Raw genomic sequence first — 46736 nt, 5'->3', positions numbered from 1 at the left:
GCAAAGATCAAGCTCAAAGCGAAGAACAAGGCCAAAGCAAAGATCAAGCTCAAAGCGAAGAACAAGGCCAAAGCAAAGATCAAGCTCAAAGCGAAGAACAAGGCCAAAGCAAAGATCAAGCTCAAAGCGAAGAACAAGGAAAAAGCCAAAATCAATCTCAAAATAAACCCAAGGTTAAGGTCAAATTCAAAAATCAAGGTCAAAATCAATACCAAACTCAAGCTTCACAGGCTCAACAAACAACTCAAATTTTTTCTGAACTACAGTCTAATATCGATCATATAAGAAAGTCGCTAGGAAATAGTTCAGACCTTGTCACAAGGGATTTTCAAGCTGGTGAAAATGGCGACATTAAATTAGGCATTATTTACACTGATGGATTAACTGATTCGGTCGCTGTTCAAGAGTTTATCCTTGACACTTTAATGATTGGAATTCGAAACACAGAAGTAGATTCGAAGGTTGTTGATATTTCTAACCTGTTTGATGTGATAAAATCTTTTTCTCTTCCTGTTGGAGAGATAAAGGAAATAAGTGATTTTCAAAAACTATTTCTCCATGTGTTATCGGGGGACACGGTATTATTAATTGATGGTTTTCCTAAAGGAATTGTTCTCAGTTCCAGAGACTGGGCCGACCGCGGTGTTCAGGAGCCTTCCTCGCAAACCGTTGTCAGAGGGCCAAAGGATGGATTCACAGAAACGTTGCGGACAAATACAGCTTTAATACGACGAAGAATAAAAGATCCGAATCTTTGGCTTGAAACAAAACAAATTGGCAAAAAGACACAGACAGATGTTTCGATTATGTACTTAAAAGGCGTTGTTGATGATAAAACGGTCAAAGAAGTACAAAGTCGGTTAAATCGAATTAAGATCGATGCGATTCTCGAAAGTGGGTACATCGAAGAGTGTATTCAGGATGAAATATACACCCCATTTCCTACTGTTTACAATACGGAGCGTCCCGATACTGTAGCTGCAGGAATACTAGAAGGAAGGATTGCGATTCTTGTTGATGGAACTCCATTTGTCCTTCTCGTGCCAGCTCTTTTAGTGCATTTTTTCCAATCTAGCGAAGATTATTATCAACGGGCAGATATTGCAACATTAATTCGGATGCTAAGGTATTTAACATTTTTCTTATCATTGCTTACACCATCACTCTATGTAGCTGTCACTACATTTCATCAAGAAATGCTACCAACCCCTTTGCTCATCAGTCTTGCTTCACAACGGGAGGGTGTGCCATTTCCAGCACTTGTAGAGGCTATCTTAATGGAGTTTACATTTGAAATTTTGCGTGAGGCAGGGCTTCGAATGCCTAGAGCAATTGGATCATCGATATCTATTGTTGGTGCATTAGTTATTGGACAAGCAGCTGTTGAAGCTGGGGTTGTTTCTGCATCAATGGTCATTGTCGTTTCCTTTACTGCGATATGTAGCTTTGTAATGCCATCTTTTAATATGGCAATTTCTATTCGGATCCTTCGCTTTTTGTTTATGATTCTTGCTGCAACGTTTGGGTTATTTGGCATTATTTTAGGGCTAATTGTGCTGGTTCTTCATCTAAATAGCATCAGATCTTTTGGAATACCTTATCTAACTCCAAATGCACCATTTATATTACAGGATCAAAAAGACAATATACTTCGATTACCTATATGGGCTATAAAGACAAGACCGCGCTTAATTAGTCAAAAAGATATTACGAGAGATGATACACCTTCTCCAAAACCATCTCGTCAATAATGTTCACGATAAAAGATACTCTCTATTCATGTACGATTTATATACTCTAGATTTTCACTAGTTGCTTACGTATTTCATTATTTAGGTGGGGTTAAATGAAAAAAAAAATTAGTCTATGTTTCATGTTCCTTCTAATTATTCATTTTCTAGCCGGTTGTTGGAGCAGAACAGAGCTTAATGAACTAGCAATTGTGACTGCTATGGGAATTGATAAATCAGAGGAGGGATATAATGTTTCAGTTCAAATCCTAAATCCCAGCGAGCTCGCAGGAAACGCAAGGTCAGGTCGTACGGAGGTTGTTAGATTTACCCAAAGTGGGAAGACCATTACTGAGGCGGTAAGAAGACTAACAACTGATATACCACGAAGAATATATGTAGCCCATCTTAGTGAAGTAATCTTTGGGGAGGAAATTGCCAAAGATGGAATTGGTAAAGCACTGGATGTGCTTTCTCGGCAGCATGAAATGCGTTCGGATTTCTATCTTACTGTCGCAAGAGGGTCATCCGCTGCAGATATTCTCGATGTCCAAACTGCTTATTCAAAAGTGCCGGCAGATAAAATTTTTAGTACTTTAGAAAATTCAGAGAAAAGATGGGCAGCGACAAAGACAGTTACGATGGATGAGTTAATTAGTAATATTGTCAGTAAAGGGAAAGAACCTGTTCTAATGGGGGTTTATGTATATGGGGATCGTGAAACTGGAAGTGATGTTACAAATGGACAGAATATTTCACCTAAGACAGGGATTTCTGTCGACTCAACGGCAGTATTTAAAAAAGATAAACTACTAGGTTGGTTAAATGAGGCGGACAGCATAGGTTTTAATTATGTAACGGACAATGTTGATAATACAGCAGTAACTGTGCCGTGTGAAGGAGGAAAGAGTACGATTGTTACGTTTTCCACGTCTACAAAAGTTAAGGGCAAAATTGTAAAAGGTACGCCGAAAATTGAAATTGATGTAACTCAAGAAGGGAACATTGGAGAGGTTGAATGTACAATCGATCTAACCAAACAAAAAACAATTAAGGAATTGGAAGAAAAATATAAAAATAATACAAAAGAGCATATCGAAGGAGCGATAAAAACAGTCCAGAAAGAATATCAAAGTGATATTTTTGGTTTTGGCGAAGTGATTCACCGGGCTGATCCTAAAGGTTGGAAGCGATTAGAACAAAACTGGGATCAAGAATTTGCAAAGTTAGATGTAACCGTAAACGTGGAAGCGAAAATTCGCCGTTTAGGTACGATTACAAAAACGTTTCAAAAAGAAATTGAGGAGTAATAAGCAATGTGGATAATCAGTGGAATTTTGCTTATTGGGGCGATTATTTCTCTATTTGAAATACCGCCTCTTGTGAAAAAGAAATGGTGGAGAGAAATCATCGTGTATTTCATCTTGCTTTCAGTGGGGATGACGTTGGCTATTTTAATAAGTAAAGATGTTGCAATTCCAACACCTATCGATTTATTAACGAAAATATATAGTCCCGTAACGAACTTTATGGAAAAATTTTTATCCTAAGTGGGAAAATGAGGAATCGAGAATCAACATAAAAAAGTAACAAATGAAACGTTATAAAGCGCTACAGCAAAAGGGGGATTGCTAACAATGGTTCAAAACAAGATACAGCCAATTCAACTTTTTGTTTTAATGGTTTTATTTGAGATCGGCAGCGCGGTGATAGTTGGGTTAGGAATAGAAGCGAAACAGGACGCATGGATCGCACTTATCCTTGGGATGGTGGGCGGTGGTGGCTTATTCTCCCTTTATGTTTATCTTTATCTGCAATTTCCAACTTTGCCATTAACAAACTATCTTGAAAAAATTGTGGGTAAGCTCATTGGACGAATTCTTGCTATTGTTTATATTTGTTTGTTCCTGTACATTGCAGCTAGAGTATTAAGAACCTTTAGTGAGCTCGTAGTATCAATCATGTTAAATGACACACCGATATTAGCAGTAGAAATTATCTTTATGCTAGTTATTTGTTTTGGCTGTTATTTAGGATTTGAGGTAATTGCAAGAACGGCTTTGATCCTTTTTCCTTGGATAATGTTTTTTAGTTTCCTGTTTGTTTTTTTTATCATTATTAGCGGACTTATTAAAATAGAAAATTTATTTCCTGTTCTAGAAGCTGGATGGCAACCTGTATTACAAGCATTATTTCCGACAATATTGTCTTTTCCGTTCGGGGAATCAATTGTTTTTGCCGTGTTTTTCCCCTATTTAAATAACCAAAAGGCTGGCATTATTGCAGGGTATTCAGCAATTATCATTAGTGGTATAACCTTGATTATTTCAAGTGTGATAATCATTGGTGTTCTTGGTGTTTACAGAACATCAATAGCCACATTTCCAATCATGGATGCTGTTGATCATATCAATGTTGGAGATGTTTTTCAACGACTTGATCCGGTCGCCCTTATTTTGTTAATTATCGGGGGGTTTTTTAAAATTCTTATCTTCCTTATTGGGGCAATTGAGGGTTTTTCTAGTCTTGTTCATAAACCTAACCTTACTAAGTTCACGATACCAATTATGGCTACAATTGTTATTGTTACATCTATATTAATATCCGACAATTGGGTAGAACATATGATGAAAGGTCGTAAAACGATACCTTACATACTATATGTCCCCTTATTTATGGTCATTCCATTCTTATTGGTAATGATTGTCGTGATAAAAAAGAAGATGATGAAGAAGAAAAATGCCCACCAAAGGGATGAGGGCTAGCGTGGTGGCATACTCCTTATTGTAAATATACGCTCTCAGTCACTTATACCATCTAATTGAAGTGGATTTAGAGAAATTAGTAGGTAGGGATTGAATGGAAAAGGAGTTTAAACTAGGGATACTTCTTCTTAATATTCCAAAAAAGAGTGTCAACACCTCTTGAGAAATGAGAAATCGGTTTAATTTTTGTAAGGTCAAAATGAAAGGGGGAAAAAAGCGTATTTTCCTCTATATTTGTCATTACTTTTTGTAATGGCCATGGACAATGATGGATATCACCGCAATAGATATTACCTCTTTTATCGCTACTAAATAAACAATATCGTTCTGTAAACCAATGGTCTAGCGTCCCTTTTTGTCCATAATAAACTTCAGGTAATGGGATAAATTCTCCTTTAAATTTTATTGTAGAATTTGTAGTCCATTTGCGAATGCTCTTGAAATGAAAGGTTTGTCCTTCTTTTTGATAGCGAATTCTGGCGAAGGAATAAGGCAAATGATACCATCTTTTTGCTATTGTGTAAGAGGCCCAATCATCAACATCAAGAGACAAGAAATAAATTCCCGGTTTACCATCACATGTTACATAAGTCCTTACATTAATTTCTGGAAAATTTGGAGTTAGTGATAAAGATGATAAACCCCGAGGATAAATTCCCTCCACACTAAATGCAACAACACCCAACCATGCATATCCATCAAAAGTATCAATTTGTAAATCAAAAGGTATGTAAGGACGTAATGCATCTGGTGAAATAGGCCAATGAAGAAAGAGTAGGTTCTTCCACGTTTGTCGCATAATCCATTTTTTCGAAGGTAAAGGATAAGGACGATGGCTAATCTCATTTAATATGTTCATGAAAATGTTCTCCTTTTGCTTTGAAACCCATTTGAGTCGTTTCTTGTAGTCTCTTCTTATATGGAGAGTTTAATACATATGGCGTTGAGGAACCTAACAGAGTACGGGGCATGAACCCGTTACTAATCTCTAGCTTAAAAAATGAATGAGTTATCGACCTGAAGGAAAGGTGTGGGAGATAGAGGAGATCTTAACTGATCGAAGTCTCGCTTAAACGAGAATAACTGCAAATTGTATAATTAACATTAATTGGTAAATGATAGAGGTATAAACTGTGTAATTTATAAAATTGTGGAGTAGTGAACATGTCGAATATTTTAAATTATATGATTTTTGTAATGCTGTCGATCTTATTTGTCGTAGTGATCTTCATGCTTTTGGGCTGGCGTTGGATGATAAAACGAATAGTGAAGAAATTTGGAACAATTGTTTTGACCGATAGTTACCAAGAAAATATTATCGAGTTGATGCCAGGACTAAGGCATATGGGTATTCAAAATATGCTTGAAAATAGCTTGCGTGCGGAATCAGGTGATATTGTTCATCGCCCTCTTGGCTCTTCAAAGAAGTGGCCCCATTTAGATCCAATCACATTTATCCCCGCTCAAGTTTCACCTTTTCCAATTGATGGAGGAGAAGAAGTGGATGTCAAAGTAACCATTGGACCGAAAGCAAAAAAACCAATGACGATAAATATTCCACTTATGATTAGCGGGATGGCCTATGGAATCGCATTAAGTGAGGAAGTGAGACTTTCCTTGGCGGAAGCAGCAAATAATGTAGGAACCGCGATTAATTCCGGGGAAGGAGGAGTTTTACCGGAAGAATTAAATGCAGCTGGAAAGTATATTTTACAATTTTCTAAAACAGAATGGTCTAAGGAAGAAGATTTAATTAAGCGTGCAGATATGGTTGAAATAAAATTTGGACAAGGTGCATTGGTAGGAATGGGTGGGAAAATTTCTCCTAAAAATTTAACAGGACGTGCACGTGAAATAATGGGGCTTCAAGAAAATGAGGATGCTGTCATTTTTGAGCATTTTTTTGATAATCAAACATTAAAAGATATAAAAGGACTTGTTGCGGAACTTCGAGATTTAACTGGCGGTGTGCCCATTGGTGTGAAAATAGGAGCCGGTGGAAAAATAGAAGAAGATATTGACCATTTGATCGAATTAGGCGTCGATTATATTGCAATTGATGGCGCTCAAGGTGCAACGCTCGGTGCACCACCCATTTTGTCTGATGACACGGGTATATCGACATTGCATGCAATTGTCCGGGCTGTTCGTCATTTAGAAAAAAGAAAGGTAAAGGGACAAATTAGTTTAATTGTTTCAGGTGGACTTTTAGTACCAGGCCATTTTTTGAAAGTACTTGCACTTGGTGCTGATGCTGTGTATGTGGGTTCAGCCATATTATTTTCTGTTGCACATAGTCAAACAATGGCTGCACTTCCTTTTGAACCACCTACACAAGTTGTTTGGAATCAAGGGAAATACAAGGATCAATTTAAGATTGAAGACGGGGTTAAAGCGGCTGAGAAGTTTTTAACAGCAAGTACAGAAGAAATGAAAATGGCTTTGAGAGCGATGGGGAAACGTTCCTTGAAGGAATTGTCAAAAAAGGATTTAGTGTCTTATGATCAATTGACAGCAAAAATGGTTGGAATTCCGTTTTCATTTGAACCTTGGGAAGACAAATCGAAAGTTAATTAAGTTCTATCAAGTTATCTGAATGCACCTTTAATTGGGTATCATTAACAAAAATGCAATTGATATAATAGTGGAGAAGTGAAAATATGCCAAATTATTTGTTGTATATAACTTTTGCAATGGTGGCCACCTTATTTGTCTTATCTTTATTCATGCTTATAAGCTGGCGTTGGCTGATCAAGCAAATAGTGAAGAAGGTTGGAAAAATCATTTTAACTGACAGCTATCAAGAAAATATAATGGAGTTAATGCCAGGTCTTCGGCATATGGGTGTTCAAAATATGCTAGAAAATAGTTTACGAGCAGAGAGTGGAGTCGTTCTAAATCGACCGCTTGCTGGCTCAGCAAAAAAGTGGCCGCATTTGGACCCAATTACATTTATTCCTACACAAACGACACCGTTTCCAATCGATGGTGAAGAAGAAGTAGATGTGCAAGTCACCATTGGCCCAAAAGCTAAAAAACCGCTGAACATAAAAATCCCGCTTATGATTAGTGGGATGGCCTATGGAATCGCACTTAGTGAAGAAGTGAGGCTATCTTTGGCGGAAGCAGCCAAAAAGGTAGGAACTGCAATTAACTCTGGAGAGGGAGGAATCTTGCCTGAAGAGTTAGATACAGCAGGAAAGTATATTTTACAGTTTTCCAAAACAGAGTGGGCAAAAGAGGAAGACGTGATTAAGCGTGCTGATATGATTGAAATTAAGCTTGGACAAGGTTCACTACTTGGGATGGGGAGGAAAATTCCTCCAAAAGAATTAACTGGTCGTGCACGAGAGGTGATGGGACTTAAGGAAAATGAGGATGCCGTGATTTTTGAACATTTTGTTGAAAATCAAACATTAAATGATATAAAAAATCTTGTCAACGAACTTCGAGACTTAACAGATGGTGTTCCAATTGGTGTGAAAATCGGGACTGGTGGAAAGATTGAAGAAGATATCGATTATTTGATTGACATAGGTGTTGATTTTATCGCGATTGATGGTGGACAAGCAGCGATGCATGAGGCTCCGCCTATTTTATGCGATGACTTTGGAATCCCGACATTACATGGGATTGTTCGGGCTGTTAATCATCTAAAAAAAAGAAAAGTGAAGGGACAAATCAGTTTAATTGTTTCAGGAGGTCTTTTAGTACCTGGTCACTTTTTAAAGGTGCTTGCGCTTGGTGCTGATGCAGTATATGTAGGATCGGCCATGTTATTTGCCGTCGCACATACTCAATCATTAAATGCACTTCCATTTGAACCACCTACACAGGCTATATGGAATCAAGGGAAATTCAAGGATCAATTTAAAAGAGAAGAAGGAACAAAAGCGGCGGAGAAATTTTTAACATCAAGTACAGAAGAAATAAAAATCGCATTACGAGCAATGGGCAAACGCTCCTTAAAAGAGCTGACAAAAAAAGATTTAGTAGCCTATGATGAATTGACGGCGAAGATGGTGGGAATTCCGTTTTCATTTGAATCGTTTCCAGACAACCCAAAAGAGTCATAGTTAGGATGGCAGGTAGGAAGCTAGAAGGTCCAAATTGAAGCTGGCTAGCTAGTAGTGAGTACATTTAATTTGATATAATACAATTATTAATATCGAAAGGGTGTACGAAATGATTGAAATAAAAGAAATTATGCCTGAAGAGGTCCAGCAAAAGCTGGCTAATGGCGAGAAAATTGAATTAATCGATGTGCGTGAGGAAGAGGAAGTAGAAGAAGGGATGATCCCACAAGCGAAACATATTCGCATGAATGATATCCCTGCGCATCTTGAAGCAATAGACAAAGAAAGAGAAACGATTTTTATTTGTCGCTCTGGGGCACGTAGTGGAAATGTATGTGCGTTTTTACAAGAGAGAGGCTATAACAACGTCATCAACATGGTTGGCGGGATGCTAGAGTATAAAGGGGAAACAAAGCGAAAAAGTGAGTTAGTCTAATAGATTAGATATGAGTCTGCCTGTCCAAAAATGGACAAGTAGACTCATTAGTCAAAATACATGATAAGCGCAGAATAACAATAAAGCTGTTCCCCATCTTCATCAGTTGAAACAGACACACTGTATTTAATATCCTTCACTTGATTTTCACTAAGCTTCATCAAAAAGTCATTCATTTCTTCCTCTAAATCCTTCTCATGCTCTTCATCGAAAACAGCTACCTTTAACATAGACTCACACCCTTTTACTAAGATAGTAAACAGTATGAAATTTTTTCTAGATTTATGACACGTATACCGATAATGAAATCAGATAAATTTAGCTTAACTGCAGGCCTATCTGGTGACAGCTTAGTTTTTCTCCTAAGGTCAACTATAAAAGGTGATAGATTCAAAAAAGTAAAACGCTAAGAAAAATCTTAGCGTTGTCCACGAATGTCTATCAATTATTTTTTAGCATAAACAGCTGCATTTAACCCAGCAAGACGGCCTGTCACTAGTGCAGAGGTGATATTATAACCACCTGTATACCCATGGATATCAAGAATTTCACCACAAAAATAAAGTCCTTCTTTAAACTTGGACGACATTTCACGAGGGTGAATTTCCTTTACAGAAACTCCGCCACCAGTCACAAAGGCTTTTTCAAGTGATAGCGTTCCATGAACCTTAAATTGAAATTGCTTGCAATCACGTACAAATGATCGAAGCTTCTCATTTGAAAGATTGTCATAGGTAACAAGTGGATCTATATCATTTTTCTCTAGTAAAAACAGTAAGTATCGTTCAGGTAATAGTCCCTTTAATACGTTTTTGATTGCCTTTTTAGCATCTTGTTTTAAATCCTTAACGATCGATTGAAATAGCTGCTCCTCATTAGTAGTAGGAACCGCGTCGATACTAACGGTTATTGCATTCGTCTTAAACTTTTTCATTGCTTTTACAACATATTGACTGCATCTTAATACGGCTGGTCCTGATATTCCAAAATGAGTAAAGATCATGTCCATTTTATGGGTAATAATCGCCTTTCCTTTAGGGTTCAATACACTTAAGGCAACATCTCGCAAAGAAAGCCCTTGAAGCGTTTTTTCTTGGATAAATGGTTCATTTGATGTTACAGGTACTTCTGTCGGGAAAAGCTCTGTGATTGTATGCCCGGCCTTTTCAGCCCAAGCGTAGCCATCTCCTGTGCTTCCAGTATGTGGCACACTCTTTCCACCAACTGCGAGGACGACTGCTTTAGTTGAAATGGTTTCTCCACTCACAAGCTGGACACTAAGGACCTTATCATTGTCATAGACGACATTCTCTACTGGTTCATTTGTACGTATGTCAACCTTTAATCGCTTTAATTCACTGATGAGGGCATCGACAACTGATTGTGCCTTATCTGTAACAGGAAACATTCGACCGTGATCTTCCTCTTTCAATTTAATCCCGAGATTTTCAAAAAACGTAATGATATCTTCATTACTAAATTCTGAGAATGCACTATATAAAAACCTACCGTTACCTGGTATGTGCTTAATAATTTCATCAATCGGTAAGCGGTTCGTTACATTGCAGCGACCACCACCAGATATTGCAAGCTTTCTTCCAAGTTTATTCCCTTTGTCTACTAACAGGACGCGAGCACCACGCTCTCCCGCCGCGATAGCCGCCATTAATCCAGATGGGCCACCGCCGATTACTAATACGTCATAGTTCATCAATTTTTCACAACCTTCATTTCTTGGTCTGCACTTCATATTATAGCTGAAGTTGAAAAAAAGCAAAAAATACTTTTTATCTCGTACTGGTTAGGTAAGTTAGAGGTATGGCGATGAACATCACAGAACTTAAAGCAAAGGAAGTTCATTTCTTTAGCTGCGGGAGTGTCAGGTTCTTAACTAACGGCAAGCATTACTCTATCCCGAGTCTTGCACTCATAATAAGTATGTTTGGATCGCGAGTAATTAAGGCGCTTACACATTTCTATTATGGAATAAGCATAGGTTTGTGGTAAAATAGAAAAGTTGAATCTTCATAGAGAAGAATGGTGAATCAGAATTATGTCGAATAATCTGTTAAGAGGTACGTTTGTTTTAACGTTAGGTACATATCTTTCAAGAATATTAGGGATGATTTACCTCATTCCTTTTGCAGCTATGGTTGGAACGGACGGTGGGGCCCTGTATCAAACAGGGTATGCCCAATATACAATTTTTCTAAGTATTGCAACGGCTGGATTTCCAGCAGCGGTTTCTAAATTTGTCTCGAAATACAATGCTATAGGTGATTATCAAACAAGTAGACGAATGTTTAAAGCTGGATTAGTCGTTATGCTTTTAACGGGCTTTATAGCATTTGCGATCTTATATATGTTTGCACCGATGTTAGCAAAAAGCGCACTTACTGAAAGCACGCAAAGTAGTTTTACTTTGGATGATGCCATACTCGTCATCCGAATGGTCAGTATAGCTCTTATCGTTGTACCATTAATGAGTTTAATTCGTGGTTTTTTTCAAGGGCATCAATCGATGGGGCCTACGGCTGTTTCACAGGTCATCGAGCAGCTTGTTCGAATTGTCTTTTTACTAGCAGCAACCTATCTCATTTTAAACGTATTCAATGGTGGAATGGTATTAGCAGTAGGCTATGCCACGTTTGCAGCGTTTGTTGGAGCAATTGGTGGATTGATTGTGCTGTTTTTTTATTGGATACGGCGTAAACGAACACTTTTAGCCTTTCAAGAAAATCAAGTGGAAACGAAGAAGGTACCACTCGGTTTAATGTTTAAAGAAGTATTTAGCTACGCAGGTCCGTTTGTGTTTGTTGGCTTAGCTATCCCTATTTATAACTATATTGATACGAACACATTTAATCGTGCGATGTATGATGCGGGATTCGATGAGACAATTACAATTGCAATGTTCTCCGTTTTATTGCTTTACGTTCCGAAGCTTGTAATGATCCCTGTTTCGTTGGCAACTGCATTTGGATTAACTATCATCCCTTCCGTAACGGCATCATATACAAATAACAATCGAGCTTTACTACATAAACAAATTGATCAAACATTACAAATTATCATGTTATTAACGTTGCCTGCTGTCGTGGGACTTGCTGTATTAGCTGGACCAGCATATACGATTTTTTATCATGGTGTTTCAGCGGAAATTGGAGAGACAATCCTCATGTGGTATGCGCCAGTCGCTTTGCTATTTTCCCTTTTTACAGTCAATGCTGCAATCCTTCAAGGGATCAATAAGCAAAAACTAGCGGTCATTAGTCTCGTGATTGGAATAATTGTGAAGCTTGCTTTGAATACGACACTTATCCAGATGTATCAAGGTATTGGCTCAATCATTGCGACTGCAGCTGGCTATATCGTATCGTTACTCTATGGATTTGCCATGATAAAACGTCATTCTGGATACTCATTTAAATTGTTAATGAAACGAACAATCCTAATAGCGATCCTTACGACATTTATGGGGCTCGTTGTGTCTGTTGTTCAATCCATTTTAGGTATTTTTATTAATTATGAAGATGGAATGATGGAAGCAGCGATTGTGGCGGGTGTAGCAGTGGCAATAGGAGGAGCAATCTATATATACTTAGCCTATCGTTCTCGTTTACTCGAAAAGATTTTAGGAAATCGTCTTAAGCGGTTTTTACCAAGAAGTCGGGCAAATGAGTAGAATTGAAAACAAACGGTCAGGTTAAGATAATAATGTTTTTCTTAAAAACTCGGTGAAATGACCGGGTTTTTTTCACACATTTAAAGAAATCATAATCAGGATAGATAATTGTTAAGAAAAATACATAGTAGGTCTAAAAAATAAGTAGAGTGGTGTAAAGATAGATGAGAATTGATAAATTATTAGCGAATATTGGATACGGAAGTCGGAAAGATGTAAAAAAAATACTGAAAACGGGTGTTGTCCTTGCTGACGGAGTTGTTATTAAAGATCCGAAAACACATGTTAATCCAGAGGAACAGGATGTAACTGTTAACGGTGAAAAAATTGATTATAAGGAATTTGTTTATTTACTTATGAACAAGCCCGCGGGTTATTTATCTGCTACCGAAGATGAAGTACAAGAAACGGTTATTGATTTACTTGAAATGGAAGATGCAGTCTGTCAGCCGTTCCCGGTTGGGAGACTTGATAAGGATACGGAGGGGTTATTGCTTTTAACGAATGATGGTCAGCTTTCACACCAGTTGTTATCGCCGAAAAAACACGTTCCTAAAACGTATTTTGCAACAATTTTAGGCGAAGTGACAGAAGGAGATATTGCTGCATTTAAAAGCGGTGTTGAGCTAGATGATGGGTATGTGACAAAGCCTGCGATACTTGAAATTTTACAATCAGGAAATCAGTCTACCATTCACGTCACGATTACAGAAGGGAAATACCATCAAGTGAAACGAATGTTTGAATCAGTTGGAAAAAAGGTAACCTATCTAAAAAGAATTTCGATGGGACCAATCACATTGGATGAAGAGGAACTAAAAATTGGTGAATATCGAGAATTAACTGAGGATGAGGTTGAAGCATTGCGACAGGCTCAACCGATTGAAATCATATAATACGAGACAGACCGTACTTTTTATGGGTAGTTATCCCTACCTTTCGTCTTTGTGTCTTCTTTATCTTGAGGTAGAGGGTTTTACAATCCATAATGAATAAAAAATCAAAAAGGAGGAACCTAATATAATAAAGGTTCCTTTTATGTATAATTGCTATTAATTTTTGATTGATTCCTTACGAAGACATCTTTACCTTTTTCTTTGTAGTGGCCCATTTACCTCTTGTTGGGCTGTGAACCAACTCGTTATAAGCTAACACATTTAAATCACGTTGAATGGTTCGTGGAGTAATACCAAATTCGTCAACAAGTTGCTGTGTCGTTACAGTTCCCCGCTCATTAATAAACATGTAGACTGATTTGATTCTGGTTAGCATACGGTTTGTTGAAGGTTTCACAAAAAACCACTCCTTATCGTTTGATCGCGCTGGCAATGCCTACTACAACCTTTCGATTTCTGCAAATCTCAGATGTCACTTCATACATATTTAGATACTTGGTAAAACGTTACAACAATATTCTACACGATTTGAACACTTACAATCCATTAAAGAGAATTAATTTACAAATATTTAACAATTAAACGTCCTATTTACATATTACTTTGTACTTAACACAATAAATCTATATGACTGCTATTCTGAATAGTATGACAATAATTTTGTTTTTTTTCAAGTGAAAGGAATCTTTTTTCTATATTTTCCGTAAAAAGGGTGTGAGTGGATCAAGGTTTTTAATTTCCCAAAAAATCATTGGTATAAGAAATTTAGGTGAACTTTAATCGTTATGTATCATATTAATAATATAATTATTCATCCTTGATTGTTTATTCACAATAACAATTCATTTCATCGTGTGGCTGATTTCTAAGTTTGTCGGAGGACTTGTTCATGGTATGATAAGCTATATCTTTTTTAGGTTATTATAATTTATAAGTTTTGGCTTTGAAATTGTCCAGCTAAAGGGCTTTTGTTCTTGTTTAGCGTAAAACTATAAAATTCTTGTACTGTGGATAAGCGCAAGGCATTCAGAGCCTAGCCCCTCTTAGGTCTACAGCCACTTTTGAATTGAAGGCAAAAAACACCTTCTATTCAGAAGCGTCTTATGCTTGTTGGGGCTGATTAAGGCGCTTGCGCTTTTGTTCGGCTACATATGTGTAAATCGGAGGGAAAAGGTTTTGATTATTTTAAAAAGCAAACGGGAAATAGAGTTAATGCATAAAGCAGGTCAAATATTGGCTAGTTGTCATAAAGAGATTGCGAAAAGAATCAAGCCAGGAGTCACAACTCTTGAAATCGATTCGTTTGTTGAATCTTATTTAAAAAAACATGGTGCAACACCTGAACAAAAGGGATATAAAGGCTATGAATATGCAACATGTGCTTCGATAAATGATGAAATCTGTCATGGCTTTCCGCGCAACACTCCTTTAAAGAATGGGGATATCGTGACGATTGATATGGTTGTGAATGTAAACGGGGCACTAGCTGATTCAGCTTGGTCTTATGCTGTTGGAGACGTTTCACCTGAAGCAGCTCGTTTATTACAAATTACGGAAGAGTCTTTAAACAGAGCAATTGAACAATCTGTCGTTGGAAATCGACTCGGTGATATTGGTCATACGATTCAGTCCTATGTTGAGGGAGAAGGTCTTTCTGTCGTAAGGGATTTCACTGGTCATGGGATTGGAAAAACAATTCATGAAGCACCAACTGTTCTCCACTATGGTGAGCCAAACAAAGGTCTGCGCTTAAGAGAAGGAATGGTTCTCACTATTGAACCAATGGTAAACCTTGGCGCATGGGGATCAAAAATGGACAATAATGGTTGGACTGCTAGAACAATTGATGGAAAGCTATCAGCACAATATGAGCACACGATTGCAATTACAAAGGAAGGTCCGATTATTTTAACAAAACAGTGAGTCTTCTAGTATGAAATAAATAGACAATTTTACTTTGGCGAATGCAACATGGTTTTAACCTCGCATATTAGCATGAATGTCGAATTATAAGGCTCTTATAATCTTAGGATTATAAGAGCCTTTTTAGATGATAATCAAGAATATAATAGCCGGAGGAATTAGGCTTTTAGGGCGGTAAAGCAAATCTAGATTTTGGTATTGGAAACGCTCAAATGGTGGGCTTGTTTGAGAAAAATGTAGGAAAATGTCAAACGCTTTTACGTTATTTATGAGAAAATTCATGATATTATTTTAATAATCGTTAAAGAAAAAGAGACGAAAAAGGGGAACTAGTGGGACGAGCATATTAGTAGTGGTTGCCAGACAATTATTCATTCTAATGAAAAGGGCAACGATCGTAAATTATTGAATGATTAGGTTAATAGTTTCAACCTTAGACAAAACATAATTACGTAAGGGGATAGATGACATTGAGGAAAATTGGCTATGCTATTTGTACAAATTGTGGTTGCAATGAATCTGAAATTGAAATTTATCAGTGTGAGAGCTGTGGAAAAAGATGCTGTAGCAAATGTGCTCAAGATGTTGTCGGATGTCCTGATTCAGATTGTGGAACAAATAATCTTAAACAAAAGGGGTATATCCAACCATTTGATGAATTAGAGGATTCACGTTTTGTATAACGCTCTTTATCATGGCTTTGAATAGTATAGAATAGCGGAAAACCCGATAATGGACTTTTTCCAAAGATCCCATTATCGGGTTTTATTGTGAAAATTTCAATACGCTATTTTTTCAATGGCAATAAAGATGAAGGTGTATCTTGCATATTGTTTAGTGAATTGGGATTTTTCATTAACCAATAAATACAAGTTGTATGAAAAATAGTACCGCAAAAATATAAACGAAGATATGAACATCTTTCCATTTTCCACTCGCAATCTTCATTAACGGATAAGCAATAAATCCTAGCGCTATTCCTGTAGCAATACTTGAAGTTAACGGCATTGTTAATATGACAAGGAATGCTGGGAAGGCTTCGTCTAATTCTTTCCAATTAATTTGAGTAACTGCCCCCATCATTAAGCTTCCAACAATAATAAGTGCTGGTGCTGTAATGGCTGAAATGCCCGATACTGCTCCAACTAAAGGGCTAAAAAGAAGTGTGACTCCAAATAGCACGGCAACTGTTAACGATGTTAATCCAGTTCGCCCACCCGCTGCAACCCCAGCAGAGGATTCGATATAAGCACTTGTTGGACTTGTGCCAAACATTGCTCCGACAGTCGTAGCCGCTGAATCTGCTAATAACGCAGTACGAGCTCTTGGTAGTTCGTTTCCTTTCATTAACCCAGCTTGATGTGCTACACCAATCATCGTACCTGTTGTATCAAAAATCGTTACCATTAAGAACGAAAATACAACCGCATATAATCCATATGTAACGACATCTCCGATCGCAGTAAATGGATTTGAAATAATAATCCCCTCAGGTAAGCTAGGAAGTGAAACGAAGCCCTCCTTAAACTCGAGCTGCCCTGTGAAAAAGGCGATCAATCCAGTAATAATCATCCCAATGAATAACGCACCAGGTAGCTTCATGCTCATTAAAACTAATGTGACGGCAAGACCAACGATTGCTAAAAGAACAGATGGGGATGAAAGGTCACCTAATGCCACAAGGTTGGATGGATCGGCCGTTACAATCCCAGTTAATCGAAGTCCGATAAATGCAATAAATAAACCGATACCAGCTGTAATCCCATACTTTAAATTATTTGGTATAGCTTCAATTAATTTTTTACGGAAAGGTGTTAACGATAAGATAACAAAGATAATACCCGCTACAAATACAGCAGAAAATGCTGTAGTATAAGATATATTTTCATTTGCACCAACAACTGAATAAGCGAAATATGCATTCAAGCCCATACCTGGAGCAATAGCAATTGGATAGTTCGCGGACAATGCCATCCAAAGTGTGCCAATGATTGTTGCAATAATTGTCGCAGTGAATACTTGATCGAACGGTACTCCTGCATCTGATAGAATAATCGGGTTGACAACGACGATATAAACCATTGTTAAAAACGTTGTAATCCCGGCAGTAATTTCAGTTTTTACATTCGTATTATTTTCAGCTAAATTAAACATATGTACCCCCGTTTTTTTACGAACACTATTCAAAACATGTATAATAATATTCGTTTTTATATTATTTTGCAATAGTTTTATCCTTGGTTTGGCATTTGCTATGTTTAAAGGAACTATCAGAAGGATGAGTTTACCCTATTACGAGCTTAATAAAGCAATGATAAAAAAAGTGGGTATGTTCTTCTTTCCCCAGTATTTGTTAATTAAAGCGATTTTAGCCAACGTTTGTTGATTTGTACTTATACGATAAGTAAGTCTGCGCAAAAAAGAGAATGAACTTAAAGTGAATTTTACTTTGTTGTTTAGCGTAAAATTATAAAATTCTTGTACTGTGGATAAGCGCACGACATCCAGCGCAAGCGTCCGGCCCCGAAGCACAGGACGTGCAAGTGCAGTCAATGCGACAGGACGTCGCGTTCTTGACTGCCTCTTGGGTCTACAGCCACTTTTGAATTGAAGGTAAAGAACACCTTCTATTCAAAAGCGTCTTATTTGCCTGAGGCTGATCAAGGCGCTTCCGCTTTTGTTCTAGAGTGCTGTTTGGTATGTTAGATAGAGGTGAGTAAAAAGTTTTAAGAATGCAGGAGGCTTACATAATGAATTGGAAAGACGAAGTGGAAAAAAGAAGAGACGAGATAATAAAAGAGACGCAATCTTTTTTGCGAATAAAAAGTGTGTTAGATGAGGAAACGATTAGTGATGTAGCTCCATTTGGAGAAGGAATTAACGAAGCTTTTCTCCATTTATTACAATTGGGTGCAGATTCAGGCTTTTCAATTAAGAACCTTGATGGCTATGCAGGACACATCGAATTAATAGGCAGTAGTGAAGATGTCGTCGGTGTGCTTTGTCATGTTGATGTCGTACCAGAAGGTGATGGATGGACTAGTGATCCTTATGGTGCAAATATTAGAGATGGTAAGATCTTTGCTCGTGGCGCGTTGGATGATAAAGGTCCAACGATTGCTGCATTTTATGCTCTAAAAATTATCAAGGATCTAGCTTTACCATTAACAAAAAATGTACGGATGATTATCGGGACAGATGAGGAAAGTGAATGGCGTTGTGTGGATCACTATTTTAAGCATGAAAAGATGCCGGTAGTTGGCTTTGCTCCTGATGCAGATTTTCCAATTATCTTTGCTGAAAAGGGAATTATTGATGTTACATTAAAACAAACGTCAACCATGGAAACTGAGCAAGGAGATGTTAACCTCCAATCCTTTCAATCTGGAAGACGATTTAACATGGTTCCCGATTTTGCTGAGGCTACGATTATGAATCCCAATGCAACGGATGTTCGTCAATTATTCACAGATTATTTAAATGAAGCAGAAGTGAAAGGTGTTTGTAAGGTTGATGCTGATTCATTAACATTTTCAATTGAAGGAATTTCAGCGCATGCAATGGAACCAAATAACGGGAAAAATGCTGGAATTTTATTAGCAGCATTTTTAAATAAGCTTGAATTAGATACACAAGGTCGTCATTATATCAAAACAATAGTTGATGTTTTTGAAAATGACACGCGTGGTGAAAATTTGAAAATTTCATATAAGGATGAAATCAGTGGTGATTTAACTGTAAATCTTGGTGTCATGTCCTATTCAAAAGAGTCGGGTGGACAGATTGGAGTGAATGTTCGTTATCCAGTTACAGGTAATGCTGAGTACATTAAAAAGGGCTTTACTGCGCTGGATGGCTTTGATTTACATTCATTTGTAGATTCAAAACCACATCATGTTGAAGAAGATCATCCCCTTATTCAAACGTTGCAAAGCGTTTACGAACAGCAAACAGGTGAAAAGGCCGAGCTTATTGCAATCGGTGGGGGGACTTATGCGCGTGCATTAGAAGCTGGAGTTGCATTTGGGCCTTTATTCCCTGGAAGACCTGATATTGCTCATCAAAAGGATGAATATATTATTATTGAAGATCTTTTAAAAGCAACGGCAATTTATGCCCAGGCTATTTATGAACTGGCAAAATAAAATGTGCGTTACAAAAAAGGAGGGATTCAGACCCCTCCTTTTTATCATTAATCATATTATAAGTCTCTCTGTCATTAACACATCCACGAGGATTAAAGAATTTAAGCTTTAAGTAGATACCTGCATTATCCGTTCTTTTTGCTATCATTAAATTCGAATAAAAACGATGAAGATGAACTGCCACAAAGTGGGGCTATGACTGCTAGCTAATGTGGGATAAAATATAGGAGTGGAATCGTCTGTTCTTGCTTAGGAATTTGCAAAATTTTTGTACTGTGGATAAGCGCACGACATCCAGCTCCAGCGCCTAGCCCCTCGAGGTCATAAGCCACTTTTGAATTGAAGGCAAAAAACACCTTCTATTCAAAAGCGTCTTATGCTTGTCGGGGCTGATCAAGGCGCTTGCGCTTTTGTTCTACAAATGCTAGGGGGCAATCTTATGAAGTCAAATCCTCATTACTTTTTAGCCGTACCAATCGAGAAGGACCAACAAACTGTCATACAAAGCTGGTTAGCGTCCAACAAGGAGAAGCTTCCATTTCAGTCATGGGTCCATCAGCAGGATTTTCACATTACATTAGCTTTTTTAGGTCATGTTGATTCAGGCGTTCAGTTAAACCAGCTATCCAAACTTTTAAAAAAGATAGTCGAAAATATAGAACCATTTATGCTTTCATTAAAAGGGCTTGATGTTTTCGGAAAAATGGATGCTCCAAGAATATTTTGGGCAAGTGTTAAAGATTCCGAAGCCCTTCATGATCTACAAAAACAAGTGTTTGCTGCTTGTCGTGAATGTGGTTTTACTCTTGATTCAAAACCGTTCCGACCTCACATCACGCTTGCAAGAAAGTGGAAATCAGAGTGTACCTTCGTGAAAACGGAAGAGTATGACCATACATTTCAAGGTGATAATGTTCCCTTTCAAGTAAAGAACATTCACCTGTATCGTACACATCTGGATCGTGTACCAAAATACGAAACGATGGAAACTTTTCCATTTCAAGGAGAAATATAGATGAAATATTTGAAAATGATCCTACAACTTGCCTTTTTATATGCGATATATTTACTAGGGGTCTTTATTCAAACGATAGGTAATTTTTCTGTACCGGGTAGTATTATTGGTATGTTGTTATTGTTTGGAGCATTGCAATTTAATGTCGTTAAGAGAGAATATTTTTCACTCGCGGGTCCCTTTCTTTTAAAGCAATTACCTTTGTTTTTAATTCCTGCTACAGTCGGAGTTATTGATTACCTTGATTTATTTAAGGGTATGGGACTGATTACCATTGGAATAGCGTTTTTAAGTACAGTTATTGTCATAATTGTTTCAACATGTATTTGTGATTTTTTATTAACGAAAGGTGAGGAAGTTAGTAAGGACAAGGAGTTTCAATTATGAATGTCATCTTTTTAATCGTAATTATCGGTATGACAATTGTTAGTTATTTTTTAATGAAGTGGATTTACGGACGTTTTCCTCATCCGATTTTAGTGCCGGTTTTTACAACAACCATCGTACTTGTTTGTTTATTACTCGTTACGAATACGTCTTACACCACTTATATGAGTGGGGCAAAATGGATTAATGAGTTGCTAGGGCCTGCTATTGTCGCGTTTGCCATTCCTTTATACGATTATCGAGAAACGTTAAAGAAAAATGCGTTAACAATTTTTGTTAGTGTGTTAGTAGGATCGATTGTCGGAATAATAAGCGGAATCATATTAGGAATCAGTACTCATGTTAATAAGGAGTTTATTTTCTCATTGGCTCCTAAATCTGTTACGACGCCTATTGCAATGGAGATTAGTGAGATGGTTGGTGGTACACCAGCTTTGGCAGCTGTTTATGTGGTGATTGCGGGCATATCTGGTGCAATGTTTGGACCATTTTTGATGAGGGTATTCAAAATTAAACATTCTATTTCAAAAGGAATCGGTTTTGGAACGGCAGCACATGCGATTGGAACGTCAAGAGCACTGGAAAATAGTGAGGCTGAGGGAGCATTTAGTTCCATTGCGATGACAGTAAGTGCAATAATTACAAGCTTCCTTTGTCCAATTATTTTGTCATTTTTCTTTTAATTGAATCAGTAGCTTTAATGTAAAGAGGAGCTGTTAATCGGTTGGCGCAATTAATTAAACTTTATGAATATATTTCACGTTATGAACTTGATCCTTATCGGTATTCAAGACAATTTATCCGCTTAAAAAGACAGCAGTGGAATAAAGTATCACAAGCATGGGAGAATAACGCATTTCATTCAGTAATGAAAGTAAGTCAGGTTTCTGAATTTAGGCAAGAAAATAGGACTGAAAAGAAGCAAAGCCTTTTAAAAAAACTTAAAAATAAATATTCAAAGGAAGCAAAGCCAAACGTACCTGTGATTATGCCATTAATAAACGAGGCGGCACTTGAAGATGAAGAGCTCCAATTTCGGTTTACAACCATTCCGAAAACCATCGATGATTTAAAGCATCTATTTTTAGATTATATTTTTCGCTTTCAAATTCGTTGGGCGAGTTCCACACTACAGCAAAAATCCTTGATTGATAAATCGATCTATAGAGACCGGTTATTACAATATTTTGTCCAGCGGCTTCCTGATCACTTTTTATTATTATATCACCCTGTGTTTCAATTAAAAAACGCACCAGTCGAACTGGATTGCATTTTGATTGGAACAACCGAAATTTATTGTATTACGTTTGTTGAGCAACTAGATGAAACGGTTTTTACGGGGACGAAGGACAACTTTTGGATTTCAAGAAGAGGAGACGTGGAGGGGAAATTACTCAATCCATTGATTGGTCTAAATCGAACAGGAACTGTCGTGCAAAAACTGGTTAAAGCTGGGGGAATTGACATACCAGTTAAGAAACTCATGCTAAGTCGTAACGGTTATATTGATTATCCTTTTGCACCTTATGACATAACTATTTTAGATAAACGAACATATGACGAGTGGTTCGGGCGATTAAGGAAATCATCCGCTCCTTTAAAACATACACAATTAAAAGCAGCTCAAGTTTTGCTATCACATTGTTTAACTACTTCGCATTATCGTAGGGAATGGGATGAAACTTCGAGTGAATAAGAAGCTTAGCGTTAAGTTATAGTGCTAAGCTAAGCTTTTCAATTGGATATGAACACAATATAGACACGTACATAAACTAATATAGATAATGGAGCTTTATAAGTTGAATGGATTATTTTTTATCATAAACCCTGCTGCTGGCCATGGTAGAGGCAGCAAAGTGTGGGGAAAAGTAAAGAAAGAGCTTGAGCGAAAGAAAATCTCATATCGATCTTTTTTTACGGAATATCCTGGGCATGCAGAAATTCTCGCAAGACAAGTTGCGACGATACAAAATTATCATTTAAATACCATCATTGTTGTTGGTGGTGAGGGGACAATGTATGAGGTTGTAAATGGACTAAGTTCATTTAATAATATCCAAATTGGGTTTATTCGTGCGGGAAATGGGAATGACTTTTTAAGAGGAGTAAAACTCCGTGCTCGACCTGTTAAGACAATCAGATCTATATTACAAAGGTTAAAACAACCAGTAAAACTAGATGATCTTGGAGTGTTTCGATTAGAAGGGAAGAAAAGTTATTATTTTACAGAAAGCATTGGAATAGGTTTAGATGCAGAGGTTGTAAAAGTATCGGAAGAAATTCCCCTAAAAAATCTAATGGTCATGCTTCATATGAATTATTTCACATTTATTATAGCTTTTTTTAAGGTGTTTTTTAGATATCAACCAGTAGCTTTGCAAGTTAGTGTTGATGGAAGAATGACAACATATACAAACATGTGGTTTATAACGACTTCAGCTTTGCCCAGTCATTATGGAAAAATGAAGGGTGCTACAAATGAAGATCCAGCCGATGGAAATCTTGACGTAACAATTGTTCGAAATATAAATCGCCTTCAACTTTTTATGTTACTTACTTTCCGTTTGGTAGGAAAGCGTCTGAAATCTGAAGCAATTGAAACATTTCGTTGTAAAGCAATAAAAGTTCATTCTGAAAGCCCTTTATTAGTACAGGCGGATGGTGAAATCGTGGGAGAGGTCCCTGTCATAATTTCTGTTAGAAAATCCCACATTGCACTTTTAAAATAAAACAAAAGTAAAAAAGCGTACTGTTCAGTCTCTAGCATCGCATTTGCAGCTACGTTAGAAAGAAAGCTAAGTTCCAAAATTAAATAATTTCTGCTTACCTTATAAAAAAACTCTCATATGGGGGTGGCTAGATTGCTAAAAATAAATAGGCGATTTGAAGCCTTTTTAGATCAAATAGATGAAATTACGATTCTTGTTCCAAAAGAATTAGTAAAAGAGAATAAAGCTTTTTATTTAGAAAAAGGTAATGGAAACCAACCGCTGACGATTAAGCAAAAAATGAATATTGGAACTCATATGAAGTATGTTTGTCAGCTTAAAAGTAGAATACAGTTTGGTCAAACATTTTTGATTGTTGATGAAGATGGGAACAAAACAGATCTCCAAATAGGCTCAATTATTCGCTCAAATGAGTTTGATCAACAATTTGCATATACAGGGAATGACCTTGGTGCCGTATATTGTCAAAATCAAACAACTTGGAAAGTATGGGCGCCAACAGCTACTTCTGTAAAAGTAAGATTATATCGTCAAAATAAATCCGAATTTAGCACACATGAGATGATCCGATGTGATAAAGGAACGTGGTCTTGTTGCTTGGAAGGTGACTTCGAAGGATATTACTATACTTACTTAGCCTGTATAAATCTAGTGTGGCGTGAAGCAGTTGACCCTTATGCAATTGCAGTTTCAATAAATGGTAAGTTCGGTGTAGTTGTTAATAAAGATAAAATAGCTGTACCTCCTGTAAAGCTTCCCTTGTTAGAAAATAAAACAGATGCAATTATTTATGAAGCGCATGTTCGCGATTTTTCGATACATGCAGAGAGCGGTATGGTTCATAAAGGAAAATACAATGCATGGTTAGAGCAGGATACGAAAAATAACGTTGGGGATTCGACGGGAATAGCATATTTAGCAGAGCTTGGTGTCACACATGTTGAACTTTTACCTGTTAATGATTTTGAAGAAGTCGATGAACATAATCCATTTACTTCATACAATTGGGGATATAACCCACTTCACTTTTTTGCACCAGAGGGAAGCTATTCATTGGATCCAACTGATCCCTATAAGCGAATAATTGAATTAAAATCACTCGTCCAATCGCTTCACCATCAATCTTTAAGAGTAATCATTGATGTAGTTTTTAATCATGTATATACGATTAAAAATTCGTCTTTTGAAAAATTATTACCAGGCTATTATTTTAGGCATGATGCAAATGGGATTGCATCTAATGGAACAGGGGTTGGGAATGATTTAGCTTCTGAACGATTTATGGTAAGGAAATTTATTATTGATTGTGCCAGCTATTGGATGAATGAATTTGATATCGATGGCTTCCGTTTTGACTTAATGGGGATACTTGATGTAGAAACGCTGAAGGAGTTACAAAGTAAAATCTATTCAATAAAGCCAGATGCGATTTTGTTAGGAGAGGGCTGGGATTTAAATACTCCTTTACCAATCGAGAAAAAGGCAATCATTCCAAACGCAGGAAAGCTCCCGACAATTAGTTTTTTTAATGACCACTTTCGAGATGGTATAAAAGGAAGCACATTTAGTTTGCATGATTGTGGATTTATTAGCGCAAATATGGAAAAGTATGAACAAATGAAAGAACTAATTAGCGGTTCACCGAATCTCTTTTCAGAACCACATCAATCTATTAATTATGTTGAATCACATGATAATCATACAATGTGGGATCGGCTTGTTTCTTTTTCTCCAAATGAGATTGACGAGAAGAGAAAAGCTAGACATCGTTTAGCAACAAGCATTGTGATTCTTTCTCAAGGTGTTCCATTTATTCATGCCGGACAGGAGTTTTATAGAACAAAAAATGGTGTTGAAAATAGTTATAATGCACCAGATGAAATCAATTGGATTGATTGGAGTTTGCGATCAATTCATAAGGATAATGTTAAATATGTGCAAGGCTTAATTCAATTAAGAAAGCTACATGGAGCCTTTCGTTTGCCATCGGCCGAACTGATCAAGAAACATTTATCCTTTAACACGGAGCATCCACAACTTCTTACTTATCAATTACAAAACGTGGAACCCTTCGGACCTTGGGAATCAATCTATGTCGTCCATCATAATCATTTTGATCGTTCATTTATTCTTTCTTTACCAGAAGGAGAATGGAAATTGGTAGTCGATCCTGAAAATATTCTTTTAGACCAACCAAAAGGGATAAATAATAAGGTGAAAATAGGTAATTTAGGAACGTATGTTTTTTGTAAAAACTAGGTTTTTCAGTTTTTCTTGACTAGTCTTAGCATAAGAGGATAAAATTTAAGAGGATGGCTATTGTGCAATTATTTATCATCACCAATAGCTATCCTTTTTATTTCATTAGAAAAACATTACAAATCGTAAAAATTCATCGGCGAAAACTTTAGATTCTCGAATTAGATGATTCAATATGATATGATTTGCAATTGTAATATAACGATTATTGAAGTCGAAAAATACATAGATAGGCTAATACAGCTTTTATTGCAGAGTAATTGCCTGTAAAAGTAAAGATAAGCCTCGCTAGTTATCAGTAGGGATAAAGAATTTCCCAACTGATGAAATGTCTCACTTTATTGTAGAAATAATGATGGGAATTCTGTTAAAGTACCATTTTTATCACTTGCAAAAACTTATTAACAAGGCTAATGTGCTTTGCTTATTAAAAACTTATAAGAAATGTTGGGTTGAAATTGGAAGAGAACTGGTTGGAACAAGTATTAGGTAATGAGTGGAAAATTACACCCGCTGGAGGGGCAACAGGTGAAGCTTATTTTGCAACATGCGATGGACAGGAGCTTTTTCTAAAGCGGAATAGTTCACCGTTCTTAGCTGTGCTCTCTGCAGAGGGAATCGTTCCAAAGCTAGTTTGGACAAGGCGGATGGAAAATGGTGATGTCATTACAGCACAACATCGCCTAATCGGTCGAGAACTAAAATCAAAAGATATGAACGGTCAAAATGTTGCAGAGCTTATGAAAAAAATCCATCGCTCAAAAGAATTGTTGGATATGTTAAAACGATTAGGAAAACAACCGCTCACTCCAAACTCGATAATCGAAGATATACAGCAAGCAGTTGCTTTGGAAAATTTAGATGAGCCTGAAATCACAGAGGCTCTTAATCTGTTAGTTAAGCAGCTACCAAATGTTCAATGTAATGAACAAGTTGTTTGTCATTGTGATGTGAACCATAACAATTGGCTAATAACTGAAAATAATCAACTCTATCTGATTGATTGGGATGGAGCAATGATTGCTGATCCAGCAATTGATATTGGGATTCTTTTATATTGGTATATTGATGAAACTGATTGGAAAGAATGGCTTAAAGCTTATGGCTTAGAGCTCAATGAACATCTACTCACAAGAATTTATTGGTATGTGCTCCTGCAGGCATTAACTTCATTACGTTTGTATCATGTCAAAAATAATGAAAAAGAAAAGCAAATCTGGATCGGTCATATAAGAATGATTCTAGCCAAAATAAAAGGCCGTTACGAGTAAGAGTCAATATCTTGAATCCATTGAGATAACTGATTATTGTGTGACTCAATATGATTGTCAAGTGAGCTGGAATTTTTGCCAGATTGACCGTAGTAATAAATGTTCTCGAGTACTCCTTTAACATTTTGATCAGTATTTGAGTTAGCCATTAGTGATTTACTTACTCTTTCCAGTTGCTCACACTCTGCAACTGTTCCACAGCATTCACTTTGGTGTTCGGATAAGATATCTTTTAACAAACTAACCTGATCGTGATATTGGATTGGCATAATTAAAACATCCTTTCATAAATCATATACCTATAATTTGGCGTAAATGAAGGAGAATTATACGAACGGATTGGATTAAGTCAAACTCCGCCTTCCTTGTAAAGAGGTAGGGTAGTTATTGCAAGTTAAGCATAAAATAAACGAAGAAAGAATCCTGAAAATTAGATTGAATAGGGTTCTTTCTTTGTTTTTGTGCCTTCTAGCAATCACTTTTCCTCTTGCAGATATGCCTGTTTCATGTTATCTTTTAGAGCGATATTAATTCGATAGAGGTGTCTTCATGCGTTTACGTCATAAACCTTGGGCAAGTGAATTTATTGCCGAGCATTCACAATATGCAATTGCAAACCCTGAACAATATAAAGGGAAGTGGCACGAAGTATTTGGAAATCATAATCCTATTCATATAGAAGTTGGTACTGGGAAAGGACAATTTTTAGCAGGTATGTCTGTGCAAAATCCTGATATTAATTATATTGGGATTGAGCTTTTTGAAAGCATCATTGTTGCAGCTCTTCAAAAAATTGTTGATTTACAATTACCAAATATGAAATTACTCAACGTCGATGCGAGTCATTTGACAGAGTACTTTGATGACAATGAGATTGACCGAGTTTACTTGAATTTTTCGGATCCTTGGCCTAAAACTCGTCATAGTAAGAGACGGCTTACGTATAAAAGCTTTTTATCTTTATATGAGAGAATCTTAAAAAAAGGTGGAGAAATCCATTTTAAAACAGATAATCAAGGATTATTCGAATTTTCATTAATAAGCTTTTCTGAATATGGTTTACAGCTTAAGTTTCTAAGCCTTGATCTTCATAATAGTGCTTTTGAAGGCAACATCATGACAGAATACGAAGAAAAGTTCTCCAAAAAGGGTCAACGTATTTATCGAGTTGAAGCGAAATATATGAATGAAGTAGAATAATCCGTTATGAAAGTTGCTAATTGAATAAAATAAAAAAGGAAAATGATGTAAATGTCATTTTCTTTTTTTATTATAGGAAACTATAAAATTGTTGTACTGTGGATAAGCGCATGGCATCCAGCTCCAGCTCCAGCGCCTAGCCTTTCATGGGTTTACAGCCACTTTTGAATTGAAGGTAAAAAACGCCTTCTATTCAAAAGCTTCTTATGCTATGCCTGAGGCTGATCAAGGCGCTTCTTGCACTTTTGTTCTTGAATTTCTAAGTTAAGACATATCATTTTTAATACATATAGAGCACATTTACGCTGCGAGGCTGTGTAACGCGCTTCCGCTTGTATAAATATGTTAAGATAAAAGTTGAGGAGTGATTGTAATGGAAACACTTCAAATTGGACAAACGAAGATCACATGGTTAAATGGTGGAGTAGCTCATTTTGATGGAGGGGCAATGTTTGGTGTTGTTCCAAAACCACTTTGGTCAAAAAAATATCCTGTCAACGAGTTAAATCAAATTGAGTTACGAACAGACCCGATGCTTATTCAAAAATGTGGATTAAACATTCTTCTTGATACGGGTTTAGGTTCAGGTAAGCTTAACGAGAAACAGGTAAGAAATTTTGGCGTCAAAGAGGAGTCGACTGTTGAACTCTCATTACAAATGCTAGGTCTTACTACAAATGATATTAACATCGTTATCATGACACATATGCATTTTGATCACGCATGCGGGCTAACAAAGTGGAAGGATGACCAATTAATATCTACTTTTCCAAATGCAAAAATCATAACCTCGTCAATCGAATGGGAAGAAATGAAACAACCAAACATTCGCTCAAGGAATACATATTGGAAAGAAAACTGGGAAGCAATTGAGCGACAAGTCACAACATTCGAAACATCTACCTTAGTTACCGATGGTATTGAGATTCATCATACAGGTGGTCATAGCGATGGGCATAGTGTCGTGATTTTGCAAGACGGTGGAGAAACTGTTGTACATATGGCGGACTTAATGCCAACACATGCACATAAAAATCCATTATGGGTATTAGCTTATGATGATTATCCAATCGCATCAATTGAAAATAAGCAGAAATGGTTAAAATTTGGGGAAACACGTAATGCATGGTTTACTTTTTATCATGATGTATTTTATCGAGGGATTAAATGGAATGATCGCGGTGATCCCGTCGAAAGGATTGAACGAGAAAGAGAATGAAATGACCTAAGTGGGGCATCACATCAAAATAAGTGTCGCCCCAGATCTGTCTATGAAACCTGTTCAACATGGATAATTGTTCCCGTTTTTACGTCAACAAAGGCTTCGTATTGTTCAAGCTGATCATTTGCAGTACGAGAAATCCCTGCTTTAAAAACTTCATAGGACAAAGGATCAATGGAAAAGGTTTCTGGGATTGTATAAATCCAAGAACCATCGATCGGTCCTTTCGCTTTAAATGCTTGTTTTACAAGTTCTAATGCTTTATCTGAGGAGATTGACTTCGGTTTTATTTGGTCTTTTAGAAGGTATGTACTGACAATTCCAAGACCTAAGCCAAGTAAAAAATATTTACCCTTCATGATCGTCACTCCTTAATCATATGTAAGTCAATGGATCATCCTATTGAATAAAATGATGAACCTAGTCTAGTATACATAAATTATTATAGCACGTTAAACAGTATTGCTATGCAATTACTTCAACTATATTAAGCAGAAAATATGAAAAGGTACTATATTTTACACGGAAAAGAGGGAAAATCATGAATAATGAAACATTAGCGCTATTTAAAACGTTAACAGAGCTTCCAGGTGCATCGGGTAATGAGCATCAGGTAAGAGCGTTTATGAGACGTGAGCTTGAACAACTGTCAGATGAAGTGGTACAAGATAAATTAGGGAGTATCTTTGGTGTTAGACGAGGGAAAACAGAAGATCCAACAATTATGGTTGCAGGCCATATGGATGAAGTTGGCTTTATGGTTACGGCGATTACGGATAACGGCATGTTGCGTTTTCAACCACTTGGTGGTTGGTGGAGCCAAGTTTTACTAGCACAAAGAGTGCAAATTATAACAGAGCAAGGTCCAATCATTGGTGTGATCGGTTCGATCCCTCCTCATTTATTAAGTGATGCTCAACGTGCAAAACCAATGGAAATTAAGAATATGTTAATTGATATTGGTGCTGACAGTAAGGATGATGCAAAGCAAATTGGCATTAAACCAGGACAACAAATTGTTCCGATCTGTCCATTTACTCCAATGGCAAATCCGAAGAAAATTCTTGCGAAGGCTTGGGATAATCGCTATGGTTGTGGACTTGCAATTGAATTACTTAAGAAGCTTAAAGATGAAACTCTTCCAAATACTCTTTATTCTGGAGCGACTGTGCAAGAGGAAGTCGGTTTACGTGGTGCACAAACAGCAGCCAATATGATTAATCCAGATCTTTTCTTTGCATTAGATGCGGGTCCGGCTAATGATATGAGTGGAGATAAAAAAGTATTTGGACAGCTTGGAAAAGGAGCAGTACTGCGGTTATTCGACCGTTCAATGGTGACACATCGTGGTATGAGGGAATTTGTCCTTGATATGGCTGAAACACATGATATCCCTTATCAATACTTTGTTTCTCAAGGTGGGACAGATGCTGGACGCGTACATGTTTCAAATCAAGGAGTACCTTCAGCAGTCATTGGCGTATGCTCACGTTATATCCATACTTCTGGGTCTATCTTGCATGTTGATGATTATGCGGCTGCGAAGGAACTTCTAGTAAGACTCGTGAAGTCATGTGATGCCACAACTGTTCAAACAATAATAAGCAATTCATAAACAAAACGAAGATGGAGAATCAGATGATTATCGCAATTGGTACGAAAAACCCGACGAAAGTTCAAGCGGTCATAACGGCTTTTTCTCCCTATCTACCTGGGGAATTTGTTTCAACGAATGTATCTTCTGAAGTTTCTGCACAACCTTTGTCTGATGATGAAACAATGACAGGTGCCATTAATCGTGCAAAAAACGCTCTTAAATTAGAGAATGCCCAGATTGGTATTGGGTTAGAAGGGGGCGTTACCAAAACAGAGCATGGTTACTTTTTGTGTAATTGGGGAGCAATCGTTGACTGCCACCTACAGCCAATTGTTGCAGGTGGGGCAAGGATTCTGATTCCTGATGAGATTGGAATTCAAGTCTCAAGTGGTCTTGAATTAGGCGATGTTATGGATCACTACGTAAAAAAACATAACGTCCGACATAATGAAGGTGCCATCGGAATTTTTACTAATGGCTGTGTTGATCGAACGGAAATGTTTACACAGCTATCAAAACTTTTAGTAGGTCAATATGTATATAAACACAAAAAATAAAAGCGACAACAGTCGCTTTTATTTTAATATCAGAATTTATAAGTTTTGGCTTTGAGAATTGTCCAGCGTAAGCGCCTAGCTCCTCGGGGTCATAAGTCACGCCTTCTATTCATGCGCGTCTTATGCCTATCGGGGCTGAACAAGGCGCTTGCGCTTTTCTTATTCTACTAAGTATGATAGTACATCAATTGCTTGTTGAACATCTTCAACAGTAACATTTGCTTTATTTGAAAGTTCCTTCAATGGATGATGAAGTTGTTCAGGTCTAATAAGGATAAGTGGTTTATTTGACGAAATGGCTGTACTTGCATCCATTGCAGTATTCCATTGCTTATATTTTTCACCGAATAGGGCAATTACAATATCTGCCTTATTCATTAGCACACTCGTCCGGAAATTGTTAATGTCTGAAGCTGCTTGATCTTTAAAAATAGCATTAGGTTGTTCACCTAAAATGTTTTCACCTATATCATCTGAAAGATCATGTTTTTCCATAGGCCCAACAAATCGAAACGGTAGATTTCTGCGGCTAGCTTCTTCTTTTATTTTATCGCGCCAGTTAGTATGAATTTCCCCTGCTAAGTAAATAATAAATTCCATAATACCCCTCCAGTCTCATTATTCTTCAATCATATCATATATTTTTCCAAATTCACCTTTTTAAAAGGAACTTCTCTTGTCAACTGAAAAAAAGTAAGTGTATGATGAAGAGGCTGCGATTCCTAGTGATATGTGAGGAGAATTGATATGAAGCAATTCATTCTAGTTTTGAGTCTATTAATAACATTAATTGTAGCAGGCTGTACGATATCTTATAAAGAATTAAAAGCAACAACATTAGAGGAAACAAAACAAGCATTCGAAAGCACCCCTTAAGAAAGCAAATGAACATACAAAGCTGTTTTCCTACTATCTACCTGAAGGATTTACTATAAAAAAGACCGATGAATTTAATGGATTGCTTGAAAAGGGAAGCAAAGCTACATTTTATTTGTGATTGAAAAGAAGCCTTCAACTAGTAAAGTTTCATATGAAACATTAGCCGAGCAATCCACCAATCCGTTTATGTCTCAGACATTTGAAGATCATAATCGTTTTGGATACCTATTTGTAAATCAGCTTGAAAAAATAAGTTTGAAGTGACTGTTCGTTTAGGTGGGACAAAAGTAACGACGGAATCTAAAGTAAATGATGTCTCAGTGGATGCAAGGAATATGGTGGACATTGTGACATCAGTTCAATAGATGACAGCGTGTGTTTTATTCCATTATTAACGGGCAGTTAACAAGTTGACTTAGTGGAATCATAGAAGATAATCATATATGCTAATAGATGAAAAGATGTAATAGTGAGAAATGATAACTAGCCGATCTTTAGTCTGTTATCTACTAGTAATTGATAAAATGGAGGGAACTTATATGCAAAATTTAAAATCAATGGAAGAATACAAACAAATTATTCAAGGCGAAAATATTATTTTAATGTTTTCAGCAAATTGGTGTGGAGATTGTCGTGTGATTGAACCTATTTTACCCGACTTAGAAAAAGAAAATAACAAATATACGTTTTATCATGTTGACCGTGACGAGTATATCGATTTATGCTCAGAATTAAATGTATTCGGGATTCCTAGTTTTGTAGCATTTAATGATGGGAAAGAAGTAGGGCGTTTTGTAAGCAGGGATCGAAAAACACAGGAAGAAATTCAAGATTTTATAAACAGTCTCACAAATAAATGATCATCATTTTCATGAGAGGGGGAATGACGAATGAAAATGACATCTAGAAAATTGGTTGAAATCTTAAAGGGGAAGCTTGCAAATGCTGAGTGGAGCTTTGATTTCGATCGCGAGAAAGATTCTTTAAGGGTTGAGGATTCAACATCAAACAAAGGTGTAACACTATCGCTACCAGGTATTATTGCGAAGTGGGAAACTTCAAAAGAAAAAGCAATTGATGAAGTAGTTTATTACGTAGAAGAAGCATTAATCGTAATGAACAAAGAACAAGAGTTATCAGGTAAAGAGAAATCAATTTACCCTGTTATCCGTTCAACTTCTTTCCCGACTGAAAGCAATGAAGGAATAAAGTTATGCTATAGTGACCATACCGCAGAAACAAGAATCTATTACGCGCTTGATCTTGGCAACACTTATCGATTAATTGATGAAAAGATGATGCAAAAGGAAAATTGGACACGAGATCAATTAAAGGAAGTTTCGGCATTTAATGTAAGAGCATTAAAGACAAGTGTCAAAGAAGATATAGTTGCAGGAAATGTCTTTTATTTTTTCAATGCAAACGACGGCTATGATGCCAGTAGAATTTTGAATGACAGCCTTTTACAATCCTTTGAAGAAAAAATAGAAGGGAAAATGGCAGTTGCTGTTCCCCACCAAGACGTTCTTATTATTGTCGATGTTCGAAATGATACAGGATACGATATTCTTGCCCAATTAACAATGAGCTTTTTTGCAAGTGGAAATGTTCCAATTACAGCATTATCGTTTTTATATGAGAGTAAAGAACTGGAGCCGATTTTTATTTTAGGGAAAAATAAACCCATTCAGTAATGGATTTGAACACATAAATACATACACCCATAAACATTACTTGCAATCCGTAGAAATTTAATAGAAAAAGTTATGAAAAAAGAGAGGCGCCAATATGGCTTCCATACAATGGAGCTATGATTTATATTGGGGAACCTCTTTTTTTGTTTATTTGGAGTTATTGAGGTAGGGCTAACGTTCACAATCGAGGTAATCTAGGAGAATGGCGGATATATCGTTCGCAATGGTGGAAATCCATTCCGTTTATCTAGTATCGATTTGGCTAAAAGTACTTTATGTTATCATTTAAAAGTAATTACCACGATGAAAGATCAATTCAGCTGTAAATTTTCTAGATTTCAAATGCTTAAAGAGTAAGAGAATGTAGGTACAAAACATCTGTGACTTTTATCTACAAATCTATATAATTACTGATACAATAGGATATATGATATTTTGAAATATTGAAAGAGTGATAAAGATGAATTGGTTAACAAAGCTAGTATCCCTTTTTGGGGGAGATGATGAAAAGGAAGTTGAAAAAGATGAGGTGAGAGCGCAGCGAGACCAAAAGGTGAATAATATACATAGCTCAGCTTCAAACACTGATAGTTTAAATCAGTCAAATCACAAAGCAGAAGCAAGGGTAGCCTATCAATATCCAAAGGGAAACTTTAAATTCCCATTAATCCCAGATGAGAAGATTCATAGACGAGGGGATCGTCCAACTCGTACACCAAGTACTTACAATCAATCTAATGATAGAAATGGTGTTGCTCCATTTTCTAAACGTACGACATATAGGCCTAAGACAGGGAATGAGCTAGATGAAGGTGTGGAATCTAAACGACCTTATCAGCCGACTGTTATTCCCTCTCCAGTGTATGGTTTGCAATCCAAGGACGAGAGTATATGGCAACGTCCTCACTTAGACTTGGAAAAACGCGGAAATAATGATATTTTCCTTTCTAATAAAGGGAAGGAACCGTCTGCAGAAATTTATGTTAAGAATTTAAATCAAGAACCAATCGAACCAGGTAAAATAAAGGACAATTTAAAAAATAAACAAATCAACAAAGTTGCACAAAGCCAACAGCAAGATGTTCCTATCTTACATGACGATGAAAATAATGAAGGGTTACAAGTGAAAAAAAGGACGATCAAAGAAGAAAGTCTACATGAACAGCAGTTTAGAGATGATCAAAGTCAACTAAGTGATTTCATTGAAGAGGAAGTTCGTGAAGATCAAAATCACGTAGATGAAATATACCCAAATACAGATGATCAAATTGAAGATATTGTCCAACAAACGCAAGACAATAGTAAAAAGAATCTTAATAACAGCGTAGAATTGGCTAAAGATGATACGGAAATTCATCATATCGATAAGGTAAGTGAATCAATGAACATTTCATCCCGAAGATTTGAAGAAAATCCTTCTATACTCGATCAACTCGACCAGGGATTGGACCAGTCTTGGGAAACCGAACTGATCCAAGACTCAGACCAATCTCATGAAATCGAACTGATCCAAAAATCAGACCAATCTCATGAAATCGAACTGATCCAAGAGTCAGACCAATCTCATGAAATCGAACTGATCCAAGAGTCAGACCAATCTCATGAAATCGAACTGATCCAAAAATCAGACCAATCTCATGAAATCGAACTGATCCAAAAATCAGACCAATCTCATGAAATCGAACTGATCCAAGAGTCAGACCAATCTCATGAAATCGAACTAATCCAAGGGTTAGACCAATCTCATGAAACCGAACTGATCCAAGGGTCAGACCAATCTCATGAAATCGAACTGATCCAAGAGTCAGACCAATCTCATGAAACCGAACTGATCCAAGGGTCAGACCAATCTCATGAAATCGAACTGATCCAAGAGTCAGACCAATCTCATGAAATCGAACTGATCCAAAAATCAGACCAATCTCATGAAATCGAACTGATCCAAGAGTCAGACCAATCTCATGAAACCGAACTGATCCAAGGGTTAGACCAGTCCGATGAAATCGAACTCGATCAAAGGTCAGAACAGGTACAAAAAGTGGAATCGGTACTAGAAGCTGAACTAGTACAAAAAGGAGTAGCAACTGGGGGAGAGGAACTCATTCAAGAAGTAGCTTCAGACCAAGAATCAGAACCATTTCATCAAACAATCCCGAGAAAAGAAGCGGAAAGCAGAGAGCAACTAGTCAATAAAGCTCCTACTGACACGATGAGTAACCCTCAACCTGTCAATCGTGATCTCGATGCTGACAGTGATGAAGAGAAGCGACGAAAGAATAAGACTAAATCAACTAATTCACTACCTTACAACGTTATGATGTTAGGACGCGATAAACAACAGTTGCAGGCAAGGGAGAATAGTTACCAGTTTCCTGCACTTACTTATTTGAACATTCCAGAAAAGAAACCTTCTGAAGATCAGTCATGGTTGGATTCACAGAGAGAGCTATTGGATGTTACGCTAAAAAACTTTAATGTACGCGCTAATGTGGTTAATGTTACGCAAGGGCCTGCTGTAACAAGGTTTGAGGTTCATCCTGAGCCAGGTGTGAAAGTAAATAAAATAACAAATTTAAGCGATGATATTAAATTGAGCTTAGCTGCAAAAGATATTAGGATTGAAGCGCCAATTCCAGGGAAAAATACAATTGGAATTGAAGTGCCTAATAAAGAGAGTAAGATGGTGTACTTACGTGAAATTTTGCGTAGTCAAGAATTTCGCGCGAATCCATCGCCTATGACGGCAGTGTTAGGTTTAGACATCTCTGGTCAGCCGGCGGTTACTGATTTAAAGAAAATGCCACATGGACTTATTGCTGGTGCGACAGGATCAGGTAAAAGTGTATGTATCAATACAATTCTTGTTAGCTTGTTATACAAAGCATCACCACATGAAGTAAAGTTGATGCTTATTGACCCGAAAATGGTGGAATTGGCACCATATAACGATATTCCACACTTAGTTAGTCCGGTTATTACCGATGTAAAAGCTGCAACAGCTGCGTTAAAATGGGCTGTTGAAGAAATGGAAAGGCGCTATGAGCTATTTGCTCACTCTGGAACAAGAGAAATTATGAGATACAATCAACTAGTTAAGGATCACAATCAAGGTGAACATCTACCATACCTGGTCATTATCATTGATGAGCTTGCTGATTTAATGATGGTTGCGCCAAATGATGTTGAAGAAGCAATTGCGCGTATCGCACAAAAAGCCCGTGCATGTGGAATTCATTTAATTGTGGCAACTCAGCGCCCGTCAGTTGATGTTATTACTGGCTTAATCAAAGCGAATATCCCTACCAGAATTGCATTTTCTGTTTCATCTCAAGTGGACTCAAGAACAATTCTTGATGTGAGTGGTGCAGAAAAACTTCTAGGAAAAGGTGATATGTTATTTTTAGAAAACGGCTCATCAAAATCGGTAAGGTTACAAGGCTCATTTGTATCTGACGAAGAAATTGAACGAGTTGTAAAACATGTAAAACAACAATCAAAGCCGAATTATTTATTTCACCAAGATGAACTAGTGAAAAAAGCGACAATCCAGTCAGAAGAAGATGAGCTTTTTCTAGAGGCTTGTGAATTTGTTGTGAATCAAGGTGGAGCATCATCATCACTACTTCAACGACGTTTTAGAATTGGGTATAATCGAGCGGCTAGGCTTATTGATATGATGGAGGAACAAGGGATTATCTCAGAAAATAAAGGAAGTAAACCGAGGGATATTCTAATTTCTGAAGAAGAATTAGATTCTATTCATGAGAATAGTGCATACTAATTGAAATGGAAAGAAGTTGAGTAAAGCTTGATCGTATTGTTTATGTTCATCCACTCAACGAAGGAAAAGAAAATCAGCTTTCTGAGTCAATAAGAAAAGCTATATGAATCGACACGAAAATAGTAGAGAAAGTAAGGGGAAATCCTATTTTTAGTGAAAAAGTCGGTTGTAAGCAAGCACCTATTTTTCTAAAATAGAAGAGCAGCTTTTTCTGGTTTGATTTACTCACGATTATATTAGGATTAGAGGAAAAACAATTTACCAAGCAATATCGTACATGCGTTTTTATTCATCGTTACTTGAGAATCTTTTGCTTGCCTAAAGGCTATTCAAGGCGTATGCGTTTATGGAATGAATAATTTTAATGGTTATTATCTTTTGCAAGTGATATAATTTACATCCGTAAGCTGATTACATATGTAAAGCAAAATAAGGAAGTATAAGTTATAACCCGAGTTTCGCGGCGCTCCTTTTAGAAAAGGAGCGGTGAAAATTGGATACTTTGTCACTTTAATCATTGTGATGGTTTTAGAATGTCGTCCAAAGCGACACATCTTGTTTGCCTTACATTTAGCAAGGCGCTTGCGCTTTTGTTTTGTTATGGAAATTATAAAATGCTTGTACTGTGGATAAGCGCACGACATCCAGCTCCAGCGCCTAGCCCCTCGAGGTCATAAGCCACTTTTGAATTGAAGGTAAAAACCACCTTCTATTCAAAAGCGTCTTATGCTTGTCGGGGCTGATCAAGGCGCTTGCGCTTTTGTTTTTGGTTTTATATAGAGGGGTTGCAAATCTAGATGAACGTCATATACTGTTAATCAGTTAGACGTTTGTTGGAGGTACTATTATGACTGTTTATCATTTTGTTGGAATTAAGGGGACTGGAATGAGTGCCCTTGCACAGATTTTACATGATATGAATTACGAAGTTCAGGGTTCTGATATTGAAAATAAAGTTTTCACTCAAAATGCCCTAGAAGCACGTAACATTAAAATATTACCCTTTGCTAAGGAAAATATTAAAGAAGGTTTAACAATCATTGCTGGAAATGCATTTCCGGATACACATCCAGAAATTGAAGAGGCTCTAAACCTTGGCTTACCTGTCATACGCTATCACCGTTTTTTAGGTGAATTCATGCAAATGTATACAAGTGTTGGTATAACTGGCGTCCATGGAAAAACATCAACGACTGGATTGTTATCACATGTTATTCGAGGAGCTGCACCAACATCATTTTTAATTGGTGATGGTACAGGTAATGGTATTCCAAACAGCAAGTATTTTGCATTCGAAGCATGTGAATACCGTAGACATTTTTTATCATATAAGCCGGATTATGCGATCATGACAAACATTGATTTTGATCATCCTGATTACTTCACAAATCTTGAAGATGTCTTTAGTGCATTTCAGGAGATGGCACTTCAAGTGAAAAAATGTATTATTGCCTGTGGTGATGATGAGCAACTTCAGCAAATTCATGCAAAGGTTCCAGTTGTTTATTATGGCTTTGGGGATGAGAATGATTTCCAAGCAAGAAATGTCGTAAAATCAACAGATGGTACTTCATTTGATGTTTTTGTTCGTAACACTTTTTATGCTTCATTTAAAATCACAACCTATGGTGATCACAGTGTTTTAAATGCTTTATCTGTTATTGCATTGTGCCACTATGAAGGAATAGCAGTTGAGATTATTCAACAAAGGCTACAAACGTTCGAAGGCGTGAAAAGACGCTTTAATGAAAAAAGAGTTGGAAATCAAATTATCATCGATGATTATGCACATCATCCAACTGAAATTAATGCAACAATTGATGCTGCTAGACAAAAGTACCCTGATAGAGACATTGTCGCAGTGTTTCAGCCACATACGTTCACAAGAACGCAATCTTTCTTAGAAGAGTTTGCAGAGAGTTTACGAAAGGCTGATTATGTTTACTTATGCGATATTTTCGGATCTGCGAGAGAAAATGTTGGGAAACTATCAATTGAAAGTCTACTTGAGAAAATTGATAATTCACATTTAATTGATGAAAAGGATACATCTGTATTAAAAAAACATGAGCGTGCTGTACTAGTATTTATGGGTGCGGGTGATATTCAAAAATATCAAGAAGCATATGAAAAGGTTTTAGCCTAATACATTCATATTAAATAAAAAAAGCTGACGATAATAAGAAATGACGTAACGTAATTTCTTATCAAAGTCAGCTTTTTTTTATCGCTTAGCGTCCGATAAAAATCTTGTACTGTGGATAAGCACACGCCATCCAGCTCCATTGTTTTTTTGCAAATTAATGAATGGGTTTCATGACGCATTCAATTAATCTTTAGAGAGTAGCCTTTTCCCCTAATCGTTTCTATTATCAGTGGATTTGGGACTTTCTTTCTTACACGATAAAGGAGTGCATTAACCTCCTCTGAACTAACGTTTGGATTAAGATTATCTAAAGAAAATCTTTCTGACCATACATGATTCATTAGTTCATCTTTCGCAACAAACTGATTTTTTAGTAGTAATTCCATAAGCTTGAATTCCTTGTCTGTTAGTGCATAGTACTTGTTTTGGTAGATTAAATGTTGTGTTAATGAGTCAAGCTGTGGTTGATACAACCTTCTATTTAATTCTTCAAGCTGAAGGGGAATTAATTCAGAAGTCTCTTCAATAACCTTAAGAGAAAAGGACATGGTAACTAGGCCATTTGCAAATGAAATTTTATCATTGGTAGCTAGTTTTTTCGGTGTATTCGATTGAAGTTTTACTCCATTTATCCCGCATTAACGGGCAGTAATACCCCAACCTCTAAGCTTGATTAATCAAAGAAGCGAAGGTGAGGAATAACTGCCCAAAAATGCCCGATAAGTCTCGCTAACCATCAGTGGGGGATAAAGAAAATCCCCACTGATGGAAGTCTCGCTTTATATAAGTCCCGTGTTTGCTATCTAAATCTTTAATATAAAAGTGGTTTGATTCAACATAAATTAAGAAATGTTTTCTTGAAACAAAGACATTATGAAATGATACATCAGGTTTCCAGTAGAAGGACTCTCGACCAAATACCATGTTAGTCTTATTTAATAGAATCATATCACCAGTTTCATAATCTGGTGCATGTTCGATAATAAGAAACGAAGCGCTATCCATTCTTTTAACTCCTAATCATTATCAGAATCTTATCATGAAAATATTATCCCATAACCATTGAGTCTGGGCAAACGAAGGGGTAGTATAATTTATGTGAAAAGATAGGAGGCTATTAGACGAAAATGAGTAGAAGGTTTTTAAAAAAGGTCGTGTGTTTTCTTGTTATCCTTCTTCTATTTATGGTGATCAATAATACGAACCTATTTATGAAACAATCTGCAAAGGAACCGTCGTTACTTGCTCACCGCGGATTAGCACAAACCTTTGAGATAAGTAATGTAAAGAATGACACGTGTACTGCTGAGATGATCCATAAACCTGAACATCCTTTTCTAGAAAATACAATTCTATCAATGGAAGCCGCTTTTAGTAAGGGAGCTGATTTGGTTGAATTTGATATTAAACCAACAAAGGATGGACAATTTGCTGTATTTCATGATTGGACATTAGATTGTCGGACAAATGTACAAGGAACACCGCTAGATTATACAATGGACGAGCTTAAAATGGTTGACATTGGATATGGATATACATACGATAATGGAAAAACATTTCCTTTTCGTGGAAAGGGTATTGGGCTTATGCCTTCTCTGGATGAGGTTTTGAGCTATTTTCCTGAGAAGTCCTTTTTACTACATATAAAGAGTAACGAAGCAAAAGAAGGGGAACAACTAGCTCGGGTTCTTGCAACATTGCCTGAGGCACAGCTAAGTCTCTTATCTGTGTATGGTGGAGATGAACCAATTGCGGCATTAAAAGCTAAATTACCTAGTTTAAGAGTTATGTCAAAAGAAACAATGAAAAGCTGTCTGATTCCATATATTTTAGTAGGGTGGACAGGGTATGTTCCTGATGCATGTGAAAATACGCAGTTGCATCTTCCTGAAAAAATTGCTCCTTTCTTATGGGGGTGGTCCGGGAAATTTATTAGTCGCATGGAAAAGTCAAATACTAGAGTCATTGTTGTAGCAGGTGACGGAGGCTTCTCAGAAGGTTTTGATTCGGCAAATGACCTTGAACGACTACCAGCAAATTATAACGGATGGATTTGGACAAATCGAATCGATACGATTGCTCCATTGATTCAAAATAATAAGATTGAATAAATGTAGAAAGGAAATGCGTTTCTATGCAGGAAAATGAAATTGTTCTAAAAGTATCTCATTTAAGTAAAAAAATAAAGAAATCTCCAATCATTAAAGACGTAAGCTTTGAATTGAAGCGGGGTGAAATCCTTGGATTGCTTGGGCCAAACGGTTCGGGAAAAACGACCATTTTAAAAATGTTAGTAGGATTGATAAAACCGACTAGCGGTACAATACTGATCGAAGATATTTATCTTCACAAAGAATTTGAAAAAGCAATCACAAATGTTGGGGCGATTATCGAAAATCCTGTCATGTACGATTATTTATCTGGTTATGATAACCTCGTTCATTTTTTCCGCATGACAGATCGATTTTCTTATGAAAGAATTGATGAGATTATTGACTTACTAAGAATGGACGATTATGTTTCGGATAAAGTGTATACCTATTCTTTAGGAATGAGGCAAAGGCTAGGTTTAGCGCAGGCGCTCCTTCATAAACCATCGATTCTCCTATTAGATGAACCGACAAACGGATTAGATCCAGAAGGGATTAAAAGCCTAAGGGAAACGTTAAGAAAGCTTGCAGTTGAAGAAGAAGTTTCAATTATTATTTCAAGCCATATATTAGCTGAAATTGAACTGATTTGTGATAGCGTCTTGGTTATGGATGATGGAATCTGTATTGAGCGAGGTTTATTAAGCGATTTACAAAATGGGAAAAGCACGAAACATATCTATTCCTTTAAGGTAATTAATGTGGATAATCTCCAATCTCTTTTACAAAATGAATATTATTCAGATAAAATCCAATATCATTCTAGTGGTTTTTCTCTAGAATTAGATGTGCAAGAGGTAGCGAAATTAAACAAGTTATTAGTAGAAGCAGAAATTGATGTTATCGGGATTGAACGAACTGGCAGTCCTTTAGAAGAGTTGTTTTTACACAAATTGCGAGGTGAAGAATCATGAGCTCGTATCTTCACTTAATCAAAAATGAGCATATGAAGCTTTTTAAACGATCTACGATTTGGATGTTAATAGGTATTATGATTGTCATGAATATCATCGTTAGTTTATTTTTTAAGTTTCTATTTAATGGCATTGCATTTAGATTTTGGGATTATATTGAGGTAAGTTCGTACTTATTAGTTGTGATTGAAATAATGTGTATACTTGTTGCTGGGGAGATTGTTTCAAGTGAATTTGAAAAAGGCACTATTAAGTTTTTATTTATTCGACCTGTAAAAAGAGTGAAAATATTAGTTTCGAAATACCTACTAGTCTTATACATCATTATTTTATTGGTTTTACTACAACTATTGATGTCATCTATTCTCGGGCTCATTTTTTACTCGGGAACAGTATTTACCCTTGACCAAAAAATTTTAATCGGCTTAGGTCGATATCTATTCAACATAATCGAAATAATTGTAATGAGTACAATTGCATTTAGTTTATCTGCAATCACAAGAAGTAGCGTATTTTCAATCTCAATCTCAATCTTGTTATTGTTTACATCAAGTGCAATCATTACTCTCCTTGAGCATTATAATTATCAGATAGGAAAGTATTTATTGTTTGCTAATACAAATTTAATGCCTTACTTTTTTGGTCAGCCACTTTTTGAAGGGATGACGTTAACATTTTCAATCATAAATATGTTGATTCATTTGATTTTATTAGCAATTTTTTCAGTTGTATCATTTACGAAAAGAGACGTACACGTTTAGTGTGAAGACAAATGGCAGCGACGCTTAGCATAAACAATTAGCTAAGCGCCGCTGCTATTTGTTATTTTAAATTCTTAGTATTTAAGGCCTCTAACTCAAGATTGACAAAACGACTGTCCTTTCGAATGAGGGCATCATCAAAATAGATCTCACCACCATACTCAGGGCATTGAATCATCACCATGTCCCAATGATATCTATAGGTAAATGTGTTCATTACGTTTTTATGTTGTTTATATGTACACAACGTTAAACAGAAACCAAGGAGATTTTGTTTTTTTGCAAAACCAATAAATAAACAATATTATAGTGACAGTACTTAAAAAGGAGAGATTCTTTATGTTAGATATGCGATTAGAACGTCTTGCAGATGTATTAGTTAATTATTCAACAAAAGTTCAACCAGGTGAAAACGTATTAGTTGAAGCATTTGGTATTGATAATGCACTAGTAAAAGTCATTGTACAAAAAATACATAAAGCGGGTGGGAACCCTTTCGTAAATATTCGTGATAACCAGGTGATTAGGGAATTACTTTTAAACGCAACAGAAGAACAAATTTCTACTTGGGCGAATCTTGATGCGAAACAAATGGAAACAATGCAAGCCTACATTGGTATTCGTGGAGGACATAACCTTTATGAATTATCAGACGTTCCAGATGAAAAAATGAAACTTTATAATCAATTGTATAACCATAAAGTTCACTCAAGTATTCGTGTAAAGAATACAAAATGGGTAGTATTGCGTTATCCAAACTCGTCTATGGCACAATTAGCCAATATGAGTACAGATGCATTTGAGAATTTCTATTTTAATGTTTGCACAATGGATTATGAAAATATGAACAATGCTATGGATTCATTGGTTGCCTTGATGAATAAAACAGACAAAGTTCGTATTACTGGTCCAGATACAGACCTTTCTTTTTCTATTAAAGACATACCTGCAATAAAATGTGCTGGAGAAATGAATATACCAGATGGAGAGGTTTATACAGCACCTGTTAAAGAATCAGTTAATGGCGTAATATCATATAATGCTCCTAGTCCTTACAACGGTTTTGTATTTGAAAACGTCAAACTTCGTTTTGAAAATGGAAAAATAGTGGAAGTAACTGCTAACGATACAGAACGGATCAATAAGATTTTTGATACAGACGAAGGTGCACGCTATATTGGAGAATTCGCCATAGGGGTAAATCCTTTTATCCAATATCCAATGAAGGATATTCTATTTGATGAAAAGATCGACGGGTCTATCCATTTTACACCAGGTCAATGTTATGATGAAGCGTATAATGGTAATTCATCTGCCATACACTGGGATCTTGTACTTTTACAAAGACCTGAACAAGGTGGAGGAGAAATTTATTTTGACGATGTTCTAATTCGCAAGAACGGTCGTTTTGTTCTTTCTGAACTTGAAACATTAAATCCAGAGAATTTAAAATAGGAAACGCTCGATTTAATCCTAGGGAGGGTCCCCTAGCAGGCAAAGGTATGCATAGGCAGCCGTGACAGCCATCCCCTTCTGGGGCGCTGCCCGCCTAAGCCTGCCCCCGCCCTGCGGCATAAAGCCTCGCTAACTAATAGATAGGCTATGTTAAATAACTCTGTTGATATTTGACTGAAACCTAAAATGCTGTCTGCTCTAAAACAAATGGACTTTAATGCATTTTTAGGTATTGTAGAAATGGATGAAACATATTTCCTATACTCCGAAAAAGGCAAACGGGGCATTACAGGACGTATCATTATTAGGAATACTACTGTTCAATCATTGAGGCAGAATTTTTAATTTAGGGGGAAGAGAATCAAAAGATTAATGCCGTTATGAATTGTTATGCTTATTATTTTAGTCGGATGTAATAAAGACGAAGCGAATTCTGAATTATATAATGGGTGTGACTTAATTATTGGGATTCTTGGCGAAGAACCTGATGTCAGGGAAGAAAATGTAAGTTTTGAAAAGCTTTCTTTCGCTGAATTAGAACAAAATACAGAGAAGATTTCGAGTGAATTTGATGCTGTTTTTATTATGACTGAAATTTTATCGGAAGCTGCGGATGATAGATATGCCAGTGTTTATAAAGATTTAACGATTCCAATATTTTTCATTGAATCAACAAAAGCACATGTTCCATTTGTGAATGAAGATGTAACCTATGAAACAGCTCCTGAAGTTGGTGGAGATTCTAATTATGCTACTGGTTATCTATTTAGTGGCACAGAGGCAGAATATAAAGACGACACTTGGAGGTATAATTTGTACAACGATATACAAAATGAAGCAAATGTTAAAGATGTTTATTCAAGAATTTTTGATACGATTGAACAAATCCCTTTGTAATGTAAAGAGGTAATAAGAACACCAGAAAAAGGACCGTAATTGGTCATACCCCTGTCAAGTAGACAGCCTAAAAAAGACTAAGCAGCCAGTGTGATTCGGTATTCAACCGGAGCACACTGGTTTAGTTTTTTCTGAAACCTTTTAAAGTTATAAAGATACATATATT

Annotated in this window: 43 protein-coding genes and 2 pseudogenes; 34 read left to right on the top strand and 11 right to left on the bottom strand. The window is 36.6% G+C overall.

Annotated features, from left to right (window positions below; genetic code table 11):
* The first annotated feature begins 248 nt into the window (after nt 1–248).
* From K9V48_RS17710 to K9V48_RS17695, 4 genes are all read left to right on the top strand, one after another.
* On the top strand, nt 249–1751 hold the full coding sequence (locus K9V48_RS17710) for a spore germination protein (RefSeq protein ID WP_224140427.1): 1503 nt from the start codon (nt 249–251) through the stop codon (nt 1749–1751).
* Nucleotides 1752–1846: 95 nt separating this feature from the next.
* A complete protein-coding gene (locus K9V48_RS17705) occupies nt 1847–3040 on the top strand; it encodes a Ger(x)C family spore germination protein (RefSeq protein ID WP_224140422.1) in 1194 nt (397 codons plus the stop codon).
* 6 nt (nt 3041–3046) lie between these two features.
* Nucleotides 3047–3280, top strand: a complete 234-nt coding sequence (locus K9V48_RS17700; RefSeq protein ID WP_224140420.1) for a hypothetical protein — start codon at nt 3047–3049, stop codon at nt 3278–3280.
* 87 nt (nt 3281–3367) lie between these two features.
* Nucleotides 3368–4495 carry a GerAB/ArcD/ProY family transporter gene (locus tag K9V48_RS17695; RefSeq protein ID WP_224140417.1) on the top strand — a complete coding sequence of 376 codons (1128 nt, stop codon included), beginning with the start codon at nt 3368–3370 and terminating at the stop codon, nt 4493–4495.
* A 112-nt stretch (nt 4496–4607) separates the two neighbouring features.
* On the opposite strand, the gene K9V48_RS17690 is transcribed toward K9V48_RS17695, so the two are convergent.
* Nucleotides 4608–5354, bottom strand: a complete 747-nt coding sequence (locus K9V48_RS17690) for a YqjF family protein (RefSeq protein ID WP_224140414.1) — start codon at nt 5352–5354, stop codon at nt 4608–4610.
* Between the two features lie 305 nt (nt 5355–5659).
* Between K9V48_RS17690 and K9V48_RS17685 the strand changes: the two genes are divergently transcribed.
* The 3 genes from K9V48_RS17685 (at nt 5660) to K9V48_RS17675 (ending at nt 9007) form a co-directional block, all read left to right on the top strand.
* Entirely contained in the window at nt 5660–7072 is a 1413-nt protein-coding gene (locus K9V48_RS17685) for an FMN-binding glutamate synthase family protein (protein WP_224140412.1), read from the top strand.
* A gap of 83 nt (nt 7073–7155) precedes the next feature.
* Nucleotides 7156–8571, top strand: a complete 1416-nt coding sequence (locus K9V48_RS17680; protein WP_224140411.1) for an FMN-binding glutamate synthase family protein — start codon at nt 7156–7158, stop codon at nt 8569–8571.
* A gap of 109 nt (nt 8572–8680) precedes the next feature.
* Complete coding sequence (locus K9V48_RS17675; RefSeq protein ID WP_224140409.1) at nt 8681–9007, top strand: rhodanese-like domain-containing protein; 327 nt, start codon at nt 8681–8683, stop codon at nt 9005–9007.
* Nucleotides 9008–9054: 47 nt separating this feature from the next.
* Here the strand turns inward: K9V48_RS17675 and K9V48_RS17670 are convergent, their stop codons facing one another.
* Together K9V48_RS17670 and K9V48_RS17665 are read right to left on the bottom strand one after the other, a co-directional pair.
* Nucleotides 9055–9237, bottom strand: coding sequence for a sporulation protein Cse60 (locus tag K9V48_RS17670; RefSeq protein ID WP_224140405.1), 183 nt, complete (start codon nt 9235–9237; stop codon nt 9055–9057).
* A 215-nt stretch (nt 9238–9452) separates the two neighbouring features.
* Nucleotides 9453–10718, bottom strand: coding sequence for a BaiN/RdsA family NAD(P)/FAD-dependent oxidoreductase (locus tag K9V48_RS17665; RefSeq protein WP_224140425.1), 1266 nt, complete (start codon nt 10716–10718; stop codon nt 9453–9455).
* A gap of 342 nt (nt 10719–11060) precedes the next feature.
* On the opposite strand from K9V48_RS17665, the gene K9V48_RS17660 reads away from it, so the two are divergent.
* Both K9V48_RS17660 and K9V48_RS17655 read left to right on the top strand, forming a co-directional pair.
* A complete protein-coding gene (locus K9V48_RS17660; RefSeq protein ID WP_224140402.1) occupies nt 11061–12692 on the top strand; it encodes a putative polysaccharide biosynthesis protein in 1632 nt (543 codons plus the stop codon).
* A 164-nt stretch (nt 12693–12856) separates the two neighbouring features.
* A complete protein-coding gene (locus tag K9V48_RS17655) occupies nt 12857–13588 on the top strand; it encodes a pseudouridine synthase (RefSeq protein ID WP_224140400.1) in 732 nt (243 codons plus the stop codon).
* A 175-nt stretch (nt 13589–13763) separates the two neighbouring features.
* Here the strand turns inward: K9V48_RS17655 and K9V48_RS17650 are convergent, their stop codons facing one another.
* Nucleotides 13764–13985 (bottom strand): DeoR family transcriptional regulator, encoded by a 222-nt coding sequence (locus tag K9V48_RS17650; RefSeq protein WP_111613629.1) that lies wholly within the window; start codon nt 13983–13985, stop codon nt 13764–13766.
* A 779-nt stretch (nt 13986–14764) separates the two neighbouring features.
* Between K9V48_RS17650 and map the strand changes: the two genes are divergently transcribed.
* Together map and K9V48_RS17640 are read left to right on the top strand one after the other, a co-directional pair.
* Complete coding sequence (gene map / locus K9V48_RS17645) at nt 14765–15511, top strand: type I methionyl aminopeptidase (protein ID WP_224140397.1); 747 nt, start codon at nt 14765–14767, stop codon at nt 15509–15511.
* Between the two features lie 464 nt (nt 15512–15975).
* Nucleotides 15976–16194 (top strand): hypothetical protein, encoded by a 219-nt coding sequence (locus K9V48_RS17640; protein ID WP_224140395.1) that lies wholly within the window; start codon nt 15976–15978, stop codon nt 16192–16194.
* Nucleotides 16195–16366: 172 nt separating this feature from the next.
* On the opposite strand, the gene K9V48_RS17635 is transcribed toward K9V48_RS17640, so the two are convergent.
* On the bottom strand, nt 16367–17665 hold the full coding sequence (locus K9V48_RS17635) for an NCS2 family permease (protein WP_224140393.1): 1299 nt from the start codon (nt 17663–17665) through the stop codon (nt 16367–16369).
* A 596-nt stretch (nt 17666–18261) separates the two neighbouring features.
* Here K9V48_RS17635 and pepV point away from each other — a divergent pair.
* The 8 genes from pepV (at nt 18262) to K9V48_RS17595 (ending at nt 27317) form a co-directional block, all read left to right on the top strand.
* Nucleotides 18262–19656, top strand: a complete 1395-nt coding sequence (pepV, locus tag K9V48_RS17630) for a dipeptidase PepV (RefSeq protein ID WP_224140391.1) — start codon at nt 18262–18264, stop codon at nt 19654–19656.
* A gap of 439 nt (nt 19657–20095) precedes the next feature.
* Nucleotides 20096–20671, top strand: coding sequence for an RNA 2',3'-cyclic phosphodiesterase (gene thpR, locus K9V48_RS17625; RefSeq protein ID WP_224140390.1), 576 nt, complete (start codon nt 20096–20098; stop codon nt 20669–20671).
* The gene (locus K9V48_RS17620; RefSeq protein ID WP_224140388.1) at nt 20672–21058 is read left to right on the top strand and encodes a CidA/LrgA family protein; all 387 of its coding nucleotides are present in this window, start codon (nt 20672–20674) and stop codon (nt 21056–21058) included.
* A complete protein-coding gene (locus K9V48_RS17615; RefSeq protein ID WP_224140385.1) occupies nt 21055–21741 on the top strand; it encodes an LrgB family protein in 687 nt (228 codons plus the stop codon). Before K9V48_RS17620 ends, K9V48_RS17615 begins: the two co-directional genes overlap by 4 nt.
* Nucleotides 21742–21782: 41 nt before the next feature.
* On the top strand, nt 21783–22754 hold the full coding sequence (locus K9V48_RS17610; RefSeq protein WP_224140384.1) for a nuclease-related domain-containing protein: 972 nt from the start codon (nt 21783–21785) through the stop codon (nt 22752–22754).
* Between the two features lie 103 nt (nt 22755–22857).
* Nucleotides 22858–23787, top strand: coding sequence for a diacylglycerol/lipid kinase family protein (locus tag K9V48_RS17605; RefSeq protein ID WP_224140382.1), 930 nt, complete (start codon nt 22858–22860; stop codon nt 23785–23787).
* Between the two features lie 132 nt (nt 23788–23919).
* Nucleotides 23920–26046, top strand: a complete 2127-nt coding sequence (gene pulA, locus K9V48_RS17600) for a type I pullulanase (protein ID WP_224140379.1) — start codon at nt 23920–23922, stop codon at nt 26044–26046.
* A 452-nt stretch (nt 26047–26498) separates the two neighbouring features.
* A complete protein-coding gene (locus K9V48_RS17595) occupies nt 26499–27317 on the top strand; it encodes a phosphotransferase family protein (protein WP_224140377.1) in 819 nt (272 codons plus the stop codon).
* Here K9V48_RS17595 and K9V48_RS17590 read toward each other — a convergent pair.
* Nucleotides 27308–27586, bottom strand: a complete 279-nt coding sequence (locus K9V48_RS17590; protein WP_224140374.1) for a YtzH-like family protein — start codon at nt 27584–27586, stop codon at nt 27308–27310. The two genes, K9V48_RS17595 and K9V48_RS17590, sit on opposite strands and share 10 nt — an antisense overlap.
* Before the next feature lie 280 nt (nt 27587–27866).
* On the opposite strand from K9V48_RS17590, the gene trmB reads away from it, so the two are divergent.
* Together trmB and K9V48_RS17580 are read left to right on the top strand one after the other, a co-directional pair.
* On the top strand, nt 27867–28517 hold the full coding sequence (trmB, locus tag K9V48_RS17585; RefSeq protein WP_224140372.1) for a tRNA (guanosine(46)-N7)-methyltransferase TrmB: 651 nt from the start codon (nt 27867–27869) through the stop codon (nt 28515–28517).
* A 373-nt stretch (nt 28518–28890) separates the two neighbouring features.
* Complete coding sequence (locus K9V48_RS17580; RefSeq protein WP_224140370.1) at nt 28891–29736, top strand: YtnP family quorum-quenching lactonase; 846 nt, start codon at nt 28891–28893, stop codon at nt 29734–29736.
* A 50-nt stretch (nt 29737–29786) separates the two neighbouring features.
* On the opposite strand, the gene K9V48_RS17575 is transcribed toward K9V48_RS17580, so the two are convergent.
* Complete coding sequence (locus tag K9V48_RS17575) at nt 29787–30098, bottom strand: PepSY domain-containing protein (protein WP_224140368.1); 312 nt, start codon at nt 30096–30098, stop codon at nt 29787–29789.
* Between the two features lie 182 nt (nt 30099–30280).
* Here K9V48_RS17575 and K9V48_RS17570 point away from each other — a divergent pair, with 182 nt between their 5' ends.
* Nucleotides 30281–31354 (top strand): M42 family metallopeptidase, encoded by a 1074-nt coding sequence (locus tag K9V48_RS17570; RefSeq protein WP_224140367.1) that lies wholly within the window; start codon nt 30281–30283, stop codon nt 31352–31354.
* Between the two features lie 23 nt (nt 31355–31377).
* The gene (locus K9V48_RS17565; RefSeq protein WP_224140365.1) at nt 31378–31893 is read left to right on the top strand and encodes a DUF84 family protein; all 516 of its coding nucleotides are present in this window, start codon (nt 31378–31380) and stop codon (nt 31891–31893) included.
* 159 nt (nt 31894–32052) lie between these two features.
* On the opposite strand, the gene K9V48_RS17560 is transcribed toward K9V48_RS17565, so the two are convergent.
* A complete protein-coding gene (locus K9V48_RS17560) occupies nt 32053–32493 on the bottom strand; it encodes a YtoQ family protein (protein WP_224140363.1) in 441 nt (146 codons plus the stop codon).
* A gap of 147 nt (nt 32494–32640) precedes the next feature.
* On the opposite strand from K9V48_RS17560, the gene K9V48_RS29115 reads away from it, so the two are divergent.
* From K9V48_RS29115 to murC, 5 genes are all read left to right on the top strand, one after another.
* Complete coding sequence (locus tag K9V48_RS29115) at nt 32641–32769, top strand: hypothetical protein (protein ID WP_263432872.1); 129 nt, start codon at nt 32641–32643, stop codon at nt 32767–32769.
* A gap of 542 nt (nt 32770–33311) precedes the next feature.
* Nucleotides 33312–33632, top strand: coding sequence for a thioredoxin family protein (locus K9V48_RS17555; protein WP_224140361.1), 321 nt, complete (start codon nt 33312–33314; stop codon nt 33630–33632).
* Between the two features lie 30 nt (nt 33633–33662).
* Nucleotides 33663–34466, top strand: coding sequence for a DUF1444 domain-containing protein (locus K9V48_RS17550; protein ID WP_224140360.1), 804 nt, complete (start codon nt 33663–33665; stop codon nt 34464–34466).
* Between the two features lie 460 nt (nt 34467–34926).
* Nucleotides 34927–38247, top strand: coding sequence for a DNA translocase FtsK (locus tag K9V48_RS17545; RefSeq protein ID WP_224140357.1), 3321 nt, complete (start codon nt 34927–34929; stop codon nt 38245–38247).
* An 847-nt stretch (nt 38248–39094) separates the two neighbouring features.
* Entirely contained in the window at nt 39095–40393 is a 1299-nt protein-coding gene (gene murC / locus K9V48_RS17540) for a UDP-N-acetylmuramate--L-alanine ligase (RefSeq protein ID WP_224140354.1), read from the top strand.
* A gap of 179 nt (nt 40394–40572) precedes the next feature.
* Here murC and K9V48_RS17535 read toward each other — a convergent pair whose 3' ends face one another.
* Nucleotides 40573–40941, bottom strand: a complete 369-nt coding sequence (locus K9V48_RS17535; RefSeq protein ID WP_224140352.1) for a winged helix-turn-helix domain-containing protein — start codon at nt 40939–40941, stop codon at nt 40573–40575.
* A 181-nt stretch (nt 40942–41122) separates the two neighbouring features.
* Nucleotides 41123–41398 carry an FHA domain-containing protein gene (locus K9V48_RS17530; protein WP_224140351.1) on the bottom strand — a complete coding sequence of 92 codons (276 nt, stop codon included), beginning with the start codon at nt 41396–41398 and terminating at the stop codon, nt 41123–41125.
* Nucleotides 41399–41520: 122 nt separating this feature from the next.
* On the opposite strand from K9V48_RS17530, the gene K9V48_RS17525 reads away from it, so the two are divergent.
* From K9V48_RS17525 to K9V48_RS17515, 3 genes are read left to right on the top strand one after another with little or no spacing between them, the layout of a single operon-like run.
* On the top strand, nt 41521–42504 hold the full coding sequence (locus K9V48_RS17525; RefSeq protein WP_224140348.1) for a glycerophosphodiester phosphodiesterase family protein: 984 nt from the start codon (nt 41521–41523) through the stop codon (nt 42502–42504).
* Nucleotides 42505–42527: 23 nt separating this feature from the next.
* The gene (locus K9V48_RS17520) at nt 42528–43457 is read left to right on the top strand and encodes an ABC transporter ATP-binding protein (protein ID WP_224140346.1); all 930 of its coding nucleotides are present in this window, start codon (nt 42528–42530) and stop codon (nt 43455–43457) included.
* Nucleotides 43454–44218 carry an ABC transporter permease gene (locus K9V48_RS17515; RefSeq protein ID WP_224140343.1) on the top strand — a complete coding sequence of 255 codons (765 nt, stop codon included), beginning with the start codon at nt 43454–43456 and terminating at the stop codon, nt 44216–44218. Before K9V48_RS17520 ends, K9V48_RS17515 begins: the two co-directional genes overlap by 4 nt.
* Nucleotides 44219–44279: 61 nt before the next feature.
* On the opposite strand, the pseudogene K9V48_RS17510 reads toward K9V48_RS17515, so the two are convergent.
* A pseudogene (locus K9V48_RS17510) lies at nt 44280–44411 on the bottom strand (aminopeptidase); the annotation flags it as partial.
* A 146-nt stretch (nt 44412–44557) separates the two neighbouring features.
* Here K9V48_RS17510 and K9V48_RS17505 point away from each other — a divergent pair.
* The 3 genes and pseudogenes from K9V48_RS17505 to K9V48_RS17495 all read left to right on the top strand — a co-directional run bounded on the left by K9V48_RS17505 (nt 44558) and on the right by K9V48_RS17495 (nt 46570).
* Entirely contained in the window at nt 44558–45673 is a 1116-nt protein-coding gene (locus K9V48_RS17505) for an aminopeptidase (protein WP_224140342.1), read from the top strand.
* Between the two features lie 183 nt (nt 45674–45856).
* A pseudogene (locus tag K9V48_RS17500) lies at nt 45857–45970 on the top strand (IS1595 family transposase); the annotation flags it as partial.
* 93 nt (nt 45971–46063) lie between these two features.
* On the top strand, nt 46064–46570 hold the full coding sequence (locus K9V48_RS17495; RefSeq protein ID WP_224140340.1) for a hypothetical protein: 507 nt from the start codon (nt 46064–46066) through the stop codon (nt 46568–46570).
* The last annotated feature ends 166 nt before the right edge of the window (nt 46571–46736 follow it).

The organism is Metabacillus rhizolycopersici (assembly GCF_020075705.1).
The sequence above is the reverse complement of the archived record's forward strand: the minus strand, read 5'-3'. Positions and strand labels throughout refer to the sequence as shown.

What these genes read in the sequence shown, in the direction of transcription:
- K9V48_RS17495 (WP_224140340.1), top strand. Translation starts at nt 46,064, where the DNA reads ATGCTTATTATTTTAGTCGGATGTAATAAAGACGAAGCGAATTCTGAA.
- K9V48_RS17655 (WP_224140400.1), top strand. Translation starts at nt 12,857, where the DNA reads ATGAGAATTGATAAATTATTAGCGAATATTGGATACGGAAGTCGGAAA.
- K9V48_RS17685 (WP_224140412.1), top strand. Translation starts at nt 5,660, where the DNA reads ATGTCGAATATTTTAAATTATATGATTTTTGTAATGCTGTCGATCTTA.
- K9V48_RS17670 (WP_224140405.1), bottom strand. Translation starts at nt 9,237, where the DNA reads ATGTTAAAGGTAGCTGTTTTCGATGAAGAGCATGAGAAGGATTTAGAG.
- K9V48_RS17545 (WP_224140357.1), top strand. Translation starts at nt 34,927, where the DNA reads ATGAATTGGTTAACAAAGCTAGTATCCCTTTTTGGGGGAGATGATGAA.
- K9V48_RS17555 (WP_224140361.1), top strand. Translation starts at nt 33,312, where the DNA reads ATGCAAAATTTAAAATCAATGGAAGAATACAAACAAATTATTCAAGGC.
- K9V48_RS17690 (WP_224140414.1), bottom strand. Translation starts at nt 5,354, where the DNA reads ATGAACATATTAAATGAGATTAGCCATCGTCCTTATCCTTTACCTTCG.
- K9V48_RS17660 (WP_224140402.1), top strand. Translation starts at nt 11,061, where the DNA reads ATGTCGAATAATCTGTTAAGAGGTACGTTTGTTTTAACGTTAGGTACA.
- K9V48_RS17635 (WP_224140393.1), bottom strand. Translation starts at nt 17,665, where the DNA reads ATGTTTAATTTAGCTGAAAATAATACGAATGTAAAAACTGAAATTACT.
- K9V48_RS17695 (WP_224140417.1), top strand. Translation starts at nt 3,368, where the DNA reads ATGGTTCAAAACAAGATACAGCCAATTCAACTTTTTGTTTTAATGGTT.
- K9V48_RS17580 (WP_224140370.1), top strand. Translation starts at nt 28,891, where the DNA reads ATGGAAACACTTCAAATTGGACAAACGAAGATCACATGGTTAAATGGT.
- K9V48_RS17590 (WP_224140374.1), bottom strand. Translation starts at nt 27,586, where the DNA reads ATGCCAATCCAATATCACGATCAGGTTAGTTTGTTAAAAGATATCTTA.
- K9V48_RS17640 (WP_224140395.1), top strand. Translation starts at nt 15,976, where the DNA reads ATGACATTGAGGAAAATTGGCTATGCTATTTGTACAAATTGTGGTTGC.
- murC (WP_224140354.1), top strand. Translation starts at nt 39,095, where the DNA reads ATGACTGTTTATCATTTTGTTGGAATTAAGGGGACTGGAATGAGTGCC.
- K9V48_RS17680 (WP_224140411.1), top strand. Translation starts at nt 7,156, where the DNA reads ATGCCAAATTATTTGTTGTATATAACTTTTGCAATGGTGGCCACCTTA.
- K9V48_RS17530 (WP_224140351.1), bottom strand. Translation starts at nt 41,398, where the DNA reads ATGGATAGCGCTTCGTTTCTTATTATCGAACATGCACCAGATTATGAA.
- K9V48_RS17575 (WP_224140368.1), bottom strand. Translation starts at nt 30,098, where the DNA reads ATGAAGGGTAAATATTTTTTACTTGGCTTAGGTCTTGGAATTGTCAGT.
- K9V48_RS17570 (WP_224140367.1), top strand. Translation starts at nt 30,281, where the DNA reads ATGAATAATGAAACATTAGCGCTATTTAAAACGTTAACAGAGCTTCCA.
- pepV (WP_224140391.1), top strand. Translation starts at nt 18,262, where the DNA reads ATGAATTGGAAAGACGAAGTGGAAAAAAGAAGAGACGAGATAATAAAA.
- K9V48_RS17505 (WP_224140342.1), top strand. Translation starts at nt 44,558, where the DNA reads ATGTTAGATATGCGATTAGAACGTCTTGCAGATGTATTAGTTAATTAT.
- K9V48_RS17675 (WP_224140409.1), top strand. Translation starts at nt 8,681, where the DNA reads ATGATTGAAATAAAAGAAATTATGCCTGAAGAGGTCCAGCAAAAGCTG.
- thpR (WP_224140390.1), top strand. Translation starts at nt 20,096, where the DNA reads ATGAAGTCAAATCCTCATTACTTTTTAGCCGTACCAATCGAGAAGGAC.
- K9V48_RS17565 (WP_224140365.1), top strand. Translation starts at nt 31,378, where the DNA reads ATGATTATCGCAATTGGTACGAAAAACCCGACGAAAGTTCAAGCGGTC.
- K9V48_RS17665 (WP_224140425.1), bottom strand. Translation starts at nt 10,718, where the DNA reads ATGAACTATGACGTATTAGTAATCGGCGGTGGCCCATCTGGATTAATG.
- K9V48_RS17535 (WP_224140352.1), bottom strand. Translation starts at nt 40,941, where the DNA reads ATGTCCTTTTCTCTTAAGGTTATTGAAGAGACTTCTGAATTAATTCCC.
- K9V48_RS17525 (WP_224140348.1), top strand. Translation starts at nt 41,521, where the DNA reads ATGAGTAGAAGGTTTTTAAAAAAGGTCGTGTGTTTTCTTGTTATCCTT.
- K9V48_RS17705 (WP_224140422.1), top strand. Translation starts at nt 1,847, where the DNA reads ATGAAAAAAAAAATTAGTCTATGTTTCATGTTCCTTCTAATTATTCAT.
- K9V48_RS17620 (WP_224140388.1), top strand. Translation starts at nt 20,672, where the DNA reads ATGAAATATTTGAAAATGATCCTACAACTTGCCTTTTTATATGCGATA.
- K9V48_RS17550 (WP_224140360.1), top strand. Translation starts at nt 33,663, where the DNA reads ATGAAAATGACATCTAGAAAATTGGTTGAAATCTTAAAGGGGAAGCTT.
- K9V48_RS17615 (WP_224140385.1), top strand. Translation starts at nt 21,055, where the DNA reads ATGAATGTCATCTTTTTAATCGTAATTATCGGTATGACAATTGTTAGT.
- K9V48_RS17520 (WP_224140346.1), top strand. Translation starts at nt 42,528, where the DNA reads ATGCAGGAAAATGAAATTGTTCTAAAAGTATCTCATTTAAGTAAAAAA.
- trmB (WP_224140372.1), top strand. Translation starts at nt 27,867, where the DNA reads ATGCGTTTACGTCATAAACCTTGGGCAAGTGAATTTATTGCCGAGCAT.
- K9V48_RS17515 (WP_224140343.1), top strand. Translation starts at nt 43,454, where the DNA reads ATGAGCTCGTATCTTCACTTAATCAAAAATGAGCATATGAAGCTTTTT.
- K9V48_RS17700 (WP_224140420.1), top strand. Translation starts at nt 3,047, where the DNA reads ATGTGGATAATCAGTGGAATTTTGCTTATTGGGGCGATTATTTCTCTA.
- K9V48_RS17560 (WP_224140363.1), bottom strand. Translation starts at nt 32,493, where the DNA reads ATGGAATTTATTATTTACTTAGCAGGGGAAATTCATACTAACTGGCGC.
- K9V48_RS29115 (WP_263432872.1), top strand. Translation starts at nt 32,641, where the DNA reads ATGAAGCAATTCATTCTAGTTTTGAGTCTATTAATAACATTAATTGTA.